At 65.4% G+C, this 54451-nt stretch carries 60 protein-coding genes (2 of these 60 only partly in view); 23 read left to right on the top strand and 37 right to left on the bottom strand.

What is annotated here, in order from left to right; all coding sequences use genetic code 11:
* The 4 genes from NMQ16_RS13430 to NMQ16_RS13415 all read left to right on the top strand — a co-directional run.
* Nucleotides 1–22 carry the final stretch of a DUF3422 family protein gene (locus NMQ16_RS13430; protein ID WP_257081276.1) on the top strand. The gene continues 1298 nt to the left of window position 1, outside the view, so 22 of the gene's 1320 nt are visible here — the last part of the coding sequence; its start codon lies off the left edge, out of view; it ends in the stop codon at nt 20–22.
* Nucleotides 23–25: 3 nt separating this feature from the next.
* The gene (locus tag NMQ16_RS13425) at nt 26–475 is read left to right on the top strand and encodes a GNAT family N-acetyltransferase (protein WP_257081275.1); all 450 of its coding nucleotides are present in this window, start codon (nt 26–28) and stop codon (nt 473–475) included.
* Nucleotides 476–559: 84 nt separating this feature from the next.
* Nucleotides 560–1243, top strand: coding sequence for a sigma-70 family RNA polymerase sigma factor (locus tag NMQ16_RS13420; RefSeq protein ID WP_257081273.1), 684 nt, complete (start codon nt 560–562; stop codon nt 1241–1243).
* Complete coding sequence (locus NMQ16_RS13415) at nt 1240–2079, top strand: cupin domain-containing protein (RefSeq protein ID WP_257081272.1); 840 nt, start codon at nt 1240–1242, stop codon at nt 2077–2079. The genes NMQ16_RS13420 and NMQ16_RS13415 overlap by 4 nt, the downstream gene beginning before the upstream one ends.
* An 84-nt stretch (nt 2080–2163) precedes the next feature.
* Here the strand turns inward: NMQ16_RS13415 and radA are convergent, their stop codons facing one another.
* The 3 genes from radA to NMQ16_RS13400 form a co-directional block, all read right to left on the bottom strand.
* Nucleotides 2164–3525, bottom strand: coding sequence for a DNA repair protein RadA (gene radA, locus NMQ16_RS13410; protein ID WP_257081271.1), 1362 nt, complete (start codon nt 3523–3525; stop codon nt 2164–2166).
* A gap of 6 nt (nt 3526–3531) precedes the next feature.
* Nucleotides 3532–4710 (bottom strand): alanine racemase, encoded by a 1179-nt coding sequence (gene alr, locus NMQ16_RS13405; RefSeq protein WP_257081270.1) that lies wholly within the window; start codon nt 4708–4710, stop codon nt 3532–3534.
* A gap of 102 nt (nt 4711–4812) precedes the next feature.
* Nucleotides 4813–5718: a LysR family transcriptional regulator gene (locus NMQ16_RS13400; RefSeq protein ID WP_257081269.1), complete on the bottom strand. Its 906-nt coding sequence runs from the start codon at nt 5716–5718 to the stop codon at nt 4813–4815.
* Between the two features lie 246 nt (nt 5719–5964).
* Here NMQ16_RS13400 and lplT point away from each other — a divergent pair, with 246 nt between their 5' ends.
* Entirely contained in the window at nt 5965–7230 is a 1266-nt protein-coding gene (gene lplT, locus NMQ16_RS13395) for a lysophospholipid transporter LplT (protein ID WP_257081267.1), read from the top strand.
* Between the two features lie 34 nt (nt 7231–7264).
* Here lplT and NMQ16_RS13390 read toward each other — a convergent pair whose 3' ends face one another.
* The 3 genes from NMQ16_RS13390 to tsaB are packed head-to-tail and all read right to left on the bottom strand — an operon-like array spanning nt 7265 to nt 9299.
* Nucleotides 7265–8035, bottom strand: a complete 771-nt coding sequence (locus tag NMQ16_RS13390) for a uracil-DNA glycosylase family protein (protein WP_373566789.1) — start codon at nt 8033–8035, stop codon at nt 7265–7267.
* 14 nt (nt 8036–8049) lie between these two features.
* Nucleotides 8050–8514, bottom strand: coding sequence for a ribosomal protein S18-alanine N-acetyltransferase (rimI, locus tag NMQ16_RS13385; protein WP_257081265.1), 465 nt, complete (start codon nt 8512–8514; stop codon nt 8050–8052).
* Between the two features lie 59 nt (nt 8515–8573).
* Nucleotides 8574–9299, bottom strand: a complete 726-nt coding sequence (tsaB, locus tag NMQ16_RS13380) for a tRNA (adenosine(37)-N6)-threonylcarbamoyltransferase complex dimerization subunit type 1 TsaB (RefSeq protein ID WP_257081264.1) — start codon at nt 9297–9299, stop codon at nt 8574–8576.
* 108 nt (nt 9300–9407) lie between these two features.
* Between tsaB and NMQ16_RS13375 the strand changes: the two genes are divergently transcribed.
* Nucleotides 9408–10982: a tetratricopeptide repeat protein gene (locus tag NMQ16_RS13375; RefSeq protein ID WP_257081263.1), complete on the top strand. Its 1575-nt coding sequence runs from the start codon at nt 9408–9410 to the stop codon at nt 10980–10982.
* A gap of 45 nt (nt 10983–11027) precedes the next feature.
* Here the strand turns inward: NMQ16_RS13375 and NMQ16_RS13370 are convergent, their stop codons facing one another.
* Genes NMQ16_RS13370 through NMQ16_RS13360 form a run of 3 tightly spaced genes read right to left on the bottom strand, consistent with a single transcriptional unit; the run spans nt 11028 to nt 12623 of the window.
* A complete protein-coding gene (locus tag NMQ16_RS13370; RefSeq protein WP_257081262.1) occupies nt 11028–11900 on the bottom strand; it encodes a DUF1501 domain-containing protein in 873 nt (290 codons plus the stop codon).
* A 32-nt stretch (nt 11901–11932) separates the two neighbouring features.
* On the bottom strand, nt 11933–12271 hold the full coding sequence (locus NMQ16_RS13365) for a hypothetical protein (RefSeq protein WP_257081261.1): 339 nt from the start codon (nt 12269–12271) through the stop codon (nt 11933–11935).
* A 22-nt stretch (nt 12272–12293) separates the two neighbouring features.
* Nucleotides 12294–12623 carry a hypothetical protein gene (locus tag NMQ16_RS13360; protein ID WP_257081260.1) on the bottom strand — a complete coding sequence of 110 codons (330 nt, stop codon included), beginning with the start codon at nt 12621–12623 and terminating at the stop codon, nt 12294–12296.
* Between the two features lie 181 nt (nt 12624–12804).
* On the opposite strand from NMQ16_RS13360, the gene ompR reads away from it, so the two are divergent.
* Together ompR and NMQ16_RS13350 are read left to right on the top strand one after the other, a co-directional pair.
* Nucleotides 12805–13533 carry a two-component system response regulator OmpR gene (ompR, locus tag NMQ16_RS13355; RefSeq protein ID WP_257081259.1) on the top strand — a complete coding sequence of 243 codons (729 nt, stop codon included), beginning with the start codon at nt 12805–12807 and terminating at the stop codon, nt 13531–13533.
* 57 nt (nt 13534–13590) lie between these two features.
* Complete coding sequence (locus NMQ16_RS13350; protein ID WP_257081253.1) at nt 13591–15021, top strand: ATP-binding protein; 1431 nt, start codon at nt 13591–13593, stop codon at nt 15019–15021.
* On the opposite strand, the gene NMQ16_RS13345 is transcribed toward NMQ16_RS13350, so the two are convergent.
* The gene (locus tag NMQ16_RS13345; RefSeq protein ID WP_257081251.1) at nt 15015–15803 is read right to left on the bottom strand and encodes a SapC family protein; all 789 of its coding nucleotides are present in this window, start codon (nt 15801–15803) and stop codon (nt 15015–15017) included. The two genes, NMQ16_RS13350 and NMQ16_RS13345, sit on opposite strands and share 7 nt — an antisense overlap.
* Before the next feature lie 168 nt (nt 15804–15971).
* Between NMQ16_RS13345 and NMQ16_RS13340 the strand changes: the two genes are divergently transcribed.
* Together NMQ16_RS13340 and NMQ16_RS13335 are read left to right on the top strand one after the other, a co-directional pair.
* Nucleotides 15972–16373 (top strand): group II truncated hemoglobin, encoded by a 402-nt coding sequence (locus tag NMQ16_RS13340; protein WP_257081250.1) that lies wholly within the window; start codon nt 15972–15974, stop codon nt 16371–16373.
* Nucleotides 16370–16654 (top strand): ATP-binding protein, encoded by a 285-nt coding sequence (locus NMQ16_RS13335; RefSeq protein ID WP_373566788.1) that lies wholly within the window; start codon nt 16370–16372, stop codon nt 16652–16654. The genes NMQ16_RS13340 and NMQ16_RS13335 overlap by 4 nt, the downstream gene beginning before the upstream one ends.
* Before the next feature lie 88 nt (nt 16655–16742).
* Here the strand turns inward: NMQ16_RS13335 and NMQ16_RS13330 are convergent, their stop codons facing one another.
* Nucleotides 16743–18080, bottom strand: coding sequence for an HlyD family type I secretion periplasmic adaptor subunit (locus tag NMQ16_RS13330; RefSeq protein WP_257081249.1), 1338 nt, complete (start codon nt 18078–18080; stop codon nt 16743–16745).
* The gene (locus NMQ16_RS13325; protein WP_257081247.1) at nt 18073–19725 is read right to left on the bottom strand and encodes a type I secretion system permease/ATPase; all 1653 of its coding nucleotides are present in this window, start codon (nt 19723–19725) and stop codon (nt 18073–18075) included. The genes NMQ16_RS13330 and NMQ16_RS13325 overlap by 8 nt, the downstream gene beginning before the upstream one ends.
* Before the next feature lie 266 nt (nt 19726–19991).
* Between NMQ16_RS13325 and NMQ16_RS19395 the strand changes: the two genes are divergently transcribed.
* Together NMQ16_RS19395 and NMQ16_RS13315 are read left to right on the top strand one after the other, a co-directional pair.
* Nucleotides 19992–20255, top strand: coding sequence for an IS3 family transposase (locus NMQ16_RS19395; protein WP_373566792.1), 264 nt, complete (start codon nt 19992–19994; stop codon nt 20253–20255).
* A 95-nt stretch (nt 20256–20350) separates the two neighbouring features.
* Entirely contained in the window at nt 20351–20497 is a 147-nt protein-coding gene (locus NMQ16_RS13315; RefSeq protein ID WP_373566791.1) for a hypothetical protein, read from the top strand.
* A gap of 133 nt (nt 20498–20630) precedes the next feature.
* Here the strand turns inward: NMQ16_RS13315 and NMQ16_RS13310 are convergent, their stop codons facing one another.
* Nucleotides 20631–21056 carry a BLUF domain-containing protein gene (locus tag NMQ16_RS13310; RefSeq protein ID WP_257081246.1) on the bottom strand — a complete coding sequence of 142 codons (426 nt, stop codon included), beginning with the start codon at nt 21054–21056 and terminating at the stop codon, nt 20631–20633.
* 340 nt (nt 21057–21396) lie between these two features.
* Here NMQ16_RS13310 and NMQ16_RS13305 point away from each other — a divergent pair, with 340 nt between their 5' ends.
* A complete protein-coding gene (locus NMQ16_RS13305) occupies nt 21397–23046 on the top strand; it encodes an acyl-CoA synthetase (protein ID WP_257081244.1) in 1650 nt (549 codons plus the stop codon).
* A 210-nt stretch (nt 23047–23256) separates the two neighbouring features.
* On the opposite strand, the gene NMQ16_RS13300 is transcribed toward NMQ16_RS13305, so the two are convergent.
* The 8 genes from NMQ16_RS13300 to NMQ16_RS13265 form a co-directional block, all read right to left on the bottom strand.
* Nucleotides 23257–24276 carry a hypothetical protein gene (locus tag NMQ16_RS13300; RefSeq protein WP_257081242.1) on the bottom strand — a complete coding sequence of 340 codons (1020 nt, stop codon included), beginning with the start codon at nt 24274–24276 and terminating at the stop codon, nt 23257–23259.
* A gap of 99 nt (nt 24277–24375) precedes the next feature.
* Complete coding sequence (locus NMQ16_RS13295) at nt 24376–24672, bottom strand: type II toxin-antitoxin system RelE/ParE family toxin (protein ID WP_257081241.1); 297 nt, start codon at nt 24670–24672, stop codon at nt 24376–24378.
* Between the two features lies 1 nt (nt 24673).
* Nucleotides 24674–24874, bottom strand: a complete 201-nt coding sequence (locus tag NMQ16_RS13290; RefSeq protein ID WP_257081240.1) for an addiction module protein — start codon at nt 24872–24874, stop codon at nt 24674–24676.
* A 157-nt stretch (nt 24875–25031) separates the two neighbouring features.
* Nucleotides 25032–26705 carry a formate--tetrahydrofolate ligase gene (locus tag NMQ16_RS13285; RefSeq protein WP_257081239.1) on the bottom strand — a complete coding sequence of 558 codons (1674 nt, stop codon included), beginning with the start codon at nt 26703–26705 and terminating at the stop codon, nt 25032–25034.
* Between the two features lie 96 nt (nt 26706–26801).
* Entirely contained in the window at nt 26802–27779 is a 978-nt protein-coding gene (locus NMQ16_RS13280) for a CoA ester lyase (RefSeq protein WP_069037546.1), read from the bottom strand.
* A gap of 70 nt (nt 27780–27849) precedes the next feature.
* Nucleotides 27850–30603 carry a phosphoenolpyruvate carboxylase gene (locus NMQ16_RS13275; RefSeq protein WP_257081238.1) on the bottom strand — a complete coding sequence of 918 codons (2754 nt, stop codon included), beginning with the start codon at nt 30601–30603 and terminating at the stop codon, nt 27850–27852.
* 105 nt (nt 30604–30708) lie between these two features.
* The gene (sucD, locus tag NMQ16_RS13270) at nt 30709–31596 is read right to left on the bottom strand and encodes a succinate--CoA ligase subunit alpha (protein ID WP_257081237.1); all 888 of its coding nucleotides are present in this window, start codon (nt 31594–31596) and stop codon (nt 30709–30711) included.
* Between the two features lie 116 nt (nt 31597–31712).
* On the bottom strand, nt 31713–32888 hold the full coding sequence (locus NMQ16_RS13265; RefSeq protein ID WP_069037549.1) for a malate--CoA ligase subunit beta: 1176 nt from the start codon (nt 32886–32888) through the stop codon (nt 31713–31715).
* Nucleotides 32889–33160: 272 nt separating this feature from the next.
* Here NMQ16_RS13265 and glyA point away from each other — a divergent pair, with 272 nt between their 5' ends.
* The 5 genes from glyA (at nt 33161) to fchA (ending at nt 38281) form a co-directional block, all read left to right on the top strand.
* Nucleotides 33161–34414, top strand: a complete 1254-nt coding sequence (gene glyA / locus NMQ16_RS13260) for a serine hydroxymethyltransferase (RefSeq protein WP_257081235.1) — start codon at nt 33161–33163, stop codon at nt 34412–34414.
* A gap of 91 nt (nt 34415–34505) precedes the next feature.
* Nucleotides 34506–35693: an aminotransferase class V-fold PLP-dependent enzyme gene (locus NMQ16_RS13255; RefSeq protein ID WP_257081234.1), complete on the top strand. Its 1188-nt coding sequence runs from the start codon at nt 34506–34508 to the stop codon at nt 35691–35693.
* Nucleotides 35694–35776: 83 nt separating this feature from the next.
* Nucleotides 35777–36727 carry a D-2-hydroxyacid dehydrogenase gene (locus NMQ16_RS13250; protein ID WP_257081233.1) on the top strand — a complete coding sequence of 317 codons (951 nt, stop codon included), beginning with the start codon at nt 35777–35779 and terminating at the stop codon, nt 36725–36727.
* 60 nt (nt 36728–36787) lie between these two features.
* Nucleotides 36788–37648: an NADP-dependent methylenetetrahydromethanopterin/methylenetetrahydrofolate dehydrogenase gene (locus NMQ16_RS13245; protein ID WP_069037553.1), complete on the top strand. Its 861-nt coding sequence runs from the start codon at nt 36788–36790 to the stop codon at nt 37646–37648.
* A gap of 3 nt (nt 37649–37651) precedes the next feature.
* Nucleotides 37652–38281: a methenyltetrahydrofolate cyclohydrolase gene (gene fchA, locus NMQ16_RS13240; protein ID WP_257081232.1), complete on the top strand. Its 630-nt coding sequence runs from the start codon at nt 37652–37654 to the stop codon at nt 38279–38281.
* A 422-nt stretch (nt 38282–38703) separates the two neighbouring features.
* Here the strand turns inward: fchA and NMQ16_RS13235 are convergent, their stop codons facing one another.
* The gene (locus NMQ16_RS13235) at nt 38704–38970 is read right to left on the bottom strand and encodes a hypothetical protein (protein ID WP_257081231.1); all 267 of its coding nucleotides are present in this window, start codon (nt 38968–38970) and stop codon (nt 38704–38706) included.
* A 186-nt stretch (nt 38971–39156) separates the two neighbouring features.
* Between NMQ16_RS13235 and NMQ16_RS13230 the strand changes: the two genes are divergently transcribed.
* The 4 genes from NMQ16_RS13230 (at nt 39157) to NMQ16_RS13215 (ending at nt 41298) form a co-directional block, all read left to right on the top strand.
* Complete coding sequence (locus NMQ16_RS13230; protein WP_257081230.1) at nt 39157–39708, top strand: gamma carbonic anhydrase family protein; 552 nt, start codon at nt 39157–39159, stop codon at nt 39706–39708.
* A 61-nt stretch (nt 39709–39769) separates the two neighbouring features.
* Entirely contained in the window at nt 39770–40003 is a 234-nt protein-coding gene (locus NMQ16_RS13225) for a hypothetical protein (protein ID WP_257081229.1), read from the top strand.
* Nucleotides 40004–40061: 58 nt separating this feature from the next.
* Nucleotides 40062–40763 carry an SIMPL domain-containing protein gene (locus NMQ16_RS13220; RefSeq protein WP_257081228.1) on the top strand — a complete coding sequence of 234 codons (702 nt, stop codon included), beginning with the start codon at nt 40062–40064 and terminating at the stop codon, nt 40761–40763.
* On the top strand, nt 40750–41298 hold the full coding sequence (locus NMQ16_RS13215; RefSeq protein WP_257081227.1) for a C40 family peptidase: 549 nt from the start codon (nt 40750–40752) through the stop codon (nt 41296–41298). The genes NMQ16_RS13220 and NMQ16_RS13215 overlap by 14 nt, the downstream gene beginning before the upstream one ends.
* 6 nt (nt 41299–41304) lie before the next feature.
* Here the strand turns inward: NMQ16_RS13215 and ftsB are convergent, their stop codons facing one another.
* The 15 genes from ftsB to NMQ16_RS13140 form a co-directional block, all read right to left on the bottom strand.
* A complete protein-coding gene (gene ftsB / locus NMQ16_RS13210) occupies nt 41305–41589 on the bottom strand; it encodes a cell division protein FtsB (protein ID WP_257081226.1) in 285 nt (94 codons plus the stop codon).
* Between the two features lie 2 nt (nt 41590–41591).
* A complete protein-coding gene (gene eno, locus NMQ16_RS13205) occupies nt 41592–42878 on the bottom strand; it encodes a phosphopyruvate hydratase (RefSeq protein WP_257081225.1) in 1287 nt (428 codons plus the stop codon).
* A 51-nt stretch (nt 42879–42929) separates the two neighbouring features.
* Nucleotides 42930–43772, bottom strand: coding sequence for a 3-deoxy-8-phosphooctulonate synthase (kdsA, locus tag NMQ16_RS13200; protein ID WP_257081224.1), 843 nt, complete (start codon nt 43770–43772; stop codon nt 42930–42932).
* Nucleotides 43769–45448, bottom strand: a complete 1680-nt coding sequence (locus NMQ16_RS13195; protein WP_257081223.1) for a CTP synthase — start codon at nt 45446–45448, stop codon at nt 43769–43771. The genes kdsA and NMQ16_RS13195 overlap by 4 nt, the downstream gene beginning before the upstream one ends.
* A gap of 103 nt (nt 45449–45551) precedes the next feature.
* Nucleotides 45552–45746, bottom strand: a complete 195-nt coding sequence (gene iscX / locus NMQ16_RS13190) for a Fe-S cluster assembly protein IscX (protein ID WP_257081220.1) — start codon at nt 45744–45746, stop codon at nt 45552–45554.
* 5 nt (nt 45747–45751) lie between these two features.
* Nucleotides 45752–46093: an ISC system 2Fe-2S type ferredoxin gene (fdx, locus tag NMQ16_RS13185; RefSeq protein ID WP_069037562.1), complete on the bottom strand. Its 342-nt coding sequence runs from the start codon at nt 46091–46093 to the stop codon at nt 45752–45754.
* 18 nt (nt 46094–46111) lie between these two features.
* Complete coding sequence (gene hscA, locus NMQ16_RS13180; RefSeq protein ID WP_257081219.1) at nt 46112–47974, bottom strand: Fe-S protein assembly chaperone HscA; 1863 nt, start codon at nt 47972–47974, stop codon at nt 46112–46114.
* Nucleotides 47974–48540 (bottom strand): Fe-S protein assembly co-chaperone HscB, encoded by a 567-nt coding sequence (gene hscB, locus NMQ16_RS13175; protein ID WP_257081218.1) that lies wholly within the window; start codon nt 48538–48540, stop codon nt 47974–47976. The genes hscA and hscB overlap by 1 nt, the downstream gene beginning before the upstream one ends.
* 29 nt (nt 48541–48569) lie before the next feature.
* Nucleotides 48570–48893, bottom strand: a complete 324-nt coding sequence (gene iscA, locus NMQ16_RS13170; RefSeq protein WP_257081217.1) for an iron-sulfur cluster assembly protein IscA — start codon at nt 48891–48893, stop codon at nt 48570–48572.
* A 10-nt stretch (nt 48894–48903) separates the two neighbouring features.
* Nucleotides 48904–49311 (bottom strand): Fe-S cluster assembly scaffold IscU, encoded by a 408-nt coding sequence (iscU, locus tag NMQ16_RS13165; protein WP_257081216.1) that lies wholly within the window; start codon nt 49309–49311, stop codon nt 48904–48906.
* A gap of 33 nt (nt 49312–49344) precedes the next feature.
* Entirely contained in the window at nt 49345–50556 is a 1212-nt protein-coding gene (locus NMQ16_RS13160) for an IscS subfamily cysteine desulfurase (RefSeq protein WP_306441825.1), read from the bottom strand.
* A 25-nt stretch (nt 50557–50581) separates the two neighbouring features.
* Complete coding sequence (locus NMQ16_RS13155) at nt 50582–51721, bottom strand: cysteine desulfurase family protein (protein ID WP_257081213.1); 1140 nt, start codon at nt 51719–51721, stop codon at nt 50582–50584.
* Between the two features lie 2 nt (nt 51722–51723).
* Nucleotides 51724–52206, bottom strand: coding sequence for a Fe-S cluster assembly transcriptional regulator IscR (gene iscR / locus NMQ16_RS13150; RefSeq protein WP_257081212.1), 483 nt, complete (start codon nt 52204–52206; stop codon nt 51724–51726).
* 113 nt (nt 52207–52319) lie between these two features.
* Nucleotides 52320–53093, bottom strand: a complete 774-nt coding sequence (gene cysE, locus NMQ16_RS13145) for a serine O-acetyltransferase (protein ID WP_257081211.1) — start codon at nt 53091–53093, stop codon at nt 52320–52322.
* A 171-nt stretch (nt 53094–53264) separates the two neighbouring features.
* On the bottom strand, nt 53265–54041 hold the full coding sequence (locus NMQ16_RS13140) for an RNA methyltransferase (RefSeq protein WP_257081208.1): 777 nt from the start codon (nt 54039–54041) through the stop codon (nt 53265–53267).
* Between the two features lie 119 nt (nt 54042–54160).
* Here NMQ16_RS13140 and NMQ16_RS13135 point away from each other — a divergent pair, with 119 nt between their 5' ends.
* Nucleotides 54161–54451, top strand: the start of a protein-coding gene (locus NMQ16_RS13135) for an inositol monophosphatase family protein (RefSeq protein ID WP_257081207.1). Its footprint extends 507 nt past the window's final position; the window shows 291 of its 798 coding nt (coding positions 1–291); it begins with the start codon at nt 54161–54163; the stop codon falls past the right edge of the window.

Here is a 54451-nt window from a genome sequence, read left to right as displayed (position 1 = left end):
GGCCGAAGAAGGCACGAACTGACCCATGCAGACGCTGCGTCACGCCACATTGGCCGACATTCCTTACCTGTGCGCCCTGCTCGCACAGCTGTTCGCGCAGGAAGCCGAATTCGTCGCCGACGCGGCAACGCAGGCGCGCGGTCTGCAGCGCATCCTCGAGGCGCCGGACAGCGGCGACATCCTGGTGCTTGCAGAAGATGATCGTCCGGTCGGCATGGTCAGCCTGCTCTACCTGACCAGCACCGCGCTCGGCAGCCGCGTCGCGTTGCTGGAAGACATGGTGGTGGCGCCCGGGCAGCGCGGCCGCGGCTGTGGCAGCCGGCTGCTCGAGGCCGCGATCGACTGCGCACAGCAGCGCGGGTGCCGCCGCATCACGCTGCTGACCGATGGTCACAACCTCGATGCGCAACGCTTCTACCGGCAGCATGGATTCGCAGGCTCGGACATGAAGGCGATGCGATTGATGCTCGACTGATGCGCAGGCCACAGTCCGCATGCTGCTGCATCCGTATTGCGATGCGCTGCGTAAGGTGTTCAACAGGGCAATCAGGAAAGGATCATGGGCCGCAGCGCACCGTTTGCGCAGACATTCCCGATCGTCGTCCTGTCGGCATTCGTCCCCATGAACCCGATGTCATCCGACACCGCAGCGCCCAGCCCTTCGTCTGACGACGAGGCGCTGCTGTACGCGCTCATCGGCCGCATGGCCGACGGCGACGAAGCGGCACTCGGCCGGCTGTACGACCACGCGGTGCGCCGCGTATACGGTCTCGCGCTGCGCATCACGCGCAACCCGCAGATCGCCGAGGAGGTCGCCGAGGAAGTGTTCTGGCAAGCGTGGCGACAGGCCCTGCGCTTTGACGCCGCGCGCGGCAACCCGATGGCGTGGCTGATGACAATGACGCGCAGCCGGGCACTCGACGCGCTGCGTCGCACCGACGACGCGGAGCTGCATCCGGAGCCGGAAACACTGATGGCCGTGGAAGCCGCCTGCGAAGGCGATCCGCAGAACCTGCTCGAAGCAGTGCAACGGCAGCACGCGCTGCACGCCGCGCTGGAGTCGCTGGACGCGCTTCCGCGACAATTGCTGTCACTCGCCTTTTTCCGCGGACTGACGCACGAAGAGATTGCCGAGCAGTCCTCCCTGCCGCTCGGCACTGTCAAATCACACATCCGGCGCGCGCTGACCGCGCTGGGAAAGGTACTTCCGCCGGACATGGCCGCACTGGATACCCACGCATGAGCACGCCGCCGCTTCCACCCGAGGACGAAACGGGCGACACGCTGCAGCAACTGCTGGCCGCGGCGCTCACGCCGGTCGCACTCGAGCCGGCGCGCAGCGACGCCTTGCGCAGCCGGCTGCTCGCGCGCGCCCGCGACAGCGTGCAGGCCCGGGCGCGCCACACCCGGATACGTGCGAGCGAAGACGGCTGGGCGCGCGTGGTCGATGGCGTACGCGCCAAGCTGTTGAACGAGGGCGCGAGCACGCGCTCGGTGCTGGTCGAATTCGACCCGGGCGCCGCCCTGCCGATGCATCGTCACCACGAGCACGAACAATGTCTGGTGCTGCGCGGCGACCTGCAGATGGACGACCTCGACATCCGCGCCGGCGACTATCACGAGGCGCCAGCCGGCAGCCGGCACGGGCGCGTGCGCTCGACCGGCGGCGCGCTGATCTATCTGCGCGGTGTGTCGCTCGGCCACACCGGCCGGGTGATCCGCGACATGGTCACCGCGTGGCTGCCCAGCCGCGGCAGCGCGCCGCACACGATCCGCGCCGGCGAAGGCCTGTGGTCGGACCTGTCACCCGGCGTGCAGGCCAAGCGCCTGTTCGACGGAGCGGACGAAGCATCGATGCTGCTGCGCGTCGCACCCGGTGCCCGGGTGCCGAAGGCGCTTGCCGCGGCCGAGGGCGAATACCTGGTGATCGAGGGCGAGGGATTTGTCGGCGACGCCCTGCTGCGCGCCGGCGAGTACGACTATGCACACCCGGACGCCGACGATTTCGAGTTGAGCAGCGACGTCGGCGCGCTGTTCTACCTGCACGGCAGGGTGGCGCAGGCGCTGCGGACGAGCTAGGAGCTTGCTGTGGGAGCTTGCTGTGGGAGCGACCGCTCCCACCAGAACTTCGCGGGTCGCCGCTGCCACCGAGCGAGCAGTGACTTACTCCAGTTCGCGCAATTTTGCGAACGCTTCTTCGATGCGCTCGACCGGAATGATGGTCAGGCCTTCGATCTTCTGCTTCGGCGCGTTGGCTTTCGGGATGAGGGCATGCGTGAAACCCAGTTTGGCGGCCTCGCGCAGGCGCTCCTGTCCGCGCGGCGCCGGGCGGATTTCGCCGGCCAGGCCGACTTCGCCGAAGGCAACCAGTTTCTGCGGCAGCGGGCGGTTCTTCAGCGATGACACGATGGCCAGCAGCACCGCGAGATCGCCCGCCGGCTCGCCGATCTTCACACCGCCGACCGCATTGACGAACACGTCCTGATCGGCACACACCACGCCGGCGTGCCGGTGCAGCACCGCCAGCAGCATGGCCAGCCGCGCGGCGTCCAGCCCGACGGTGAGACGGCGCGGATTGCCGTGTGCGCTGTCCACCAGCGCCTGGATTTCGACCAGCAGCGGCCGCGTACCTTCCTGCGTCACCATCACGCAAGAACCCGACACCGGCTGGCCGTGATGAGACAGGAACATCGCCGACGGATTGGACACGCCGCGCAGTCCGCGCTCGGTCATGGCGAACACACCCAGTTCGTTCACCGCGCCATACCGGTTCTTGAACGCCCGGATCAGGCGGAAGCTGGAACTGGTTTCACCTTCGAAATACAGCACCGTGTCGACGATATGCTCGAGCACGCGCGGCCCGGCCAGCGTGCCTTCCTTGGTCACGTGGCCGACCAGGATCAGGCTGTGCCCGGCCTGCTTGGCCGCCCGCGTGAGCTGTGCCGCGCACTCGCGCACCTGCGCCACCGAGCCCGGCGCCGAAGTGAGCTGTTCGGAATAGACGGTCTGGATCGAATCGACCACCACGACGCGCGGCCGGGTGTCGCTCAGTACGGCGCCGATCTTTTCCAGATTGATTTCAGCCAGCAGTTGCAGCCCGGACGGATCGAGCGCGAGGCGTTGCGCGCGCAGCGCCACCTGTTCGCCCGACTCTTCACCCGTGATGTAGAGCGTGCTGACCCGCGAAGCGAGCTGCGCCAGCGCCTGCAGCAGCAGCGTCGACTTGCCGATGCCCGGATCGCCGCCGATCAGCACCACGCCACCGGGTACCAGGCCGCCGCCCAGCACGCGGTCGAATTCTTCCAGTCCGGTCGCCAGACGCGGTTCGTCGCGCGGCCGGATGTCGGCCAGCGTCTGCACCTGCGCGGTACCGGCCAGCGAGGCGAAACGGTGTGCGCCGGTGCCCTGCTCGGCAACGGTTTCGACCAGGGTGTTCCAGCCGGAGCACCCGGGGCACTGGCCGGCCCACTTCGGGCTGGTGGCGCCGCATTCGGTGCAGGAATAGACGCTCTTTGTCTTGGCCATCGCGGCTCAGCGCACCGCGGACAGCGGCGGTGCCTTGCCGGGCTCGCTTCCGGCTTCGGACAGGTCGGCGACGCCGACCTCGACCGCCGGCACGCGCAGCGCGAGCGCGCACACCAGTTCGTAATTGACCGTACCGGCCGCGGCGGCCACTTCGTCCAGCGCCACGTGTTCGCCCCACAGTTCGACCACGCTGCCCAGCCCGGTGGCCGGCAGATCGGTCAGGTCGACCGCGATCATGTCCATCGACACCCGCCCGACCAGCCGGGAACGCACCCCGTCCACCGCCACCGGCGTGCCGCTGGGCGCATGGCGCGGGTAACCGTCTGCATAGCCGCAGGCGATCGTGCCGATGCGCATCGCGCGCTCGGCGGCAAAGATGCCGCCATAGCCGATGCGCTCGCCCGGCTGCAGGTGCTGCACCGAAATGACGCGCGCTTCGAAACGCATCACCGGCTTGAGTCCGATGTCCGCTGCGCTGGCATACGCCGTGGCAGGACTGGCGCCATAAAGCAGGATACCCGGGCGCACCCAGGTCGCATGCGTCTGCGGAAAGCGCAGCAGCGCCGCCGAATTGGCCAGCGACACCGGTCCGTCGAAACCACGCACAAGCGGTGCGAAGCGTGCCAGTTGTGCGTCGACGCCGCGTTCTCCGTCGGCGTCGGCGAAGTGGGTCATCAGTCCGATCGAGCCGGCGTGCGGCCAGGCGCGCAGCCGATCCAGCGCGGCGAGCGTGCGCTCGGGCGTGATGCCGAGCCGGTTCATGCCGGTATTCACCTTCAGGAACAGCGGAATGCGGGCATCGGCCGGCAGCGCAACCGACTCCAGCCAGTCCAGCTGTTCCATCGTGTGCACCACGACCGACAATCGGCGCGCCGCGATCTCCGGCAGGTCATGCGGGCTGAAGAAGCCCTCGAGCAGCAGGATGGGTTGCCGGATGCCGGCTTCGCGCAGCCGAACCGCGTCTTCCAGATCGAGCAGTGCGAAGCCGTCGGCCAGCGTGCTCAGCCCGCGCGCAATGCGCGTGATGCCGTGACCATAGGCGTTGGCCTTGATGACGGCCCACATTTTTGCGCCGCCGGCCAGCTCGCGGGTGCGCAGATAGTTGTGACGCAGGGCATCGAAATCGATGCGCGCATGGATCGGGCGGAACAGCGGGAAGGGAACGGTGTGGGACGGGCGCGACATGAAGAGCGAGGGATGGCGGGAAATCCGCTGAGCCTTGAATTCTACTATCCGGAGCCGGCCGGCACCCGTTTCGACTGTACCGAACAGATGCCGTGCCGGGTCTCAGCGTCCGCTCTGCCTCGCCAGACGCGCCGACGCAAACTCGCCGAACTGCTTGGCCATATAGGTGCGGAAGCGCTCCGACGGGTAGAGCAATGCCATGTGGCGTACCAACCGGGGACGCAACGGCACGGCCACCAGCAGGCCGAGGCTGATTTCGTGCCGGATGGCGGCGCGCGACAGAATGGCGTAGGCCAGCCCGCGCTCGAGCACACCCTTCACCGACGACAGCCGGTCAAGCTCGAACGCCAGCGGAAGCTTGGCGGGATCGACGCCGCCGCGTGACAGATAGTCCTCGAGCAAGGCACGGACGCTGCCCGCATCGCGGCCGGCACACGGGTGCTGCAGCAGGTGCTCCGGCGTGACCGCGTCCAGTCGGGCCAGCGGGAAATCGGGGGCACAGACGACCACCAGTTCATCTTCGGCGCACGGTTCGACCATCACCTGTGCGCCGCCGCGGCCGAGACCCTCGACGATGCCGATATCGAGCACACGCTCATCCACCATGTCCTCGATCACGCCCGGGTTGTCGACGGTGAGCCGCGGCACCACGTTCGGATGCGCGATGCGGAACTCCGCCAGCACCGGCGGCAGGTGGTACTCGGCCACCGTCGGCGTGGCACCGATCAGCAGATGGCCGCGCAGGTCACTCGCCATTTCCTGCAGTTCGTTTTCGAGCGTCGCGAACAGGTCGAGGATGCGGTCGGCGTAATCCTTCACCTTCAGACCTTCCGGCGTCAGCGTCACCCGGCCGTGCGCGCGCTCGAACAGTCGGGTGCCGAAATGTTCCTCAAGCTGCTTGATCTGGAAGGTGACTGCGGGCTGCGTCATCTGCAGCAGTTCGGCGGCGCGGGTAAAGGACATCTGGCTCGCCGCTGCGTGAAACACCTCCAGCCTTCTATCAGGCATTTTTCCCTCTTTATAAGTGACGCTCGCCCTCGTGGTTATAGACCAACTTGACGTTTGCAGGTCAACCAAAATGTAAGGTCAAGCGGCTTTTCAGGGCGGTCGATAAAGCCCTCCCGGGTGCTGCATTGCATCAGTGGAAAGCAGTGTAGCAGCGCCGTGTCACGTCATCTGGACAGTGCGGGCTTCGTGGTATAAAGGCGCACTTTTCGCGCAGGGCCGGCGTGCAGTTCCGGCACACAACGCCCGATGCCTCTCGGCTTCTACATGATCATGGCCGCGCAGTTCTTTTCTGCGCTTGCCGACAATGCCTTGCTTGTGGTCGCCATCTTCGTGCTGAAGGATGCGCTGGCACCCGACTGGCAGATCCCGCTCCTCAAGCTGTTTTTCACCATTTCGTACGTGCTTCTTGCCGCCTTCGTCGGTGCGCTCGCCGATTCGATGGCAAAGCGGCGCGTGATGCTTTTCAGCAACGGCATCAAGGTGGTGGGCTGTGCGCTGATGTTCTGGCACGTGCATCCACTGCTCGCCTATGCCGTGGTTGGTCTGGGCGCCGCATCCTACTCGCCGGCCAAGTACGGCATCCTGACCGAGTATCTGCCGCACCGTCTGCTGGTGGTCGCCAACGGCTGGATCGAAGGACTGACAGTCGGCGCGATCATTGTCGGCGTGCTGCTGGGCGGTCTGCTGATCGACCCGTCGCTGAGTGCCCGCCTGCTGGCGATCGATCTGCCCTTCGTCGATACCGGGCTCGACACCACCGTTGAAATCAGCCTGATGCTGGTCGGCCTGCTCTACGTGCTGGCCGGCATCTTCAACCTGTTCATTCCGGATACCGGCGTGCCGCTGAAGCCGCTGAACAGCAGCCCGGCCGCGTTGATCGCCGATTTCAGCCACAGTTTCAAGGGTTTGTGGCAGGACAAGCTGGGGCAGATTTCACTCGCGGTGACCACGCTTTTCTGGGGCGCCGGCGCGACGCTGCAGTTCATCGTGATCGACTGGGCTGACCGCGCACTCGGGATGGGCCTGTCTCAGGCGTCGAAACTGCAGGGCGTGGTGGCGGTGGGCATCGCCATCGGTGCGGTGATGGCGGCTCGGCGCATCACGCTGCGCGGCTCGGTACGGGTCATTCCGCTGGGCATTGCGATGGGGCTGCTGGTGCCGCTGATGATTTTCGTCACGCAGCTGTGGGTGGCGGTGCCCATCCTGATCCTGATCGGCGCCTGTGCCGGCTTCTTCGTCGTGCCGATGAATGCGTTGCTGCAGCACCGGGGCCACATGCTGATGGGCGCCGGTCACTCGATTGCGGTGCAGAACTTCAACGAAAACCTGTCCATCCTGATCATGACCGGGCTGTACGCCGCGCTGCTGGCCGCCGGCCTGTCGGTGTTCGTGGTGATGGTGATGTTCGGCCTGTTCGTCGCCGCCACCATGTTCATGGTCGGCAAATGGCACAAGGCCAACCAGCGCAAGCGCGACGACGTTTCGCTGCTCGACGACGGCTTCAGCCACTGACCGTCGCCCTGCCCCCACTTTTCGGTCCGAAGGCTCAGCGCGACGCCAGCGCGGCCCGCGCGAAACAGAGGTCTTCCCATGCCTTGGCCTTGTCCTGCGGACTGCGCAGCAGGTAGGCCGGGTGATAGGTGACGACCACCGGAATGCCAGCGCGGTCGAACAAGCGTCCGCGCGCCGCGTTGATCTTCACTTCGCCTCCAAGCAGGGTCTGCGCGGCCGGCCGGCCCAGCGCCACGATGATGCGTGGCTGGATCAGCGCGATCTGCCGTTCGAGATAGGGCTGGCAGGCGGCTATTTCGGCCGCTTCCGGTGTGCGGTTGCCCGGTGGGCGGCATTTCACCGCATTCGCGATGTACGCATTTCTCCCGCGCGCCAGACCGATGGCGGCGAGCATCGCATCGAGCAGCTTGCCGGCCTGACCTACGAAGGGCTCGCCACGCAGGTCCTCTTCGGCGCCCGGCCCCTCGCCGACGAACAGCCAGTCGGCTGCGCGGTCGCCGACGCCCGGCACCGCCATCGTGCGGCGCTCATGCAGCGGGCAGGCGCGGCAGGCGCCAATGGCGGCTTCCAGTGCATCCCAGTCCATGCCCTCGGTTACCACGCACGCAGGCGCCACGAGCGGCGAGGCGGTCGGCAACACGGCGGTCCGGGCGGGCAGGACTGCCGGCGCGGGCGCGGCCACCACGGGCGCCACGCCGGCTGCGACCGCGACAGATGCGGGCGCTTCCGCCGGCGGACTGTCCTCGGTCGCACCCGGCGCATCGCGCAGTCGCCAGACAGGCGCCAGACCCATCTCCCTCAGCATGGACGCACGCCGCTTCATCGACGCCACGCCTCATTCGATCCCGCTCGCCAGCCCTCGCCCAGTTCGGCACTCATCACGATGGCGTCCTCGCGCCCGTCGAGCGCAGGGTAATAGCGCGGGCGACGGCCGATCGGCTGAAAGGCGGCAGCGTCGTACATGGCGCGCGCCGCCACATTGGACGGACGGACTTCGAGGAACATGCGTTCGGCCCCATACAGCGCCGCCTCGCGCGCCAGATGGTCGAGCATCAGGCGGCCCAGGCCACGCCGCTGCATGGTGCCCGCGACACTCAGGTTGAGCAGATGCGCTTCGTCGAGCACGCACATCATCACCGCATAGGCCACCAGCACGCCATCCTGAAAAAGCACGCGGCAGCAGTAGCCGGCGATCAGCGAATCGGCGAAGTTCACCCGCGTCCACGGAAAGTCGTACAGCGTGCTTTCCAGTCGGGCAACCTCGTCCAGATCACTTTCACGCATCGGCGCGAAAGTGCGCTGGGCCCGATCGGCGGGCTGTACGGATGCGAAAGACATTTCCATCAGGCGCGACCGCCGGCTGCCAGACGTTCGGCGGTCGTCTGCGCCACCTTGTCGCGAACATATATCGGCGACGCCAGCGCGGCGTCGATGCCTTCGCCGGCCGCCAGACGGCGGCAGCCCAGACGGCCGATCTGCCGCGCATGCGCGGTCAGCCCGGTATCGATCGACCCCAGATCGGCGACCCATGGCAGTCCGGCAACCCCGGCAAGCGCAAATCCGCTGCCGCAGCCCTGCCATGACGCCAGCTCGCCTTCCGGTCTGCACAGGCCGGCCGGCGGGCTCACCCGTACGTTCGACACCGCTGTCACGCCATCGCCGCGCACTTCGTAACACGCGCTGTAGACCTCGCTCATGCGTGCGTCGACACAGACATACTTGAATCCGTCACCTGCCGACAGCGCCAATGCCTCGAGTGTCGGAACGGCCACCAGCCTGACGCCGCTGCCGACCGACAAACCCTGGGCCACCGACACGGCCAGCCGCAAGCCGGTGAAACTGCCCGGGCCGGCACTGAAGGCGATGCCGTCGAGCTGTGGCAGCGACAGGCCGCTTTCGCCCAGCAGTTCGGTCACCCATGGCAACACGAAGCGCGCGTGCGTACCGGGGGTACCGCCTTCGCGTACATGCACCGCGTCGTCAAGCAACAGGGCGACCGAGGCGGTTTCGGACGATGTTTCAATCGCAAGCAGCTTCATTCCGAACGGCAATTCGATGTCGAAGCGCATGATTGTAGGGTGTTCCGGCGCGTCCGGACCGCCCGACTGCTTCAAGAAAAGCGCTTTCCGAGCCGTTCATTGCGGCGTTATCGTTAACCCCGAAAGGGGCTTTTCGTCATGTTTCTGCCGACCGAAGCACTGGACAAGATGCGCGTCGTCATCGCCGACGCGAATCAGGTCGTCCGTACGTGGCTGCGCACCCAGCTGTCGCAGGCCGGCGTCAAGCACGTCGCCATGGCCGGCACGGCCGGCGACCTGCTGCGCCAGTGCGCCGCGACGACGCCGGACGTCGTGCTGTGCGACCACAACTTCGGCGAGAAGCACGACGGCCTGCGCACCCTTGAAGAGCTCCGGCTGAACAACATCCTGCCACTGTCATCGGTGTTCATCATCGTCACCGGCGAGCGCCTGCGCGCGCGCGTCGTGTCGGCAGCCGAGTTTGCCCCGGACGATTACCTGCTCAAGCCCTTCACCTCCGGTCAGCTGGCCGAACGGCTGGAGAGGGCCGTCGAAAAGAAGCTCGCACTGAAGGCGGTCTTCGTGGAAATGGCCCAGCGCAATCTGCCGGGCGTGATCCTCGAATGCGACCGCGTGGTAGAACGTGCGCCACGCTATGCACTGGACGCGCTGCGCATCCGCGCCGAGGCGCTGATCGCGCTCGGCCGACTGGATGAAGCCAGCGAAATCTACGAAGCCATCATCGCTCGCAATTCGGTGCCCTGGGCACGCATCGGCTACGCGATGGTGCTGCGCGAGCGCGGCGAGGCACGCGAGGCCGCCGAACTGGCGGCGCAGATCAGCGAGGAGTTCCCGGATTTCATGGGTGTCTATGATTTTCTCGGCGAACTGCACGAACGCAATGGCGAACTGGATGAGGCGCGTACCTATTACGAACGTGCCGATTCGATCGCGCCGGACAACCTTCGGCGACTGCGCAACCTGGGCGAAATCTGTCTGGAACTGGGCGACGTCGGACAGGCCGCAGCCGTCATGCGACGCGTTGTCGAGCGCACCGAAGGCACATCGCTGAGCTGTACCGAAGACCACCTGACGCTGATCAAGAGCCTGGTCGGGCTTGACGATGCGGATGCCGAAATCAACCAGCGCATGAAGGAAATGCGCACCATGCTGGGCGACAGCGAACGCGCGGCCGTGCTGTCCGACGTCATCGAGGCACGCCGTCTGAGTCGCAATGGCGACGAAGAAGGCGCGCGTCGTGCGATCGACCAGGCGCTCAAGACCCACGAACAACTGCGCACGCCGGACACGCTGACCACGACGGAACTGGCCGAAGCCTGTCTGCAGAACGACCGCCAGGACGCCGCCGAACAGCTGATCAGCACATTGCCCGATGCGCCCGGTGTACTGCCGAACCGGCTGAAGCGCCAGTCACAGTCGGCGCGCGATCGTGCCAGGGCCGCGGCGGCACAGCTCGAAGCCGAGCTCGCCCAAGGCCCCGACCTCGAACACATCGAAGCCGAACTGACGCGTCTGGGCACGCTGATCAAGCGGCTGGATGTGACCTGGGACGACACGCTCGCGACGGACGCGCGCAACATCCTGATCGACGCCTTCACGCTGGCACCGCGCGAGCGCAGCGTCATCGATGCGCACATCCATTACAACAGGGTGGCGCAGAAACACGGCTTCGACCGGCACAAGCCGACGGCGCGGGTCAGCAATCCGGAGTGAGCTGCAACGCCCCGGTCGATCGAGGCCGCGGGGCGGTTCGCGCGCTCATGCAGACACAGGTGCCGCGTCGGGGATGAAGCGAGCATGCGCGCCCGACCACCATGCACCCACTCCACGATTCAGCGCACCGATGTCGACCTGCGGCGTCGGGCTGCCGCGGTGGTCGAGCCGATCGAGATCAGGCTGTGCGCCGAACACGCCGCCGGTCAGCCGCCCGCCTGCGATGAAGTGCACGCCGGCGCTGCCGTGATCGGTTCCGGCGCTGAGGTTCTCCGCCGCGCGACGCCCGAATTCCGAGCGCGTCATCAGCAGCGTGTCAGGCCAGCGGCCCGACGCCTGCAACGACGCGCGCAACGCCGTCATCGTGGCGGCAAGTCGCGCCAGCAGGCGCGCATGCACCTCGGGCTGGCGTTCATGCGTATCGAAACCGTCCAGTGCAAGGTGCAGCGAATGCAGCGGCGCGCCGGACGCGATCTGTTCAAGCGCCTGCGCAAGTGAGGACGAGGCGGATGAAAACAGCTGAAAAGTTTCAATGGAATCTGCCGACGGAAAGCCAGGCAAGGCAGCCTGCATGAGTTCGGACGCGCGATGGTGCGACAGGCTGGCGTCGGTGCTGCCCACGCCATGCAGGATCGCCAGTTCGCCGGCTGACCACATCGGCATCAGCGGCCGCAGCGCCGGATGCAGCGCGTTGCGGTCATCGAGCGGCAGCCCGCTCTGCCGGTCGATGGCGATGGTCGGCCTGAGTGCGGTGTAGTGTGGATCGGAAAGAGGGATGACGGTATTGAGACCATCGTTGCCGCCGACCAGATCGATGATGATCAGAAGTCGGCCGGGCGGGGCCGCTTCGGCAGCCCCGATGCGCCCCCCTGCCAGCGGCGCTGCCGCGACGCACTGCAGGAAATGGCGTCTGTCCATGGATTGTCGGGCAGGCCTGCGGGTGTGGGTGACTAACGATCCGGCGTGTCGCGGTAGAGCTCGCGCGATGCGTCGCGGATGTCGCGCCGCAGCTGACGGCGCTCCTCAGGCGTCAGCCCGGGGCCGCGCTGGTCACCGTAGTTGGCACGGCGTGCCGCCGTCGGATCTTCGGAATCGAAGCGGCGCATCGGCGGCAACTCGCCGCTGGCGGGCATGATGCGTTCCATGTACTGGCCGCCGACGAAATCGCGTCGACCGACCGGGTCGCCGCCCGCGGCCTCGACTGTCGTCGAAACGATGACCGCCGCGCCCATACAGGAGCACAGCACGGCGCGTCGCCGTCGTACGCTGGTCAGGTCTGCACCCATCATTCGTGTTCGCTCCTTGCCGTCGCTACTGTTCAACTGCGGCACCGCCGGACGCTCGCGCCATCGGCCCGATGCGCCCCGGATTGTAGAGGTAGAGACTGGCGCGGTGAAGTGCATACTGCCGCGCCAGATGTGCCGCCTGATCCTTGCCCTGCGCCACGTCCGGCGATGCAGCACCTGCCCCATCACGCTTCAGGGTATCCGACGGCCGGGCCGGAATTGAATCAAACGGTGTCTGCGCTTCGACTTTCGCCGCACTGTCCGCCTGCACCATGGGTAACACCGCATTGGCTGCCGACGCGGCAAACGATGCGCTGCAGATACACACCCCAACCATCATTCCGAACCCTTTCATCACTGCCTCCCTGTGGCGTTTCCCGCCTTGACTGGTTGATGGTCGAAGCCTGAACACCCGCTGTTAGCCGGATGTGAGCAGACCGCCACGGTTTGTAAGCGCACGTTAACGCCGGCGGTGCCGCTTACATGCGCTCACCGGCAGATTGAATACTGCAGACCCGCTCGGGTAGCATCGCGCAATGGAAGAAAAAAAACGCAAGATCCTGATCGTCGATGACGACGCCCGCCTGCGCGCCCTGCTCGAGCGCTACCTCGGAGAACAGGGGTTCGCGGTCAAGGCCGTGGCCGACAGCGCGCAGATGGACCGTGCCCTGGCGCGCGAACTGTACGACCTCATGGTGCTCGACCTGATGCTGCCCGGTGAAGACGGACTCGCCATCTGCCGCCGGCTGCGTGCGCAGGACAACACGATTCCGGTGGTCATGCTGACCGCCAAGGGCGACGAGGTCGACCGCATCGTCGGTCTCGAAATGGGCGCCGACGACTATCTGCCCAAGCCCTTCAATCCGCGCGAGCTGGTCGCCCGCATCAACGCCGTGCTGCGCCGTCAGGCACCGAAACCGCCCCCTGGCGCGCCGGCGCTCGACGAACGCGTGGTGCATTTCGGCCAGGTCGAGGTCAATCTCGCCGCACGTACGCTGACCCGCGACGAGCAGGAGCAGGTGCTCACCACCGGCGAATTTTCACTGCTCAAGGTGCTGCTCGAATCGCCGCGCGTGCCGCTGTCGCGCGACAAGCTGATGGAACTGGCGCGCGGCCGCGAATACGATGCCTTCGATCGTTCGATCGACGTGCAGATGTCGCGCCTGCGCAAGCTGGTCGAAGACGACCCCGCCAAGCCGCGCTACCTGCAGACGGTGTGGGGCTTCGGCTATGTATTCGTACCTGACGGCACACGGCATGCCTGATCACGCCCCTGCGGCGGCCGGTCACACTTCGACCGGCTGCGCGCCGGCGCTTCACCCGTGGTAAAGCGCGCACGTCGCCGCGGCAGGTTCGCCCGTCTGACCGGTCAGGCCCTGCGCGCGCCGCTGCGCAGCTTTCCGCTGCTGCCGCGCACACTGCTTGCCCGCACCTTCCTGCTGCTGGCCGGGCTGCTGACCGCCTCGGTTCTCGCCTGGTCGGGCATCTACGCCTGGCTGGAACGCGCGCCGCGGGCACAGCAGGCAGCGCAGATCATCATCAGCGTCATCAACCTCACCCGTGCGTCGCTGGTCAGCGCCGACCCGCAGCGACGCGTCGAACTGCTGACCGAGCTGTCGATGCGTGAAGGTCTGCGCATCTACCTCGACGGCGACATTCCGGGCTTCGAGCCCATCCCCGGCGACCGTTCGCTGGCTGCCATCGAGGATGAATTACGCAAGCGGCTCGATCCGCGCACCCGCATCGTCGTGTCGCGCGGCATCCAGACCGGGCTGTTCGTCAGCTTCAGCATTTCCGACGGCGAAGGCATCGACGATTACTGGCTCATGCTGCCGCGCAACCGCATCGAGCGCCCGCTGGCGCTCGAGGTGGTCGGCTGGGGCACCGCAGCGCTGCTGCTCGCGCTCGGCGGCGCCTTCCTGATCGTGCGCCGGGTGACCCGGCCGTTGTCGGCGATGAAGCGCGCAGCCCGTGCGATCGGCCGCGGCGAGCGTCCCGCCCCGCTGCCCGAGCAGGGCGCCGAAGAACTCGCCGAGGTGGCGCACGCCTTCAACCAGATGGCCGACGATCTGGCGCGCATGGAGGACGAGCGCGCGCTCATTCTGGCCGGTATTTCGCACGACCTGCGCACACCGCTGACCCGGCTGCGGCTCGACATGGAAATGGCCGGACTCGACCCGGACACGGTGCGCGACATGAGCGCCGACATCGATGACATGGACAAGATCATCGGCCAGTTTCTCGACTTCGCCCGCATGACCACCGGCGAGGAGCCGGTCGAAGGCGATCTCGCCAGCCTTGTGCTGGAAGCCGCGCAGGCCTATACGCGGCATGGCTTTGCCGTCAGCGCCGCCCGGCTCGATCCGGTGCCGGCCATGCGCTTCCGGCCGCTCGCCATCCGCCGCTGCCTGAACAATCTGGTCGACAATGCGCTGCGTCATGCCGGTGAAGACAAGCCGGTCGAACTGTCATGCGTGATCGACGGGCCGGAGGCCTGCATCGATGTGAGCGACCGCGGCCCGGGCATACCGCCCGAGCAGATCGACCGCCTGAAGCGGCCCTTCACGCGGCTGGACAACTCGCGCACCGGCCAGAGCGGCGCCGGGCTGGGTCTTGCGATCGTCGAGCGCACCTTGCGCGCACACGGCGGACGTTTCGAACTGCTGCAGCGCGAGGGTGGCGGGCTGGTCGCCCGCCTGCGGCTGCCGCTCGCCCCACCGGCAGCGGCCAGCCGCGACAGACAGGGTCAGTGAACGCTGCCTGATTCGGCCGCTGCGGCGGCCGCACCATCGGCCGGCACTGCCGGCGCATCACCAGTGCGCTGCGCCGTACGGTCGAGCAGCACGCGCAGATGGCCGAGTGACAGCAGCTGCGCGTATACCAGACCCATCCAGCCGCGGCGGAACAGATCGACCGCCGCCGCCGCCGACAGTGATTGCAGCTTCGCTTCGTCGATCACCCACAGCCCGTCGAGGCGGAACTTGCGGCCGTCCTTCAGTTCGGCCATCGCGCTCATTTCGTTCAGCAGACCGAGCTGTTCGACCTCGCGGCAGAATTCCGCCGTGCGCTGCGCCTCGTTCTGGTAGCCCTGCACGAACGCCAGCGCGTTCTTCAGGAACGGGGTTTCCGCGCCATTCTCGTCGAACAGTCGCTCGCCCTCTTCCTTGTTGAAGCCCGGAAACTGTTCGTCCATGCACACCAGCAGCTTGTCGGGTGCCGTGTTGTCCTGCACCGCGACGAAGGGGTAGCGACGCACGAAGGCGGGCACGTAGCGTGCGTCCCACTTTCCTTCGTCGTTCAGATAGAGGTTTTCCGCGTCGCGCAGACCGAGCAGCGCCACCGGTACCAGCCCCCCCGGCAGCCGTGCGAACACGATCGGATACTCGCGCGCCACGTCGCCGAATTCGACCAGCGCCAGCGGCACGCAGTTGGTGCTCGCGGCGAAACGCAGGTTGTCCTGCGGCTTCAGGTGCAGATCGCGGTGGGTGTCGCGGTTCAGAACGACCACACTGTCGTAGAAAAGCAGCGTTTTCATTGAAATCCTTCCGGTGGATGGGGGGGCGCCGGGCCAGATTCTATGCCGCCCGCTCTGCTCGCCGCGCGAAAAACGACCGCGCGATGCCCAAAGACCGACGGGCCGGGGCGATATAAAATCACGCTCTCCGGCAGACACCGCTAGCAACGCGAACACGCTCACCACCCCATGACACAGAACCACTCCGCCAGCACCACCTTCTACGACCACATCGGCGGCGCCCCCGCCGTGCGCACGCTGGTCGATCGCTTCTACGAGCTGATGGACACGCTGCCCGAGGCCTACGGCATCCGCAAGCTGCACCCGGCCGACCTGTCCGGCTCGGCCGAAAAGCTCTACATGTACCTGTCCGGCTGGCTCGGCGGCCCGCAACTGTACGTCGAAGCCTATGGCCACCCGCGCCTGCGCGCGCGTCACCTACCGTTCACCATCGGCGAAGCGGAACGCGACCAGTGGCTCATGTGCATGCGCATGGCGATGGAAGAAGTGCTGCCGCCGGACGACTCCAACGCCCAGTTGTACGGCGCGCTGGCTGACCTCGCGGACCACATGCGGAACATGGCGGGGTGAGCGGCCGTGGCGGCGCGCAGCTTTTCCACCTGCGCTCGAAGCACTACGCGCACACTGGCGTGATGATCACGACCAATCAGCAGTTCGCCGTGTGGGACAGCGTGTCCGGCCACGCCAAGATGGCCACCACAATGCTTGACCGGCCCACGCATCACTGCCACATCGTTGAGACCGGTGACGAGTCCAGGCGCTTCAAGACGAGCACGGCCCGAGTCTCAAGGAGACAAACCACACGGTGCCGAATCCACCCAACACCGCGTGTAGCTATACTATATGAATAAACTGGCGGGTCAGCGCTGGATGCCCCCCGGTCAGATTCAAGTGGAAATCAACAGTCCAGCGTCGAGCCATCGCGACGGACGTCCATAATCAGCGTTCGCGCCAGGCCTTGTTGAAACTCGATACGATAGGGTCGAGCAGATAGGCGAGAAAGGTTCTGTCCCCGGTGCGCACGAACACGTCGGCCAGCATTCCTGGATGGATCTTCTGTCCGCCGAGCCGGGAAAGCTCCTCTTCGGGCACCTCGATACGCACAAGAAAGTAACTCTGACCGGTGCGTTCCTCTTCGAGGATGTCCGCCGAAAGGTAGCTCACCGAACCGTCCAGTTCAGGCAGTGTTCGTTGATCGAATGACGACAGTTTCACGCCCGCTGCAAGTCCGGTACGCACGCGGTCGACGTCCTGCGGACGCACTTTCGCTTCGATCATCAGACGTTCATCGGTCGGGACGATCTCCAGCAGTACCTGTCCGGGCGCAACCACACCGCCCTCGGTATGGGTTTTCAGGTCCGTGACCGTGCCTGCCACCGGCGCGCGCAGTTCTGTCTGGGCGAGGACGTAGTCGGCTGCCTGCATGCGCTCGGTGTAGTCGAAAAGTTCGGTCTGAACCGTGCGCAACTGTTCGGTGACTTCTTCGTTGAAGGTCTTGCGCGCCTGAAACTTCTGCAACTCCCGCTCGCTGATCGTCGCCCTCGCGGAGGCAATGTCCGACATGTGCTCTGCGCGCTCGCCCTCGACTCGCGCGATTTCGCGCTCCAGGTTGCGGTACTTGGTCTTCTCCACCATTCCCTTGCTGAGCAGATCAGTCAATCCGGCCAGTTCGGTCTGCAGACTCTCAAGCTGGGTCTGCTTTGCCTTGCGCTGGCTGTCCAGCCCTTCAATTCCCGCCTGCGTGGCGGCGATCTGGCGATCAAGAATGCTTAGATGGCCCTGCAAAGACGCCCGCCGCGCAGCGAACTGTGACTGCTGCGTCTGCAACAGTTCGGAGACGCGCGGCTCATTGCGTCGTGCAAGCAATTCGGCCGGCCAGGAAATCGATACCTGGCCGTCGCGCTCCGCGATCAGGCGCGCCTGCAAGGCCAGCGCGGCGTCGTACTGTGTCTGCAACACGCCCTGTGAAGCGCCGGCACGCGTCTCGTCAAGGCGGATCAGTACGTCACCGGCCGCCACTCGATCACCGTCGCGCACGAGGATGGCCTTGATGACCCCGCCTTCCTGATGCTGGACCATCTTGCGGTTGCCGACCACCTTGACCGTGCCGCTCGCGATCACCGCGCTCGATAGCGGAGCCAGCGTGGACCACAGTGCGGTCACCCCGAAGGTTGCGGCCAGAATGAGTAAACCGGTCAGACGCCAGCGCCGGAGTTGAGCACTCGCCGCGGCATCCCCGATCACCAGGCCGGGTGGCCGGGCAGCGGATTCAGACATGACCGGCTCCCGTTCCGCCGCTCCCCGCCGCGCGGCGGGCCACGACGCGACGCGTGATCTGCGGCATGATCTCGGCAGTCGGGCCGAAGCTGGTGATCTGCCCCCGTTGCACAACCATCAGTCGATCGGTGCCGCCCAGCACGGCTGGCCGATGAGCGATCACGATCACCGTGTGGCCCGCTGCGCGCAGCGTATCCATGGCCTGACGAACGGCATTTTCGCCTTCGGTATCCAGATTTGACGTCGGTTCGTCGAGTACGATCAGCGCCGGCTGTCCGTAGAAGGCGCGCGCCAGACCGATGCGCTGACGTTGGCCGCCCGAGAGGTTGACACCTCCGGGGCCGATGCGTGTGTCGTAGCCTTGTGGCAGTTCAAGGATGACCTGGTGCGCGCCAGCGAGTTGCGCTGCCTCGACGACCCGCATCGGGTCAGCGTCGCCGAAGCGTGCAATGTTCTCGGCAATGCTGCCGGGGAACAATTCGATGTCCTGCGGCAGGTAGCCGATATGGGGTCCGACCTGTTCACGCGACCAGTCGGCAATATTTGCTCCATCCAGACGCACGACGCCCACCAGAGGACGCCATACGCCCACAGCCAGCCTCGCCAGGCTCGTTTTCCCCGCTGCGCTGGGGCCCGTGATACCCAGGCAGGTGCCGGCCTCAAGCGTAAAGGTCAGATCGCGTACGGTGGGCTTGCGGAAATCCGGCGGTGCCCCGGCAACGCCCTCGAATGACAGTCGACCGGTCGGGGCAGGCAGAGCCATGGTCGCGGCGGGCTCGACGCTCGCGCCAAACTCCCGGAGCAGACGGCCATGCGCCTGACGGGCCTGCACAAAGCCGCGCCATCCACCGATGGCGGCCTCGACCGGTGCCAGTCCGCGGCCCATCACGATGGAGGCCGCGATCATCACACCGGCCGTAGTCTGCTCATCGATCACCAGCCAGGCACCGACACCGAGGATGGCAATCTGCAAAGAAAAACGCACGGCCTTGGCAAGCGCTGAAATATCACCCCCGCGATCGCTGGCCAATCCCTGGAGGCCAAGTCCCAGTTCATGTCGCTTGCGCCAGATCGCGCTCAGCCCCGGCAGCATACCCATTGCCCTGACCGCTTCGACGTTGCGTGCGCTGATTTCGGCGAAGCGGGTGCAGGCAGCCAGCTCATCCGCCGCTTCAGCAAGCGGCAAGCGTGTTGCGCGCTCGTTCCACAGCCCCAGTGCAAACAGCACGATGGCGCCGAGCAGTGCGACATGTCCCAGCATGGGGTGAAGCAGATACACCAACCCGATGTAGATGGGAATCCACGGCGCATCGAGCAAGTTGAGTATCTGCGCGCTCGACAGAAAGCCGCGCAGGACGTCGACGTCGCGCAGTGCCTGTCCGTTGCGCCCTGCAGAAAGCGTGTGCGCGAACACCTGACCGGACAACTGCGCGTCAAAGCGGGCTGCCATGCGCACCAACATGCGCGTGCGCACGACCTCAAGCGCCGCGAGCGTGGCGAGGCAGGCGCCGGCGAACAGTGTGAGGTAGACCAGTGTCGGCACACTGCGCGCTGCGAGCACGCGGTCGTATACCTGCAACATATAGATGGACGAGGTCAGCATCAGCAGATTCACGAACAGACTGAAGAACGCGATCTGCTTCAATACCTCCGTCACGCCGTCCATGGCGCGGCGAAAGGGCGTGTTCAGCCTCGGGCGGCCATCCTGCTTTGCGGACATGCTGCGATTCGGTCGGGCGATAGGCTTGTCTGAAGATCCTTTGAGGCGACGAACTCAGATCGCCACAACGCTACGGCATACACACACCAGTTTAACCTGAGCTCGCCTACGAAAACCGTGTCACTTGCTGAGTGATTCGCAATGCAGGCTAGGAGAGCGGAAATGACTAAGCCGAAAGGGGCGGCGAGGACATCGGGCGTGATCGGTCAGGCCTTGTTCAGCTGGGTCAAGGTCAATCTTCAAGGCAGGCTCGCGGGTTCGGACACCAAGCCGGTCCGGGCAACGATACGCTGCTGGCTCACATCAAAGCGATTCATGCCCAGACGCATGGCGGCTATGGCTGGCCGCGCATCACGAAGGAGTTGCTGGCCCGCGGCGTGCGGGCGGGCAAGGATCGCGTGCGCAGCTGCACGGCATCCGCGCCAAGGGCAGGCGCCGCTTCAAGCCCGCAGTGACGGCAATCACAACCTGCCCGATTGCGCCAAACCGGCTCGATCGCGAGTGTGTCGTGGCCGGGCCTGACCGGGTCCAGGTGGGCGAGATCACCTGAATCGCCATCGGCGAAGCGGAGCGCGACCAGTGGCTCATGTGCATGCGCACGGCGATGGAAGAAGTGCTGCCGCCGGATGACTCCAACGCCCAGTTGTACGGCGCGCTGGCTGACCTCGCGGACCACATGCGGAATATGGCGGGGTGAGCGGCCGACGGCATGCCTGCCTTCATGGAGATCGGCTGACAGACCCGCGGCATTGAGGTGCGGCGGTGCCGGAGACGCTTCAGCGACGCCCGGAGTCAACGCGTCGAAGGCGGCTCCGCGCCCGTGCGCTACTTCATCCCGCGAGATGGCGCAGGATGCTGGCCAGTATCTGCGGCACGCGCTGCGGGTCACGGCCGATGTCCTGCAGCAGCGCGTCGACCGTCGCGGTACCCGGCAACCCGGCCCAGGCCGACATGTCCTGCGGCGTCGCACTGACGTAAGCCATGCGCCAGGTGCCGAAGGTCGGCGCCTCGACCTCCGCTTCGTGGAAGACGGTGACCGTATCGTGCCGCGTATCGCTTGCGATGCTCGCCATCAACGCCCGCACGACCCCTTCCTCGCCTTCGAGTATCTGCAGAAACACGCCATCGACGAACACCAGTGCACCGGTGACGTTGCGCGCTTCATTGCCGGCGCGCGCATCGACCAGGATCTGCTCCAGATCCGCCGCCGTCATCGGTCGGGTGGCCTGGGAGGAATACACGATCTGATAGGTCATGGCGACGCTCGCGGGTGAATGAGGGCGAGCAATGGTACGACGGTCTGCCCACAGCCCGCCACGGGCCGCTCGGAAAGCGGCCGACGTCACAATGGCATGACGATCCGCCAACGCGAGCAGCGCAAACAGGGGATAGATCCTGAAGCATTGCCGAACGTAGAGGTGGCTTCATTGATAGAACAGAACGGCTGCCGGTCTGCCCCCCTGTCATTCAGCGCCGCTTCCGGAACTCGCCGGCAAACGCTTCAGAGGCCAGACGCATCCTGTGCGACGATGCGTTCCCGAGCGGTCGAGCGGTGATCCGCGCACGCATCCCGCTCACCCGCCCCGGAGCCCCCGCATGGACAACATCTACGAGCAGCATCTGGCGCGCAACGCGGCCAACTTCGTCGCCCTGTCGCCGGTCAGTTTCGTCGAACGCAGTGCTGAAATCTTCGGCGACCTGCCGTCGGTGGTGCACGGTGAGCGCCGCTACACGTGGGCGCAGACACGCGAGCGTGCCGCCCGGCTGGCGGCGGCACTGCGCGCCCTCGGCGTCGGGCGCGGCAGCACGGTCAGCGTCATGCTGCCCAACACCCCGGAAATGGTCGAGGCGCACTACGCGGTGCCGGCGCTCAATGCCGTGCTCAACGCGCTCAACACACGCCTTGATGCCACACTGCTGGCCTGGCAGATGAACCACTGCGAAACGCAGGTGCTCATAACCGACCGCGAATTCGCCGCCGTCATGGCGCCGGCGCTCGACATCCTGCGCGAGCGCTTCGGCCGCAGCCCGCTGGTGATCGACGTCGACGACAGCGAATACACCGGTGCCGGCAGCCGCCTCGGCGCGCACGAATACGAAACGCTGCTCGCCGCGCACCCGCCGCTCGCCCGGCTCGACGGCCCCGCCGACGAATGGGACGCCATCGCCGTCAGCTACACCTCGGGCACCACCGGCGACCCGAAGGGCGTGGTCACCCACCACCGCGGCGCCTATCTCAACGCGCTGTGCAACGCGGCCGCCTGGACCATGCCGCACTTCCCGAAGTACCTGTGGACACTGCCGATGTTCCACTGCAACGGCTGGTGCTTCACTTGGACGATCGCCATGCTCGGCGGCACCCACATCTGCCTGCGCAAGGTCGAGGCCGGTGCCATCCTCGACGCCATCCGCGCGCACGGCGCCGATCACTACTGCGCCGCGCCCATCGTGCACAGCCTCATCTACAACGCGCCGGACGCACTGCGCACCGGCATCAACCACGCGGTGCGCGGCATGGTGGCGGGCGCTGCGCCCCCGGCGGCGATGATCGAAGGCATGGCACGCATCGGCTTCGACATCACCCACGTCTATGGCCTGACCGAAACCTACGGCCCGGCCGCGGTGGCCGTCAAACGCCCGGGCTGGGCGCAGGAAAACCTGTTCGAACAGACCCGCCTCAACGGCCGTCAGGGCGCGCGCTACCCGATGCAGGAAGGCATGACCGTGCTCGACGCGGGCACGATGGCCGAAGTGCCGGCCAACGGCCACACCATGGGCGAAGTCATGTTCCGCGGCAACATCGTCATGAAGGGCTATCTGAAGAACCCGGAATCGACCGCGAAGGCCTTCGAGGGCGGCTGGTTCCACACCGGCGACCTCGGCGTCATCGAACCCGACCGCTACGTCAAGCTGAAGGACCGCAGCAAGGACATCATCATTTCCGGCGGCGAGAACATCAGTTCGCTCGAAGTCGAGGACGCGCTCTACCGCCACCCCGCCATCGCCGCCTGCGCCGTCGTCGCCCGCCCCGACGACAAATGGGGCGAAACCCCGGTCGCCTTCGTCGAACTGAGGTCCGGCGCCACGGCGAGCGCCGAAGAACTGATCACCCACTGCCGCGGGCTGCTCGCCGGCTACAAGGTGCCGCGCGAAATCCGCTTCGAGGAAATTCCCAAGACCTCGACCGGCAAGATCCAGAAGTTCCAGCTGCGCAACCGCCTGAAGTCATCGAGCGCGATCGGGTGATCACACGGGTTCGGCAGCCCGATCGAATACGACGACCGCTTTACGAACAATCTGACGTTCTTGCAGGCGCGTTCCACTGATCGCGAACCGGCGCGCTGATCACGCACCTGCCTCGGCTCAACGTTCGTAGTCGCCATCAATGGGCGACGCGGGGTTTCGGCGAGCACGGTGCGCTGCCCGCAGCATGAAAACAGGGGACAGACACCCTTTTCATTCGGCACTTCGATATTCGTGGTCTGTCGGCTGTTTCTCCTGTTTCTCACCGGCCGCCACTCCGGCTGCCTCACGTCGCTCGGCGCGCGCCATCAGGTGCGTGTGGGCGCTTTCAGCCAGGAGGCAGGCCGCCACACCCAGTACCGCCTGCCTGAGCCAGGGTGCCGGGGCCCGGGTTCGGCGCACCAGGGTGTCGAGCAGGCCGGTGGTCGCGCGGCCGAGCGTCCACAGCACCAGGCTTATCCCCACGCCCATGGCGACCACGAAAATCAGGAACTCCAGCATGTCCGTCGGTCCGGCGGTGTGCGTGGCGTGGCCCGAGGCGGACCAACCGTAGAACGCGACGGCGGGTGCACTCAGGGCTGCAAACAGTGGCCAACTCGTCGCCAGATGCCGCAGGATGCCCAGCCCGATCAAGGTCACGATGGCCTGCGCAAGGGGCGGCCAGCCGTACAGGTCAGCCAGCGCGGCCAGGGCCAGCCAGGGTGCGATGTATCGGGCCAGCCCGGGGCCTTTGGGCATGATCGGCGCCTCGCCGGCAACGATCAGCGGCTCGGGCTGCGAGCGCCCCAGGCCACCTTGAAGCAGATCGAAACCCAGCGCAGTCAGAACAGCGCCCAACAGGATCGCGTGCAAGCCGGGGGGCGCCAGCCAGCTGAACAGCATCCACCACTGCAGGTTGCCTGCGGCGGTCAGGAAGAACGGCAAAAAGGCCGCCAGGCCGGCGAGGAACATGACACACCCCACCACCAGACAGGCCCGCACCACGGGGTCACGGGTGTCGCGGGGCTGAGCGGCAGGCACTTTGCGCCGCTTGTAGCCGAACTGGGTGATGCGCCCCGGCAACTTGAAATGAACGCCGATCACGAGCGTTGCCGGGACGAGCAACAGGAGATCGAAACGAAACAGTGCCCACAGCGCCAGCAGGGCGAAGCAGGCATACAGCACGCGCCGAGTGAGCGGCATGCGGTCGTCGTGCGGCGATTCGCGGGTGTTGGGCTCGGGGTGTCGGTGCATGGTGAATCTATAGCGGCAGCCGCATGCAGCATATTGACTGCGAATGGCCACCCTTTCCGTGAACGGGACGCAGCGCCGGCGACCCGTGCTCCGTGAGCCTCAGCGCCGCGCCTGCCACTCGTCCGGGTCCCGGGCAGCGTGCAGAACAGCCAGCACGGAAATCCTGCCGTCGATCACCAGATAGAACACGCCACAGGGAAACCGGCGCAGCAGAGCGCGGCGAATGCCCCGATGGACGTCGGGGTAGAGAAATGGATTTTTCGAGATGCGTTCGAAGGATTCTTCGACGCTGCTCAGGAAGTCATCGCCCAGACCACGACGACACTCCTGATAGAAGGCGTAGCTGCTCGCAAGATCGCGTTCCGCTTCGGGGCGGACGAACACCTTGCAGCTCATGTCAGGCGCTCGTGATGCGCCGCTTTACGTCCTTCCAGTCATCGCCGGGGTGCGCGTCCAGCGCCAGTGCGGCCAGCCGCTGATCGAGCACCGCCTGCTGTGCGGGCGTCACCGGGATGTCGTTTGCCGAATCATGGACGCTGTCCCACAGCTTCTGCGCAAGCAGGATGCGTTCGCTGGCGCTCAAGTTCTGAATGTCCATAAGCTGAATTCCTCTGCCAAACGTCGGCTGAAGGATACCCCGAATGCGTCAGGCAACGGATCGGCGCGGCGATCGAGCGTACCTGCGATGCGCGCGATGCGTCGTAGACAAGGAAGGCCGCCCGAGGGCGGCCTTCTTCATGGCAGCGCCACGTCGATCAGAACAACCCCGACACCTTGCCGTTGTCGTCGATGTCGATCTTCTCTGCGCTAGGCACCTTGGGCAGGCCGGGCATGGTCATCATGTCACCGCAGACGGCGACGACGAAGCCGGCGCCGTTGGCCAGGCGCACTTCGCGCACGTTCAGGGTGTGGCCGCTGGGGGCACCCTTGGCGTTGGCGTCGGCCGAGAACGACATCTGGGTCTTGGCCATGCACACCGGGAAGTGGCCGTAGTCGGCGTTCCAGCTTTCGAGCTGCTTGCGCGCGGCGTCGGCGAAGGTCACTGCACCGGCGCCGTAGATCTTGGTGGCGATGGTGGTGATCTTGTCCTGCAGCGTGGCGTTGGCGTCGTACACGAAGGTGTGCTGGCCGGGCGCGTTGTCGCAGATGTCGGCGACCATGCGGGCCAGTTCTTCGGCACCGGCGCCACCGCTCGCCCAGTGGCGGGCGATGACGAACCTGCCGCCGAGCGCTTCGATGCGGCTCTTCAGCAGCGCGATTTCTGCGTCGGTGTCGAAGGTGAAGTGATTGACCGACACGACGCACGGCAGGCCGTAGTGCTCCTTGATGTTCTTCAGGTGGCGCTCGATGTTGCAGATGCCCTTTTCGAGCGCGGCCAGGTTTTCCTGGTTGAGCTCTTCCTTCTTCACGCCGCCGTGGAACTTGAGCGCGCGGATGGTGGCGACCAGCACGACGGCGGCGGGGTTGAGCCCGGCCATGCGGCACTTGATGTCGATGAACTTCTCGGCACCCAGGTCGGCGCCGAAGCCGGCTTCGGTCACGACGTAGTCGGCCATCTTCAGGCCGGCCTTGGTCGCAGTGACCGAGTTGCAGCCGTGCGCGATGTTGGCGAACGGGCCGCCGTGGATGATGGCCGGGTTGTTTTCCAGCGTCTGCACGATGTTCGGCTTGATCGCGTCCTTCAGCAGCGTGGCCATGGCGCCCTGCGCCTTCAGGTCGCTCGCATACACCGGCTTCTTGTCGCCCATCGTGTAGCCGATGATGATGCGGCCGAGGCGTTCCTTCAGGTCGGACAGCGAACCAGCCAGACACAGGATGGCCATCACTTCGGAGGCGACCACGATGTCGTAGCCGTCTTCGCGCACGAAGCCGTTGGCGGTGCCGCCCAGGCCGATGGTGATCTTGCGCAGTGCGCGGTCGTTCATGTCGACCACACGCTTCCACTGGATGAGGCGCGGATCGATGCGCAGCTCGTTGCCGTGGTTGATGTGGTTGTCGATCAGCGCCGACAGCAGGTTGTGCGCGGCACCAATGGCGTGGAAGTCACCGGTGAAGTGCAGGTTGATGTCTTCCATCGGCACGATCTGGGCGTAGCCGCCGCCGGCCGCCCCGCCCTTCACGCCGAACACCGGCCCGAGAGACGGTTCGCGCAGGCAGATCATGGTTTTCTTGCCGATGCGGTTCAGCGCGTCGCCCAGACCGACCGTGGTCGTCGTCTTTCCTTCGCCGGCCGGCGTCGGGCTGATCGCGGTGACCAGGATGAGCTTGCCGTCCGGGCGGTCCTTCAGCGTGTTCAGATATTCGAGCGACACCTTGGCCTTGTAGTGGCCGTACGGCTCGATCGCATCTTCCGGGATGCCCAGCTTGGACACGACCTCGCTGATGCGCAACATCTTGGCCTGCTGTGCAATTTCAATATCGGATGCCATATCGGTTTTTTCCGTGTAGTCGAGATGTGGTCATGAATCGGATGCGGACGCGACCGGCGAGTGCCGATGCGCGCCCCCTCTATATATATGCAGCGATCAGGTCGCCGCGGCGATGCTGTCGGCCTTGGCGATCAGCGCCTCGGCCATGCGGATGCTGGCGATGTCGATCAGGCGCCCGTCGAGCGACACCGCACCGCGACCTTCCTTCGCCGCCTGCGCCATCGCTTCGAGGATGCGGCGGGCCTTGGTCACTTCGGCGGCCGACGGCGTGTACACCGTGTTCGCCAGTTCGATCTGCGACGGGTGGATGGCCCACTTGCCTTCGTAGCCCAGCACCGCGGCGCGATTCGCCGCGGAAATATAGCCGTCCGGATCGTTGAAGTCACCAAACGGGCCGTCGATCGGGCGCAGGCCGTAGGCGCGGCAGGCCACCATCATGCGCGTCTGCGCGGCGTGCCACGGGTCGGTCCAGAAGGCCTGGCGGTTGCCGGCTTCGTCCTTGTCGCTCAGCACGACGCTGTCCTTGTTCACGCCGCCGATCACGGTCGTGCGGGCGCGCGTCGAGGCAGCGTAGTCGGCGACGCCGAAGCTCATCGCTTCGAGGCGCTTCGACGACTGGGCGATCGCTTCCACATTGGCCATGCCGAGCGCGGTTTCGATCAGCACTTCGAAGCCGATGCGCTTGGTGCGCTTCTTGGCCGCTTCGATCTGCGTGACCATCATGTCGACCGCGTACACGTCGGCCGCCACACCGGCCTTCGGGATCAGGATCATGTCCAGGCGCGGGCAGGCTTCGACGATGTCGACCACGTCGCGGTACATGTAGTGGGTGTCGAGACCGTTGATGCGCACCATCATCGTCTTGGTGCCCCAGTCGATCTCGTTCAGGCCCTGGATGATGTTCTTGCGTGCCTGTTCCTTGTCATCCGGTGCGACCGCGTCTTCGCAGTCCAGAAAGATGATGTCGGCGGCCGACTTGGCGGCCTTTTCGAACATGCCCGGGTTGGAACCCGGGACGGCGAGTTCGGAACGGTGCAGGCGCGGTGTGGCTTGTTCGATGATCGTGAAGCTCATGGATGTCTCCTCCGGTGATGGTGCGAATGTTGAATGAATGCTTCGAAAACGATGGAGGGCGGTCCGTCGGTCAGCCGGTGGCGCCGAAACCGGCAGCCACGCAGTTGATCGACAGCAGCAACGCCTTGCGGAATTCCTCCTTGCGCGCCGCGTCGTCGGTCTGGCGGTAGGCGCGCAGCAGACCGATCTGCTGCCGGCTGACCTGATTGACCACCGGCAGCCGGTGCGCCAGCTTCTGGCGGTAGTCCGGGAAGCGCTCGGCCAGCGTGCGCGAACCGGACAGCCGAAGGATCTGGCTGCAGGTGATTTCGTGCTCGCGCACGATCATGCCGAACACCTCTTCGCGCACGCCGGCGTCGGCCACCAGCAGGCTGTATTCGCGCGCCAGTTCGAGATCGACCACGGCGAGCGTCTTTTCGACCTCGTCGACGATCAGCCGGAACAGCGGCGATTCGTTGAACATGCGCGCCAGCAGCGCCTCGCCGCTGGCCCCGCGCACGCGGGTGAAATTGGCCAGACTGGAGCCGACTCCGTACCAGCCGGTGATCAGGTGGCGGTTCTGCGCCCACGCGAACACCCACGGAATCGCCCGCAGCTCGGCCAGCGAACGCGCGCCGAAACGACGCGCCGGCCGCGAACCGATGTTGAGCAGCGAAATTTCGTCGAGCGGGCTGGCTTCCTGAAAGTAGCTCACGAGACCGGGATGGCCGATCAGGTTGGCGTAGGCGGCGTGCGCCGCGCCCGACAGGGCTTCGAGTGCGTCGTCGAACTCGGCCACCAGCGTGATGCCGTCGCTGCGACCGGACTTCAGCGCGTGGTCGAACACGCTGGCGGCCAGCAGTTCGAGATTGAACGCGGCCGTGCCCTTGTTCGCATATTTGGAAGAGATGACCTCGCCCTGTTCGGTCAGGCGGAAGATGCCCTGGATCGAGCCGGCCGGCTGCGCCGCAATCGCGCGCCCCGCCGGCACGCCGCCGCGGCTGACCGAACCGCCGCGGCCGTGGAAGAAGGCGATCTTCACGCCGGCTTCCGCGCCGACCGAGGTCAGCTTCATCTGCGCCTTGTACAGTTCCCAGTTCGAAGACAGGAAGCCGCCGTCCTTGTTCGAATCCGAGTAGCCGATCATCACTTCCTGCACGCCGCCGAGCGCGCGCACCGAGCGCTTGATCAGCGGCATGGCCAGCAGCTCGCGCATGATGGCCGGCGCGCGGCGCAGGTCTTCGATGGTTTCGAACAGCGGCATGATGGGCAGCGCACAGCGCTCGACGCCGCCCGGGTCGGCATACAGCCCGGCCTCCTTCGCCAGCAGATAGACACCGAGCACGTCCGACACATTGCGCGTCATGCTCAATATGAAGCTGCCGAAGGCGTCGCGGCCCAGGCGCGGCCGCAGTTCGGCGATCAGCCGGAACAGGCCCAGGGTCTCACTGGCCACCGCCGGCAGTTCGTCGAAGTCACGCGGGCCGCTGCGCGGCTGCGCCAGTTCGGCCAGCAGCCAGTCGCGCCACTCGGCGCCGGTCTGCTCCGGGGCCGGAGTGTCCGCCGGCTCGCCGCGGCTGGCGCGCCACAGCGCTTCCAGCGTCTGCGTGACGCGGGTGGAGTTCTCACGCAGGTCGAGCCGCACGGTGCTGAAGCGGAACACCTCGACCTGGCGGCGCACCGGACGCACTTCGCTGCCGGCCAGTTCGGCCAGACCGCAGTCCGCCAGGCCGGTTTCCAGTGTGCGCAGATCGGCGATCAGGCGCTCGGCCGATTCGTAGCCGTGGCGCGCGCCGGCGTCGTTCGGCTCGCCCAGCGCGTCGGCGATGCTGTCGTCGAGCCGGGCCAGCATGCACACCAGGAACTGGCGGAACGGCTCGCCCGGATTGCGCGCGGCGATCGCATTGCCGTCGCTGCGCTCTTCCAGCGCCAGCGTCAGCGCGTCGCGGAAGTCGTCCGGCAGCGCAAGCGCCGCCTCGGTCACCGACAGGCTGCGCACCAGATCGAACACGCTCTGCCGGTGACGGCGCAGCGCGGCCAGCCGGCATTCGGTCAGCGCGCCGCGCGTGATGGCGTTGGTGACGAAGGGGTTGCCGTCACGGTCACCGCCGATCCACGAACCGAATTCGAGAAAGCCGGGCAGTCCGGCTTCGTCGGCACCGAAGTGTTCGGCCATCGCCTCGTCGGCGCGCGCCAGCACATCGGGGGCAACGTCGAACAGGGTTTCGTTGAAGAAGTGCAGGCCCCAGGCGATTTCCTGCGACACGTTGGGCTTTTCCAGCCGCAGTTCGCCGGTCAGCCAGAGCAGCTCGATTTCATTGCGCAGCGTGCTTTCGAGCGCCGTGCGCTCGCGCGGCGTCCAGCGCGGCGATTCGAGATCGATCAGCAGGCGGTAGATGCGGCGGTGCCGTTCCAGCACGGTCACCCGCTTGGCTTCGGTCGGGTGGGCGGTCAGCACCGGCCGCACCTTCAGGCCGGCGAACGCGGCACGGACCGCGTCGGCACTCAGGCCGGCGTTGCGGGCGGCGGCGAACACATGGGCAAAGGTGCCGGGCAAACATTCCCGCCCCTGCAGACGCTCGACTTCGCGTCGCTTGCGCATGCCGCCATTCTGTTCGGCGATCGACAGCAGCTGGAACAGGATGCCCTGCGCCTGGATGGCGCGGCCGAGCATCTGCGGCGACAGCCCGGCGCCTGAGGTGCCGCCGGACAGCACGTTCAGCAATTCGGGATGATGGCGCTGGACCACCTCGCGCAGCAGCGCGAACAGCAGGTCGACCGCCTTCTCGGAAAAATCGTGCCCCGGTGCATCGGACGACGCCGGGACGGAAACGGGATCACTCACCACGATGGACTTTCGCTGGTCGAGGTTGGGCGCTGTCCGCCGGACCGGAGCGGCCCGACGGACAGTGCAGCGCAGCGGATGGCGCCGGGATCAGACGTCGTTCGATCAGAGCTTCGCCATCATGGCGGCGACGGTGGTGCCCAGTTCGCCCGCACTCGGGGCGACCGACAGACCGTAGGAGCGCATGATTTCCGACTTTTCCGCGGCCGAATCACCGGCGGCCGAAATGATGGCGCCGGCGTGGCCCATGCGACGGCCCTTCGGCGCCGTCAGGCCGGCCACGTAGCCGACCACCGGCTTGGTCATGTTTTCCTTCACCCAGGCCGACGCTTCCGCTTCCTGCGGGCCGCCGATCTCGCCGATCATGACGACCGCCGTCGTTTCCGGATCTTCCTGGAACTTCATCAGGTGATCGAGGAAGGACGAGCCGTTGATCGGGTCGCCGCCGATGCCGACGGAAGTCGACACGCCGATGCCCAGCGCCTTCATCTGCGCCGCCGCTTCGTAGCCCAGCGTGCCCGAGCGCGACACGATGCCGACCGTGCCCTGCTTGTAGATGTGGCCGGGCATGATGCCCAGCATGGCCTTGCCCGGGCTGATGATGCCGGCGCAGTTCGGGCCGACCATCAGGGTGCGGCGCTCTTTCGGGTAGCGCATCAGGTAGCGCTTGACGCGCATCATGTCCTGCGCCGGGATGCCGTCGGTGATCGAGCACACCAGCTGGATGCCGGCATCGGCCGCTTCCATGATGGCGTCGGCGCAGAAGGCCGGCGCCACGAAGGTGATGCTCGCTTCGGCACCGGTCGCCTCGACCGCTTCGGCCACCGTGTTGAACACCGGCTTGCCCAGATGGGTCGAGCCGCCCTTGCCCGGCGTGACGCCGCCGACCACATTGGTGCCGTACTCGATCATTTCCTTGGCGTGGAAGCTGCCTTTGTCGCCGGTGAAACCCTGGACGATGATCTTGGTTTTCTCGTTGATCAGAATGCTCATGTCTAAATCCTCTAGTGCATCGGTTATCCGCTGCGCGCCGCGCGCCGGGCCGCCCCGGGGGCGGGTGCAGCCCCCGCGGGGGGAAGCGGGCGGAGTGAGCGTGGGTATCCTTTTACTCAGCTCGCCGCGTGGGCGCGTGCCGCTTCGACCGCCTTCTTCGCCGCTTCGGTGAGCGAGCTGGCGCTGATGATGGGCAGGCCGCTTTCGCGGATGATGCGCTGCCCTTCCTCTTCGTTCGTTCCGGCCAGGCGCACGATCAGAGGCACCGTGATGTCGATGTCGTTGCACGCCTGCACCACGCCCTGGGCGACCCAGTCGCAGCGGTTGATACCGGCGAAGATGTTCACCAGGATGGCCTTGACGTTCTTGTCCGACAGCACGAGGCGGAAGGAATTGGCCACGCGCTCGGGCGAGGCGCCGCCGCCGACGTCGAGGAAGTTGGCCGGTGCGCCGCCGGCGTACTTGATGGTGTCCATCGTGGCCATGGCCAGACCGGCGCCATTGATGATGCAGCCGATGTCGCCGTCCAGACCCACGTAGTTCAGGTTGTGTTCGGCGGCCTGCACTTCGCGCGGATCTTCCTGCGACGGGTCGCGCATGTCGGCCACGGCACGCTGGCGGAACATCGCGTTGTCGTCGAACGACATCTTGGCGTCGAGTGCCAGCACACGGTCGTCCTTGGTGACGACCAGCGGATTGATTTCGACCATGGTCGCGTCGAGATCGCGGAAGGCGCGGTAGGCGCCCATGATGGCGGTGACGGCACGCGAAACCTGCTTGATGTTGAGCTTCAGGCCGAAGGCGATCTGCCGGGCCTGGAAGGCCTGAAGGCCGACCGCCGGCTCGACCACGACCTGCATGATCTTTTCCGGCGCGGTGTTGGCCAGTTCTTCGATGTCCATGCCGCCTTCTGCCGAGGCGATCACGCGCACCCGCTCGGCCTTGCGGTCGAGCACGATGCCCAGATACAACTCGCGTTCGAACGGCTCGGCGACTTCAACGTAAACACGCTGCACCGGCTTGCCTTCAGGGCCGGTCTGCACCGTCACCAGGCGCTTGCCGAGCAGTTCGCGCGCCGCCGCATCGACTTCATGATAGGTCTTGCACAGCTTGATGCCGCCAGCCTTGCCGCGAGCTCCGGAGTGCACCTGCGCCTTCACCGCCCAGTGCCAGCCCCCCAGTTCGGTCGCCGTGTAGACAGCCTGATCCGGGCTGTAGGCCACGCTGCCGCGCGGCACCGGAACTCCGAAACCGGCCAGCAACTCTTTCGCTTGGTATTCGTGAATGTCCATGCTCCACCTTCTGTCAGATTGAATTCAGAGGACTGTTTGTCGCCGCATCACCGGCTCCCCGACGTCGGGCGGCACGGAGGTCCGGAAGGCAAACCTATGGATTTGATTATGGGTGAGGCTGTTTGAATTAAGCTTCACTTATACTTATCCCGGCGATAAGAAAGTCCGATACGAGGGCTTGCGTTCGTACGATATAGTTGATTTGTCTTGTTTTAGTTCACGCGCCGACGCCCTAAACCGGGCCAGACGCTCACTTCCCCGAAAGGCATCCCATGTTTGACCCGAAACAGACCATCGCCCATTCCGATCCCGAACTGTGGGCCGCCATGGAAGCGGAGTACGCACGTCAGGAACACCACATCGAGCTGATCGCGTCGGAAAACTACGCCAGCCCTGCGGTGATGGAAGCGCAGGGTTCGGTACTGACGAACAAGTACGCAGAGGGTTATCCGGGCAAGCGCTACTACGGTGGCTGTGAGTTTGTCGACGTTGCGGAACAGCTGGCGATCGACCGCCTGAAGGCGCTGTTCGGCGCCGAGTTCGCCAATGTGCAGCCGCATTCGGGCTCGCAGGCCAACGCCGCTGTGTATATGTCGATGCTGCAGCCGGGCGACACCATCCTGGGCATGTCGCTGGCCCATGGCGGTCACCTGACGCACGGTTCGTCGGTGAACTTCTCCGGCAAGATCTACAAGGGCGTCGCCTACGGTCTGGATCCGGAAACCGAAGCGATCGACTACAAGCAGGTCGAAATGCTGGCGCATGAATACAAGCCGAAGATGATCGTCGCCGGCGCGTCGGCCTACTCGCTGCACATCGATTTCCAGCGCTTCCGCGAGATCGCCGATTCGGTCGGCGCCTACCTGCTGGTCGACATGGCCCACTACTCCGGCCTGATCGCGGCCGGCCTGTACCCGAGCCCGATCGGCATCGCCGACTTCGTCACTTCGACCACGCACAAGACGCTGCGCGGCCCGCGCGGTGGCGTGATCATGGGCAAGGCCGAGTTCGAGAAGCCGATCAACTCGATGATCTTCCCGGGCATCCAGGGCGGTCCGCTGATGCACGTGATCGCCGCCAAGGCCGTCGCCTTCAAGGAAGCCTCGACGCCGGAATTCAAGGCCTACCAGCAGCAGGTGCTGAACAACGCGCAGGTGATGGCGGAAACGCTGGTCGAGCGCGGCGTGCGCATCGTGTCCGGCCGCACCCAGTCGCACCTGTTCCTGGTCGATCTGCGCGCCAAGAACATCACCGGCAAGGAAGCGGAAGCCGCGCTGGGCCGCGCCCACATCACGGTTAACAAGAACGCCATCCCGAACGATCCGCAGAAGCCTTTCGTCACCAGCGGCATCCGCATCGGCAGCCCGGCGATGACGACCCGCGGTTTCAAGGAAGCCGAGGCGAAGCAGGTTGCCAACCTGATCGTCGACGTACTCGAAGCACCCACCGACGACGCCGTGATCGCGCGTGTCGTCGCTGACGTCACCCGGTTGTGCACCGCACTGCCGGTATACGGACGCAAATAAGGACTGACCGTGAGCGCCATGAACGCCACCAGGGAATTCCCGATTTCAGAACCTTCAAGACTTAGAAACATTCATTTCAGGAGATTGACGTATGCGTATCGCAGGCCGTAACCATCTGTACGTGCCGGGCCCCACCAACACGCCGGACCGTATCCTGCGTGCCATGGTCGTGGCACAGGAAGACCACCGTTCGCCCAAGTTCCCGGAACTGACGTTGTCGGTTCTGGCGGACCTGAAGAAGGTGTTCAAGACCACCGAAGGCACGATCGTCACGTTCCCGGCATCGGGCACCGGCATGTGGGAAGCCGCGCTGACCAACACGCTGTCGCCGGGCGACAAGGTGCTGTGCTCGCGCTTCGGCCAGTTCAGCCACCTGTGGGCCGACATGGCGCAGCGCCTCGGCTTCGAGGTGCAGGTCATCGACACCGACTGGGGCACGGGTGTGCCGTACGACAAGTACGAGGAAATCCTGCGCGCCGACAAGGAGCACAAGATCAAGGCCGTGCTGGCCTGCCAGAACGAAACCGCCACCGGCGTCTCGAGCGACATCGGCAAGGTGCGCAAGGCCATGGACAACGCCGGCCACCCTGCGCTGCTGATGGTCGATACGGTGAGTTCGCTGGTCAGCATTGACTTCCGCATGGAAGAGTGGGGCGTCGACTGCGCCGTGTCGGGTTCGCAGAAGGGCTTCATGCTGCCGGCCGGCATGGGCATCCTGGGCATGAGCTCGAAGGCGATCAAGGCGATGGAAGGTGCGACCTCGCGCCGCTGCTACTTCGACATCGGTGACATGCTGAAGAACAACGCCACCGGCTACTTCCCCTACACGCCGTCGATCCCGATGCTGTACGGCATGCGTGAAGCGCTGGACACGATTTTCGAGGAAGGCCTGGAGAACATCTTCGCCCGCCACGAATATCTGGCGAACGGCGTGCGCGCCGCGATCCACGAAGGCTGGAAGCTGAATCTGTGCGCCAAGGCGCCGGAGTGGTATTCGAACACCGTCAGCGCCATCCTGGTGCCGGAAGGTTTCGACGCCGCCAAGGTGATCAGCAACGCCTACGCACGCTACAACCTGTCGCTGGGCGCCGGCCTGTCGAAGGTCGCGGGCAAGGTGTTCCGCATCGGCCACGTCGGCGACCTGAACTGCCTGTCGTTGATGAGCGCGATCGCCGGTGCCGAAATGTCGATGCTCGACAACGGCATCAACGTGACCCCGGGTTCCGGTGTCGCGGCCGCCTCGACCTACTGGCGTACCCACACGCAGCAGGTAAAGTAAGGGCCCGGCGTCCGTTTCAACCCTCTTGAACGGCCGGGTTCGCCCGGCCTTTTTTGCATTTACAAACACTGCGAGGAAAAAGCATGTCGCAACACGTCGTGTTTCTGGATCGTTCGACGCTGAAAGCCACCGTGCGTCGGCCGTCGTTCGAGCACACCTGGGAAGAATACGAGACCACCTCCCCCGCCCAGGTGGTCGAGCGCCTCAAGAATGCGACCGTGGCCATCACCAACAAGGTTGCGTTGCGCGGCGACGTGCTGGCCCAGTTGCCGAACCTGAAGATGATCGGCGTCGCCGCCACCGGCTACGATGTGATCGACGTACCGGCCTGCCGCGAACGCGGCATCACGGTGTCGAACATCCGCAACTACGCAGTGCATACCGTGCCGGAGCACGCGTTCGCGCTGATCCTCGCACTGCGCCGCAGCATCCTGGCCTATCGGCAGGACGTGGAGCGCGGCCGCTGGCAGGAAGTGGATCAGTTCTGCTTCTTCGATCACCCGATCCATGACCTGTTCGACAGCACCATTGGCATTTTCGGCGAAGGCGCGCTCGGCCAGGGTACGGCGAAGATCGCGCGCGGCTTCGGCATGAAGGTGCTGTTCGCCGACCATGAAGGTCCGAAGGCGCCGGGTGTGGAATTCACGCCGGTCGAACAGGTGCTGGCCGAGTCCGACATCATTTCGCTGCACTGCCCGCTGACCGCGGACAGCCGCAACATGTTCAGCATGGCTCAGTTCAGGAAGATGAAGCGCAGCGCCATCCTGATCAACACGGCGCGCGGCGGTCTGGTGCATGAAGAAGATCTGGTGACCGCGCTGAAGGAAGGCGTCATCGGTGGCGCCGGCTTCGACGTGCTGACCAAGGAGCCGCCGAAGGAAGGCAATCCGCTGCTCGACCTGCGCCTGCCCAACTTCATCCTGACGCCGCACGTCGCGTGGGCTTCGGATGGTGCCATGCAGTTCCTGGCCGACCAGTTGATCGACAATGTGGACGCCTACGTCAAGGGCAGCCCGGTCAACACCGTGACCTGAAAACCGTTCGCCGCGCCCCCGCCGGCGGTGCGGCGTTCATCGAGACAGCGAGAGACGACAATGAAAAAACTGCTTTATCAATTCGACACCGATGAACATCCGTCGGTGTTCGACAACGTCGTGTGCAACGACGGCGGCGCCGATCACGTGATCGGCTACGGCGGCGTGCATCCGCACAACGTCGGGGCCATGGTCGATGGCGCCATCTTCACGCGCGCGCCGAAGGACAAGAAGAACACCGCGATCTTCATCGGCGGCAGCAACATGGCCGAAGGCGAAGCCCTGTTCAAGGCGGTGAAGAAGAAGTTCTTCAGCAACTTCCGCGTATCGGTCATGCTCGACAGCAACGGATCGAACACCACCGCGGCCGCCTGCGTCGCCTGGCTGGGTCACCGCGGTCCGCTGAAGGGCAAGAAGGTCGTCATCCTCGGCGGTACCGGCCCGGTCGGCACGCGCGCTGCCGTGATGCTGGCCAGCGAAGGTGCGACGGTCACGCTGGTGTCGCGCAAGCTGGCCACCGCGGAAGATGCGGCGAAACAGCTGAAGGCCACGTTCAACCTCGACGTCGGCGTTGCCGAAGCGGCCGACAACGATGCGCGCGGCCGTGCGATCGAAGGCGCCAACATCGTCATAGCGACCGGTGCCGGCGGCATCCAGCTGCTGGAAGAGCGTCACTGGAAGGACAACCCGACGCTGGAAATGATGGCTGACGCCAACGCCACGCCACCGCTCGGCATCGAAGGCATCGACATGATGGACAAGGGCGCGGTCAAGCACGGCAAGATCGTGTTTGGCGCCATCGGTTTCGGTGCGCTGAAGATCGCGCTGCAGCGCGCCTGCGTGGCCAAGCTGTTCGAAAGCAACGACATCACGCTGGATGCGCCGGAAATCTACGCGATGGCCAAGACGATGGTGGGCTGAGCGATGACCATGATCAAGGACAAGCCGGTCACCACCTTTCTCGACGAACTGGCCAGCAACGCGCCCACGCCCGGCGGCGGCAGTGCCGCGGCCATCATGGGCGGCATGGGTGCAGCACTGGTCAGCATGGTGTGCAACCTGACCATCGGCAAGAAGGCGTACGCCGAAGTCGAAGGCGACATGAAGGACCTGCTGGCGCAAGCCGAAGGCCTGCGCGCCACGCTGACCGATTTCATCCGCGCCGACGTCGAGGCCTTCGACGGCCTGATGGCCGCCTACGGTCTGCCCAAGGACACGGACGAGCAGAAGGCTGCGCGCTCGGCCGCGATCCAGGACGGCCTGAAGATGGCCACCGACGCACCGCTGGCCTGCGCCCGCGCCTGCGCCGACGTGATCGCCCTCAGTCTGGTGGCGGCCGAAAAGGGCAACAAGAACGTCGTGTCCGACGCCGGTGTCGCCGCGCTGGCCGCCCAGGCCGCGCTGCGTTCGGCAGCGCTGAACGTCGACATCAACGTACCGAGCATCAAGGATGCCGATTTCGCCGCCTCGCGCCGCGCCGAAACCGACGCCCTGCTCGCCAGGTGGGTGGCGGAAGCCGATCGCGTGGTCGAGGTGGTGAAGAGCAAGCTCTGAACCGTCAGTTCGGTCATCAAGGGGCGCCTGCGGGCGCCCTTTTTTTCGGGCGAGCGCGGAGGTNCGATCGCGTGGTCGAGGTGGTGAAGAGCAAGCTCTGAACCGTCAGTTCGGTCATCAAGGGGCGCCTGCGGGCGCCCTTTTTTTCGGGCGAGCGCGGAGGTCGTCGGCGTTCGATCAGGCGCCGATGTTGGGCATCGCTGCGCTCACCCCAACCTACGCCGGTGATCCGGCTGCCAAACCGCAAGCTCCATTTTTGCCGAGCGGCCGTAGGTTGGGGTGAGCGCAGCGATGCCCAACAACAACACCCCACACCTCGCCTCACCGATACCCCGCACAAACCGCCCACCGACTCGCGCCGCATCAACCCGTAGGTTGGGGTGAGCGCAGCGATGCCCAACATCAGCACGCCACACCTCGCCTCACTGCTGCGCCTGCACCTGGGCCTGGGCCCGCGCCAGCCATTCGCGCATCGTTGCGAGCAGTTCGCTGCGGCTGAACGAGCAGCTGTCCTGCGAAAACAACCGGGCGGATTCGAGCCGCATCAACAGGCCGTCGAGCACTTCGCGCCACTTCGCCGGCACATTCGCGTCCTCGACGCCGTGCAGGCGCCAGGTGGCGATCAGGGCATCCATGTCGATGCGCCCGGCTTCGAAATCGGCCAGCGACCTGCCCAGTTTCTCGTTCATCTGCATTCTCCGGAACGGCGGTAAAACTACCCCTGCTTGCAAGACCCTGTGCGCTTGCGCTTACAATCGCGCCCTGTTTGCATTGCAACAAGAGTGTAATGCGCAAACAGCGTTCGGACGGCGATGGCGTATCCGCTCGTCCAGAGTGTCCTGATTCACCGCCTTTTCAGGCAAACGGAAGCAAGCATGAGCATCTACAGCATCGACGACCAGCAGCCCGACATCCATCCTTCCGCGTGGATCGCATCAAGCGCGACCGTGATCGGCGAGGTGATGCTGAAGGCAGACAGCAGCGTCTGGTACGGCGCGGTCATCCGGGCCGACAACGACCGCATCGTCGTCGGCGAACGCAGCAATGTGCAGGACGGTGCGGTGCTCCACATCGACGAGGGCGTGCCGCTGACCATCGGCGACGATGTCACGGTCGGTCATCAGGCCATGCTGCACGGTTGCACCATCGGTGACGGCTCGCTGATCGGCATCAAGGCGGTGGTGATGAATCGCGCCGTCGTCGGACGCAACTGCCTGATCGGCGCCAATGCACTGATTCCCGAGGGCCGCGTCATTCCCGACCGCTCACTGGTGGTCGGCTCGCCCGGTCGCATCGTGCGCGAACTGAGCGACGAAGAAGTCGCAGCGCTCATGTCCGGCTCGGCGCAGTACGTCGAGAAGGCGCGCCACTACCGGACCGGGCTGAAGGTCGTGCCGCGCGACCAGGGCCTCGCCGACACCGAATGACACTTCAGTTCTGCCGCCCGGCGTCGATATTCCCCTGAGAACGTCACTCGCGGAGATCGACATGGCCGAACGCACCACTTTCTATTTCACCGGCGCGCACGCCCTGCCCGCCATCATGGTCGCCTTCAACAGCGAAGCGGCCGGGCTGGCCGTGCTGGCCTACCTCGCACTGATTGGCGCCGCACTGCTGTCAGCCATGGGCGACGAGCGCCACCAGGCGGGTGACTGCGAAAATCTCGGCGAGCCGATCCGCATCGACACCGAAGACGACCGGTCGGCACGGCGCAAGCGCTGACAGACGTCCGCAGCGCGCTGGTTATACTCCCGCATTGATCACATTGCGGGAGTTCCCCATGAAACATCCGTTCTGGCTGCTGCTTGCCGCCACGCTTTCGGTCGCCCAGGCCGCCGACCACGCCACCGTCGAACGCGCCGGCATCGTGGTTGACCTGAATGCCGAAGCGTCCCGCCTCGCCCCGAATGACCTCGCCCGCGCCCAGGCCTACATCGAAATGGGTGACGCCACGCCGAGCGCGCTCGCGAAGAAGGTCAATGCGGTCATGCAGTCGGCCATCGCCACGACCAAACCCTACCCGAGCGTGAAGGTGCGCAGCGGCAACACCTCGACCTATCCGGTCTACGGCAAGAACGGCCGCAGCATCGAAAGCTGGCGCATGCGGTCGGAGCTGCTGCTCGAATCGAAGGACCAGGCCGCCATTTCAGAGCTGCTGGGCAAGCTGCAGACCCAGCTGGCGGTCGGCCAGCTGACGCTGGAACCGAGCGAAGAGGCGTCGCGGCAGGCCGAGAACGACGCGATCGCCGACGGCATCGCCGCCTTCAATGCACGCGCAAAGATCGTCGCCGAATCGCTCGGCAAGTCCTGGCGCATCCTGCACATGAACGTGAATCACACCGGCGGGATGCCGACGCCGCGCCCGATGATGATGCGCAGCAAGGCAGTCATGGCCGAAGCGATGGCCGATATGCCGGTCGAAGCGGGCGAATCGCGCGTCGCGGTATCGATCAGCGGACAGATCGAGATTGAACGCCGGTAGTCGCAGGCTCACTGCCCTCGTTCCGGCCCTCTCGCTGGCGCTGTTACTCGGCGCCTGCGGCAGCCTGCCGGAACAGGCCGCGCTGCCGCCGGCCGCACAACCCGTCGCAAAACCGCCGCCTTCCGGCCGGGTTCAGCTCGCCGATGACACGCACGCCCAGGATGCGGTGATCTACGCGCTCGGCCTGATCGGCAACCATTACCAGTTCGGCGGTCGCAATCCGGACAGCGGGCTGGACTGCAGCGGCATGGTGAGCTGGATCTACGAACAGGTGGCCGGCGTGCGGTTGCCGCACAATGCCGCGCAGATCGCGAAGATCGCGCGGCCGATCGAGCGCAGCGCGCTGGCGCCCGGCGATCTGGTGTTCTTCAACACGAACGGCACGCCGCATTCGCACATGGGCATCTACGCCGGCGAGGGGCGCTTCATCCATGCGCCCAGCACGCGTGGCAAATACGTACGGACGGACAGGCTGGACAGCGGCTGGTTTGCCGCGCGCATCAGCGGCCTGCGCACACTCCGGCGCGAAGGGTGAAGACGGTCAGGGCTTGTCGTTCGGAATCTGCACGAACACCTCGCCCGGCTTGATCAGCCCGAGTTCGGCGCGCGCCCGCTCTTCGACTGCGTCGAAGCCGGTTTTCAGATCCTTCACATCGGCGTCCAGCGCGGCATTGCGCGCTTCCAGCCGGGTATTGAGATCGCGCTGGGCGTCCAGCGCGCGGCCGGCTTCCCAGGCCTGCAGCCATCCGCCCTTGCCGAGCCAGAGCGGATACTGCAGTCCCGCAATCAGCGCCACCAGCAGCAAGGCAGGCCAATGGCGCGTCATGGTTACTTGCGCAGGTTGTAGAACGCGGAAGCGCCGGGGTACCACGCCGTGTCACCGAGATCTTCCTCGATGCGCAGCAGCTGGTTGTACTTGGCGATGCGGTCCGAGCGGCTCAGCGAACCTGTCTTGATCTGCATCGCGTTCAGTCCGACCGCGATGTCGGCGATCGTGCTGTCTTCGGTTTCGCCCGAACGGTGCGAAATCACCGCGGTGTAGCTGGCGCGCTTGGCCATTTCGACCGCTGCGAAGGTTTCGGTCAGCGTGCCGATCTGGTTGATCTTGATCAGGATTGAATTGGCGATGCCGCGCGAAATGCCTTCCTTCAGGATCTTGGTGTTGGTGACGAACAGGTCGTCGCCGACGATCTGCACGCGGCTGCCCAGACGTTCGGTCAGCAGCTTCCAGCCGTCCCAGTCGTTTTCCGCCATGCCGTCTTCGATGCTGACGATTGGGTACTTGTCGGCCAGCGTCGCCAGGTAATCGACCAGCTGGGCCGATTCCATCGTCAGACCAGCGCCTTCGAGGTGGTACTTGCCGTTCTTGTAGAACTCGGACGCGGCGCAGTCGAGCGCCAGCACGATGTCGGTGCCCGGCTCGTAGCCGGCCGCGCTGACCGCGTCGAGAATCATGTTCAGCGCCTCTTCGGCACTGCCGACGTTGGGCGCGAAACCGCCCTCGTCACCGACCGTGGTCGGAAAACCCTTCTTGTCGGTCAGCTTCTTCAGCGCATGGAAGATTTCAGCGCCGGCGCGCAGCGCCTCGCGGAAGCTCGACGCGCCGACCGGCATGATCATGCATTCCTGGAAATCGAGGCTGTTGTTGGCGTGCGCGCCGCCGTTGATGACATTCATCATCGGCACCGGCATTGCCATGCCGCCCGAGCCGCCGAAGTAGCGGTACAGCGGCAGTCCGGCCTCTTCGGCAGCCGCCTTGGCCACCGCCATCGACACCGCCAGCATGGCGTTCGCGCCGAGGCGGCCCTTGTTTTCGGTGCCGTCTAGTTCGATCAGCGTGCGGTCGATGAAGGCCTGCTCTTCCGCGTCGAGGCCGATGATGGCTTCGGAAATTTCGGTATTTACGTTTTCGACCGCGGCCAGCACGCCCTTGCCGAGGTAGCGGTCCTTGTCGCCGTCGCGCAGCTCGATCGCCTCGCGCGAACCGGTCGAGGCACCGGACGGTACGGCGGCGCGACCCATGATGCCGGACTCCAGCAGCACGTCCGCTTCAACGGTGGGATTGCCGCGCGAATCGAGAATTTCGCGCGCGACGACATCGACAATTGCACTCATGGTCGCTGGGTTCCTGGGTAAGAAGACAAATTATGAATAATCGGCGCGCACTCAGGCGAATGCGGACTCGAGAAAGCCGTGGCGTTTCGTGACCGCGTCGAGGTCGCGCAGCTGCTCGAGCAGCGCAGCCATCATCGGCAGCGGCCAGGCGTTCGGGCCGTCGGACATGGCCTTGGCCGGATCAGGATGACTTTCCATGAACAGCCCGGCGATGCCCACCGCCACGGCGGCGCGCGCCAGCACCGGCACGAATTCGCGCTGACCGCCGGATGACGCACCCTGCCCGCCCGGAAGCTGCACCGAATGGGTGGCGTCGAACACGACCGGGCATGCAGTTTCGCGCATGATGGCCAGCGAACGCATGTCGGACACCAGATTGTTGTAGCCGAAGGACGCACCGCGCTCGCACACCATGATGGTGTCGGCGCCGCCGTTGGCTTCCTTCGCCTTGGCCACGACGTGCTTCATGTCGCCCGGCGCGAGGAACTGGCCCTTCTTGATGTTCACCGGCTTGCCGGTGGCGGCGCAGGCATGGATGAAGTCGGTCTGGCGGCACAGGAAGGCCGGCGTCTGCAGCACGTCCACGTACTGCGCGACGATGGGCGCCTCTTCCGCGGTGTGCACGTCGGTCAGCACCGGCACCCCCAGCTCGCGCTTCACGTCGGCCAGGATTTCCAGCCCCTTCTGCATGCCCGGGCCGCGGAAGCTGGTGCCCGAACTGCGGTTGGCCTTGTCGAACGACGACTTGTAGATGAAGGGGATGCCCAGACGCGCGGTGATCTCCTTCAGCTGCCCGGCGGTGTCGAACGCCATGTCGCGCGATTCGATCACGCACGGCCCGGCGATCAGGAAGAACGGCTTGTCGAGGCCGACGTCGAATCCGCACAGTTTCATGAGGTCACCTTGTGCGACGAGCGTTTGACCATGCCGCGCGCGTCCTGACGGGCCAGCGCGGCACGGGCGAAAGCGGTGAACAGCGGATGTCCGGCGCGCGGCGTGGACGTGAATTCGGGGTGGAACTGACAGGCGACGAACCACGGGTGGTCCGGCAGTTCGATCATTTCGCACAGCGGATCGACCGTATCGAGGGAACGGCCGGACACGCGCAGGCCAACCTTCTCCAGCTGCGCCAGATACTGGTTGTTCACTTCGTAGCGATGGCGGTGGCGCTCGACGATCTGCGCCTTGCCGTAGATTTCGCGCGCCAGGCTGTCTTCGCCCAGCTGGCAGTTCTGACCACCCAGTCGCATCGTGCCGCCGATGTCGGACGACTCGTCGCGCCGCTCCAGCTTGCCTTCGGCACTCATCCACTCGGTGATCAGGCCGATCACCGGATGCGGCGTGTCGCGCTCGAATTCGGTGCTGTGCGCGCCGGTCAGACCGGCCACGTTGCGGGCGTATTCGACCACCGCGAGCTGCATGCCCAGACAGATGCCGAGATAGGGCACACCGTCTTCGCGCGCGTAGCGGATGGCGCCGATCTTGCCTTCGACGCCGCGCCGGCCGAAGCCGCCGGGCACCAGGATGGCGTCCATCGGGTCGAGCAGTGCGCGTCCGCCGTCGGTCGAACGCTCGACGGCTTCCGAATCGATGTAGTGGATGTTGATGCGCGAACGCGTCTGGATGCCGGCGTGAATCAGCGCCTCGGACAGCGACTTGTAGGACTCGGTCAGGTCGACGTACTTGCCGACGAACGCGATGTCGACATCGCGCTCGGGGTTTTCCAGCGCGTCGATCATGCGCTTCCAGGTGCTCAGGTCGGCTGCGCGGGCCAGGATGTTCAGCTTGTGGCAGACGATTTCGTCCAGCATCTGGTCATGCAGCATGGCCGGAATCTTGTAGATGCTGTCGGCGTCGACCACCGAAATGACCGCCTCGGGCAGCACATTGGTGAACAGCGCGATCTTGCGGCGCTCGTCGTCCGGCACGACACGGTCGGAGCGGCACAGCAGCACGTCGGGCTGGATGCCGATCTCGCGCAGTTCCTTGACCGAATGCTGGGTCGGCTTGGTTTTCAGTTCGCCCGCAGTGGCGATGTAGGGCACCAGCGTCAGGTGGATGAAGCAGGTGTTGGCGCGTCCTTCTTCGATGCCCATCTGGCGGATGGCTTCGAGGAAGGGCAGCGATTCGATGTCGCCGACCGTGCCGCCGACCTCGACGATGGCGACCTCGGCACCTTCGGCGCCGCGCTTGATATAAAGCTTGATTTCGTCGGTGATGTGCGGGATGACCTGCACGGTCTTGCCCAGATACTCGCCGCGGCGCTCCTTCTTGATCACCGCCTCGTAGATCTGGCCGGTGGTGAAGTTGTTGCGCTTGCCCATGCGGGCGTGCGTGAAGCGTTCGTAGTGCCCCAGATCGAGGTCGGTTTCGGCCCCGTCTTCGGTGACGAACACCTCGCCGTGCTGAAACGGGCTCATCGTGCCCGGATCTACGTTGATGTAGGGGTCAAGCTTCAGATGGGTGACACGGATGGAACGCGATTCGAGAATCGCGCCCAGTGACGCGGCTGCGATGCCCTTGCCTAGCGAGGACACCACACCGCCGGTGACGAACACGTACTTTGTCATTTATTGCACTGCAGCGGGAAATTCCTAGTTTACCGGAAAAGTCCCGCAGCTTGAAGCCGACCGGCAGGCAAATGCGACCCTGACCGGGCTGCCTCGGGTGGCGTCAGTCCGCCTCGTCGATCCAGGCCAGCTGGATGGCTTCGAGGATCTTTTCGCCGCAGCGCTTCGGGTCGTCATCGAAGCCGGGCAGATCGAGCACCCACTGCATCAGGTCGGTGAAGCGCACAATGCCCGGGTCGACATCGGGGTGTGCCTCGGTCAGCGCAATCGCGATCTCGAGCGAATCAGTCCATTTCATGGTGCTCACCTCTTTCCTTCACTGACCATATTGATCGTGTAGCGGGGAATGTCGATCACCAGCGGCTCGCCGGCCACTGCCGCCTGACAGGACAGGCGCGAATTCGGCTCCAGCCCCCAGGCCTTGTCCAGCAGATCTTCCTCGAGCTCCTCGGCCGGCTCGAGACTGCGGGAGCCTTCGCGCACGACGACGTGACAGGTCGTGCAGGCGCACGACTTCTCGCACGCATGTTCGATTTCGATGCCGTTGGCCAGCAGCGCGTCGCAGATGGTGGTGCCGGGCTCGGCATCGAACACCGCACCGTCCGGGCACAGCTCGACATGGGGCAATACGACGATCTGGGTCATTGCGCGGTGTTCCGTCAATCAGAGTGATTCGATGCTGCGTCCGGCCAGCGCACGCTGGATGCCACGATTCATGCGGCGCGCGGCGAACTCGTCGGTGGCGCGGCCGAGCACGTCGACGGCGGCGCGCAGCGCTGCCGTATCGTCGCCTTCGACGACTTCGGCCAGTGCGCGGACGGCCGCGTCGACCGCAGCCCGTTCCGGGCCGTCAAGCAGATCGCCGTCGGCAGCCAGCGCAGTCTGCGTGGCGTCGATCAGGCGCGTGGCGTCCACCTTCTGTTCGGCCAGCGCGCGTGCCGCGATGTCATCCTGTACATGATCGAAGCCGTCGCGCAGCATGCGCGCGACTTCGTCATCGCCCAGCCCGTAACTCGGTTTGACCTCGATGCGTGCTTCGATGCCGGTGCCCAGTTCGCGTGCGGACACGGCCAGCAGGCCGTCGGCATCCACCTGGAACGACACGCGGATGCGGGCCGCGCCCGCCACCATCGGCGGAATGCCCCGCAGTTCGAAGCGGGCCAGCGAGCGGCAGTCGGTGACGCGCTCGCGCTCGCCCTGCAGCACATGGATGGCCATTGCTGTCTGGCCATCGCGATAGGTGGTGAATTCCTGCGCGCGCGCGGTCGGTATCGTCGAATTGCGCGGAATGATCTTCTCGACCAGACCGCCCATCGTTTCCAGACCGAGCGACAGCGGAATGACGTCGAGCAAAAGCCAGTCTTCGTCGGCCGCGCGATTGCCGGCCAGAACATTGGCCTGGATCGCGGCGCCGATGGCCACCACCTTGTCCGGATCGAGATTGGTCAGCGGCACCTGACCGAAGAATTCGCCCACCGCGCGCTGCACCTGCGGCATGCGCGTTGCGCCGCCCACCATGACCACGCCCTTGACGTCTTCGACCGACAAGCCGGCGTCGCGCAGCGCCTTGCGCGTCGGCACCAGGGTCTTGTCGACCAGCGTCTTCGTCATGGCGGCAAACGCATCGCGTGTGAGATGCACGTCGATTTCGTCGCCCGACGACAGCTTGAGCCCGACATGCACGTCGTCGGCGCTGCTGAGTGCCTCCTTCGCGCGCCGGGCTTCCATGTACAGCGTACGCATGTCCTCGAGGCTGGGCGGGCCGATGCGCGATGCCTCGATGAGCCAGCAATAGACGCGATGGTCGAAATCATCGCCGCCCAGTGCGGCGTCGCCGCTGGTGGCCAGCACCTCGAACACGCCGCGCGAAAGCTTCAGGATCGAAATGTCGAAGGTGCCGCCGCCCAGGTCGTACACCGCGTAGATGCCTTCGGAAGCGTTGTCCAGACCATACGCGATCGCGGCGGCAGTCGGCTCGTTCAACAGGCGCAGCACGTCAAGGCCGGCCAGCCGGGCAGCGTCCTTCGTGGCCTGGCGCTGCGCATCGTCGAAATACGCCGGTACGGTGATGACCGCGCCGGTCAGCGGCCCGCCGAGGCTGGCTTCAGCGCGCTCGCGCAGTACACGAAGGATGTCTGCCGACACCTCGACCGGGCTTTTCGCGCCTTGTGTGGTGCGCAACCGCACCATGCCGGGCGCGTCCTCGAATACGTAGGGCATCGATTCGACATGCGCGACATCGGCAACGCCTCGTCCCATGAAGCGCTTGACCGACGCGATGGTGTTGCGCGGATCAAGCGCCTGCGCGGCGCGGGCCGCGTGGCCGATGACGGTCGAGCCGTCCGCGAGATAACGCACCACGGAGGGCAGCAGCGCACGGCCGTGCTCGTCGTTCAGCACCAAGGGTACGCCATTGCGCACGCTGGCCACCAGTGAATTGGTCGTTCCGAGATCGATGCCTGCAGCCAGCCTGTGCTGGTGCGGCGCGGTGGATTCGCCGGGTTCGGCGATCTGCAGCAGGGCCATCAGTTGTCCAGTGTTTCGTGTGCTTCGGCAATGTCTTCCGCCAATCGGGCGATGAACATCATGCGGCGCACCGTCGCGGCTGCGCCGGCGGTGTCGTGTTCTGCATCCAGCTGCCGGACCAGCAGCGCTTCGGCGTCGCGCCGGGCGTGCCGCAGCATGCGCGCGAGCTCGTCGAGCGCCCCGGCATCACGCGCATCACGCGCCTCGTCGAGTGCTTCGCGCCATTCCATCTGCTGCATCAGGAAATCGCCCGGCATCGCGGTGTTGTTTTCCGCAGCCACATCCACGCCATCCAGTTCCAGCAGATAGCGCGCTCGGGTCAGCGGCGCACGCAGCAGCCGATAGGCTTCGTTGATGCGCGTCGACCACTGCATCGACAGCCGCCGCTCGGCTTCCGGGCGGCTGGCATGGCGGTCAGGGTGCACCGACGACTGCAGCTCGTGGTAGCGCGATTCGAGCGAGCGCTCGTCGATGACGAAACGGCGCGGCAACGCGAACAGTTCGAAGTGGTCGCGACTGAACAGCTCGACGTCCGGCAGCCCGGGAACGGTGGGGTCAGAAGTCATCGTTCAATACTGTCGGCGGCGATCGCCACTCAGACATTGAAGCTTTCGCCGCAACCGCACTCGTCCTTGACATTCGGGTTGTTGAACTTGAAGCCTTCGTTCAGACCTTCGCGCACGAAGTCGAGCTCGGTACCTTCGAGATAGGCCAGGCTTTTCGGGTCGATCAGCACCTTCACGCCGTGGCTTTCGAAAATCAGGTCTTCCGGCGTCGTGTCGTCGGCGAATTCGAGCTTGTACGCCATGCCGGAACAGCCGCTGGTGCGCACGCCCAGGCGCAGGCCGACACCGCGGCCGCGCTTGGCGATGTAGTTGCTCACGTGTGTGGCTGCTTTTTCGGTCAGTGTCACGCCCATGTCGCTCTCCTTACGCCGCTTCGGCCGGCGCGGCCGCATCGCCGTGCTTCTTGCGGTAGTCGTCGATCGCCGCCTTGATGGCGTCCTCCGCGAGAATGGAGCAGTGGATCTTGACCGGCGGCAATGCCAGTTCTTCCGCGATCGCGGTGTTCTTGATGGTCATCGCCTCGTCGAGCGTCTTGCCCTTGACCCATTCGGTCACCAGGGAGCTCGACGCGATGGCCGAGCCGCAGCCGTAGGTCTTGAATTTCGCATCCTCGATGATGCCGTCCGCTCCGACCTTGATCTGCAGCTTCATCACGTCGCCGCAGGCCGGCGCGCCGACCATGCCGGTGCCGACATCTTCGTCGTCCTTGCCGAACGCGCCGACATTGCGCGGGTTTTCGTAGTGATCCAGCAGTTTTTCGCTATAGGCCATAACAGTTCTCCTTCAGTCGCCGTGCACGCGCAATCAGTGGTGGGCCCACTGGACGCTATTCAAATCAACACCTTCCTGCACCATTTCCCACAGCGGCGACAACTCTCGCAGCTTGCCGATCTTGCGGTGCAGCAGGTCTATCGTGAAATCGATTTCCTCTTCCGTCGTGAAGCGGCCGATCGAGAAGCGGATCGAGCTGTGCGCCAGTTCGTCTTCGCGGCCGAGCGCGCGCAGCACGTAGGACGGTTCAAGGCTGGCCGAGGTACAGGCCGAGCCGGAAGACACCGCGACGTCCTTGATCGCCATGATCAATGATTCGCCTTCGACGTAGGCGAAGCTGATGTTCAGGTTGTGCGGCACGCGCGCTTCGAGGTCGCCGTTGACGAAGGTGGCCTCGATGTCCGACAGGCCCTTCAGCAAACGGTCGCGCAGCATGCGCACGCGCTCGTTCTCGGCCCCCATTTCTTCGCGCGCAATGCGGAAGGCTTCGCCCATGCCGACGATCTGGTGCGTCGCCAGCGTGCCGGAGCGCATGCCGCGCTCGTGACCGCCGCCATGGATCTGCGCTTCGAGGCGGATGCGCGGCTTGCGACGAACGTACAGCGCGCCGATGCCCTTCGGCCCGTAGGTCTTGTGCGCACAGAACGACATCAGATCGACCTTCAGCTTGTCGAGATCGATGACCACCTTGCCGGTCGCCTGCGCCGCATCGACGTGGAAGATGATGCCCTTTTCGCGGCAGATTTCGCCCAGTTCGGCGATCGGCTGGATGACGCCGATTTCATTGTTCACGAACATGATCGACACCAGCACGGTGTCCGGACGCAGCGCCGCCTTGAACACATCCATGTCGATCAGGCCATTGGGCAGAGGATCGAGATAGGTCGCCTCGAAGCCTTCGCGCTCCAGTTCGCGGAAGGTATCCAGCACGGCCTTGTGTTCCGTGCGCAGCGTGATGATGTGCTTACCCTTGCCGGAATAGAAATGCGCCGCACCCTTGATCGCAAGGTTGTTCGATTCCGTGGCACCCGAGGTCCAGACGATTTCCTTCGGATCCGCATTCACCAGACGGGCAACCTGATCGCGCGCCTCTTCCACGGCCGCTTCGGTTTCCCAGCCATAGGCGTGGCTGCGCGAAGCCGGATTGCCGAAGTGCTCGGTCAGGTAGGGAATCATCTTGGCCGCGACGCGCGGGTCCACCGGGGTGGTCGCCGAGTAGTCGAGATAGATCGGGAATTTCAGCATACGGGTTGCTCCTTCGAGTTCTTCATTACGCTTCAGCCATCGCCCGCAGACCGCGGAGTTGATCCGCCACCTGCGCCAGCGCGCCGCAAAAATCATCGACATCCTGCATCTTCGTCATCGCGCCGGTGCTCACGCGCACCGCCCCGCGCGCCTGTTCGGCTGGTACGCCCATCGCGGTCAGCGTGCGCGACGGTTCCGGTGAGGCACTCGAGCAGGCCGAACCACTGGCCACCGCGAAGCCTGCGCGGTCGAGTTTGCCGACCAGCGTTTCACCATCGATGTGATCGAGCGCGAAGTAACAGGTATTCGGCAGGCGCAGCGCCTGCGCACCGAATACGGTGCCGCCGAGCGCCAGCACGCAGCGTTCGATGCGTTCACGCTGCGCTTCGAGCTGTTCGCGCCGCGCCGCCGACTGCGACATCGCCAGCACGCAGGCAGCGCCGAAACCGACGATCGCCGCGATGTTTTCGGTGCCGGAACGCAGGCCGTGTTCGTGCCCACCGCCGGCAATCAGCGGCTCGACATCGACCCGCTTGTCCAGAATCAGCGCACCCGCACCCTGCGGACCGCCGATCTTGTGCGCCGAAAGCGTCATCGCCGACACACCCAGCGCACGGAAATCGACGGCGATCTTGCCCAGCGCCTGCACCGCATCGGTGTGCAGCCAGCCGCCAGCGTGGCGTACCTGCGCCGCCAGCGATGCGACGTCCTGCAGCACGCCGGTTTCGTTATTGGCGAGCATGACCGACGCGAGGGAGGCCTCGCCATCGAAGCCGTCGACCTGCACCCTGCCCTGCGCGTCGACCGGCAGTTCCTTCAGCGTCCAGCCGCGGCGCACCAGCTGGCGCGCCGGCTCGCGCACGCAGGGGTGCTCGATCGCCGAAATCGCGATCACGCCAGGCTTGAGTCGCGCGGCCGCACCCTTGACGAACAGATTGTTCGCTTCCGAGCCGCCGCTGGTGAACACCACTTCGGTCGGATGCGCATTCACTGCGGCAGCCACCTGTGCCCGTGCCTCGTCGATCGCCCGGCGCGCCGCGCGACCGTATTCGTGCCGGCTCGACGCATTGCCGAAGCGTGCGCCCAGCCAGGGCAGCATCGCTTCGCGCACCGCATCGGCGAGCGGCGTACTGGCGTTGTGATCGAGATAGACCGGCGCGAACATGATCAGAGCTGTACCCGCACCATTTCGGACACGCCCGGTCGCGCCGAGTGATCGTGCACGACGACGCGATGGGTCGTCTTGTCACGCTGCTGCACCATCAGTTCGTGCAGATTCACCGAATCGAGATAGTCGTACATGCGACGACTCAGGCTCGACCACAGGTCGTGCGTCATGCAGCGGTGCTCATCCAGACAGTTTTCCTTGCCGCCGCACTGGGTGGCGTCCAGCGGTTCGTCGACCGCGGTGATGATCTGGGCGACCGAAATATTGCGCGCATCGCGCGCCAGGCAGTAACCGCCACCCGGCCCGCGCACGCTGGCCACCAGTTCCTGGCGACGCAGTTTGCCGAACAGCTGTTCGAGATAGGACAGGCTGATGCGCTGGCGCTCGGCCACGCCGGCCAGCGTCACCGGACCGTTGTCTTGGCGCAGTGCAAGATCCAGCATCGCGGTGACGGCGAAGCGGCCTTTGGTGGTCAGTCTCATGAAGCGATCTCCTCGATGGAGTGGCTCGGGGAATCCACGATTGGGTTCACGATTGAGCACACAGTCCAATTCCCGATCAATTCAGTCGACTTTATAATTCCCGACAAGTTCAGTCAACAATTAGGCCGTATCTTGTCCAGATCGACGTGCGAGTGATCCGCCATCTCCTCGCGCGCCTCGTCATCGAGCCTGACGCCTGCCCGTTCCAGCTTTTCCATCAGGCAGGCGATGCGCCGGTCGTTCTCCAGCGCATGATCCACCAGCGCGGTGAGCGCCTTGGCCATGGGATCTTCCATGTCGCGGGTGACGCCATAGGCGGTGAAACCGGCCTGTTCGGCGCGCCGCTTCTTCTCGTCGTCGGCGCCCGGCTCGCTGGCGTCGATGATGCGCGCCGGATTGCCGACCGCAGTGGCACCGGCCGGAACGGGCTTCACGACGACTGCGCAGGAACCGATCTTGGCGCCGTCACCCACGTCGAACCCCCCCAGCACCTGGGCACCGGCGCCGATCACGACGCCGCGACCCAGCGTGGGATGGCGCTTGGCGCCGCGGTACAGCGAGGTACCGCCCAGCGTCACCCCCTGATAGATCGTGCAGTCGTCGCCGATGACCGCGGTTTCGCCGACCACCACGCCCATGCCGTGATCGATGAACACGCGCCGTCCGATCGACGCACCCGGATGGATTTCGATGCCGGTCAGCACGCGGCCGATGTGCGAGATGAAACGCCCCAGCCAGTGCATGCCTGCGCCCCAGCAGGCGTGCGCCATGCGGTGCAGGATCAGCGCGTGGATGCCCGGATAGCAGGTCAGAACTTCAAACGACGAACGTGCCGCCGGGTCGCGTGCAAGCACGCTGGCAATGTCTTCGCGCAGGTGTTGGAACATCCTTTTTCCCCATGAAACGCCGGTGGCGTTCGCGGCCAGTTGAAACCCGACGATTTTAGTCGGTTTTTGTGCACCTGCGTCAGGCTCTGTCGATCGTCCGTCGTGGCCGTACACGGAACCACCCGCGTGGCTGCAACAGCGCGAGCTGCGTACAGCGGACTGCGGCACACCTTATCCGTTCGACCCCGGGCGCTTCTTCGGAATGCCGCCGATCGCCTTCAGTGCGCCCATCAGCAGATGCAGTTCTTCGGCCTCGACCCGGGTACGTCCGAACAGGCGACGCAGGCGCGGCAGGGCGCGGCCCGGATTGACCCGGTCGAGAAAGCCCGCGTCGAGCATCAGCTGTTCGAGCAGCGCGTACAGGCTTTCCAGCCCTTCGTGGCTGGCCAGCGCAGGCGCTTCACTGACGAAGGTCGGTGTGGCGGCGACGGCCACGCGCAGTTCGTGGCACATGATCTGGGCGGCTGCCGCCACATTCAGCGACCGGTAGGTTTCGCTGGTCGAAATGGTGACCGGCAGCGAGCACATTGCCACTTCTTCATTGGTGAGCCCCGAACTTTCGGTGCCGAACACCAGCGCCACTTCGGCGTCGCCGGCGCCGAGCAGCGTCGCCAGCTCGGTCGCCGCCGACCTGACGTCGCGCACCGGCAGCGCCATTTCACGCCGGCGCGCAGTGAGCGCCGCCTGCGCAACGGTGCCTGCCAGGGCGGCTTCGATCGTGTCGACCACCACCGCGTTGTCCAGCACATCGGTCGCGCCGGAACTCATCGCAACCGCTTCGTCGTGCGGAAAGTGTCTGGGATTGACCAGATAGAGGCGTGACAGCCCCATCACCTTCATCGCCCGCGCGCAGGCGCCGATATTGCCGGGATGGGTGGTGTGCGACATGACCACGCGCACCCTGTCCAGGGCGGCGTGACGATCGGAAGGGGGAGAAAGGGCGTCCATCGAATGTGCTGTGAGAGGTCAATTCAGGTGCGGGCCTCGAATTAAATCGCAACAGCCCCTAAAATGCTCGGCTTTCCCGCCGACTTGCGGACCGCACGGTCCGCGCACAGACACCTCCCATGCATCCGACGCTCACCACCGCCGTCAAGGCCGCCCGCCGCGCAGGCCAGATCATCACCCGCGCCAGCCAGGATGTAGACCTGCTGAAAGTCAGCAGCAAGCGCCAGAACGACTTCGTCACCGAAGTCGACCGCGCAGCCGAGGACGCCATCATCGGCATCCTCCGCGAAGCCTATCCGGACCATGCCATCCTGGCGGAGGAGAGCGGCGCATCGGGTGAATCCGAATACCGCTGGATCATTGATCCGCTCGACGGCACAACCAACTTCATCCACGGCATGCCGCAGTAC

It is taken from the genome of Methyloversatilis sp. XJ19-49, from assembly GCF_024580145.1.
GTDB lineage: Bacteria > Pseudomonadota > Gammaproteobacteria > Burkholderiales > Rhodocyclaceae > Methyloversatilis.
The sequence above is the reverse complement of the archived record's forward strand: the minus strand, read 5'-3'. Positions and strand labels throughout refer to the sequence as shown.

What these genes read in the sequence shown, in the direction of transcription:
- NMQ16_RS13425 (WP_257081275.1), top strand. Translation starts at nt 26, where the DNA reads ATGCAGACGCTGCGTCACGCCACATTGGCCGACATTCCTTACCTGTGC.
- NMQ16_RS13420 (WP_257081273.1), top strand. Translation starts at nt 560, where the DNA reads ATGGGCCGCAGCGCACCGTTTGCGCAGACATTCCCGATCGTCGTCCTG.
- NMQ16_RS13415 (WP_257081272.1), top strand. Translation starts at nt 1,240, where the DNA reads ATGAGCACGCCGCCGCTTCCACCCGAGGACGAAACGGGCGACACGCTG.
- radA (WP_257081271.1), bottom strand. Translation starts at nt 3,525, where the DNA reads ATGGCCAAGACAAAGAGCGTCTATTCCTGCACCGAATGCGGCGCCACC.
- alr (WP_257081270.1), bottom strand. Translation starts at nt 4,710, where the DNA reads ATGTCGCGCCCGTCCCACACCGTTCCCTTCCCGCTGTTCCGCCCGATC.
- NMQ16_RS13400 (WP_257081269.1), bottom strand. Translation starts at nt 5,718, where the DNA reads ATGCCTGATAGAAGGCTGGAGGTGTTTCACGCAGCGGCGAGCCAGATG.
- lplT (WP_257081267.1), top strand. Translation starts at nt 5,965, where the DNA reads ATGCCTCTCGGCTTCTACATGATCATGGCCGCGCAGTTCTTTTCTGCG.
- NMQ16_RS13390 (WP_373566789.1), bottom strand. Translation starts at nt 8,035, where the DNA reads ATGCTGAGGGAGATGGGTCTGGCGCCTGTCTGGCGACTGCGCGATGCG.
- rimI (WP_257081265.1), bottom strand. Translation starts at nt 8,514, where the DNA reads ATGCGTGAAAGTGATCTGGACGAGGTTGCCCGACTGGAAAGCACGCTG.
- tsaB (WP_257081264.1), bottom strand. Translation starts at nt 9,299, where the DNA reads ATGCGCTTCGACATCGAATTGCCGTTCGGAATGAAGCTGCTTGCGATT.
- NMQ16_RS13375 (WP_257081263.1), top strand. Translation starts at nt 9,408, where the DNA reads ATGTTTCTGCCGACCGAAGCACTGGACAAGATGCGCGTCGTCATCGCC.
- NMQ16_RS13370 (WP_257081262.1), bottom strand. Translation starts at nt 11,900, where the DNA reads ATGGACAGACGCCATTTCCTGCAGTGCGTCGCGGCAGCGCCGCTGGCA.
- NMQ16_RS13365 (WP_257081261.1), bottom strand. Translation starts at nt 12,271, where the DNA reads ATGATGGGTGCAGACCTGACCAGCGTACGACGGCGACGCGCCGTGCTG.
- NMQ16_RS13360 (WP_257081260.1), bottom strand. Translation starts at nt 12,623, where the DNA reads ATGAAAGGGTTCGGAATGATGGTTGGGGTGTGTATCTGCAGCGCATCG.
- ompR (WP_257081259.1), top strand. Translation starts at nt 12,805, where the DNA reads ATGGAAGAAAAAAAACGCAAGATCCTGATCGTCGATGACGACGCCCGC.
- NMQ16_RS13345 (WP_257081251.1), bottom strand. Translation starts at nt 15,803, where the DNA reads ATGAAAACGCTGCTTTTCTACGACAGTGTGGTCGTTCTGAACCGCGAC.
- NMQ16_RS13340 (WP_257081250.1), top strand. Translation starts at nt 15,972, where the DNA reads ATGACACAGAACCACTCCGCCAGCACCACCTTCTACGACCACATCGGC.
- NMQ16_RS13330 (WP_257081249.1), bottom strand. Translation starts at nt 18,080, where the DNA reads ATGTCTGAATCCGCTGCCCGGCCACCCGGCCTGGTGATCGGGGATGCC.
- NMQ16_RS13310 (WP_257081246.1), bottom strand. Translation starts at nt 21,056, where the DNA reads ATGACCTATCAGATCGTGTATTCCTCCCAGGCCACCCGACCGATGACG.
- NMQ16_RS13305 (WP_257081244.1), top strand. Translation starts at nt 21,397, where the DNA reads ATGGACAACATCTACGAGCAGCATCTGGCGCGCAACGCGGCCAACTTC.
- NMQ16_RS13300 (WP_257081242.1), bottom strand. Translation starts at nt 24,276, where the DNA reads ATGCACCGACACCCCGAGCCCAACACCCGCGAATCGCCGCACGACGAC.
- NMQ16_RS13295 (WP_257081241.1), bottom strand. Translation starts at nt 24,672, where the DNA reads ATGAGCTGCAAGGTGTTCGTCCGCCCCGAAGCGGAACGCGATCTTGCG.
- NMQ16_RS13290 (WP_257081240.1), bottom strand. Translation starts at nt 24,874, where the DNA reads ATGGACATTCAGAACTTGAGCGCCAGCGAACGCATCCTGCTTGCGCAG.
- NMQ16_RS13285 (WP_257081239.1), bottom strand. Translation starts at nt 26,705, where the DNA reads ATGGCATCCGATATTGAAATTGCACAGCAGGCCAAGATGTTGCGCATC.
- NMQ16_RS13280 (WP_069037546.1), bottom strand. Translation starts at nt 27,779, where the DNA reads ATGAGCTTCACGATCATCGAACAAGCCACACCGCGCCTGCACCGTTCC.
- sucD (WP_257081237.1), bottom strand. Translation starts at nt 31,596, where the DNA reads ATGAGCATTCTGATCAACGAGAAAACCAAGATCATCGTCCAGGGTTTC.
- NMQ16_RS13265 (WP_069037549.1), bottom strand. Translation starts at nt 32,888, where the DNA reads ATGGACATTCACGAATACCAAGCGAAAGAGTTGCTGGCCGGTTTCGGA.
- glyA (WP_257081235.1), top strand. Translation starts at nt 33,161, where the DNA reads ATGTTTGACCCGAAACAGACCATCGCCCATTCCGATCCCGAACTGTGG.
- NMQ16_RS13255 (WP_257081234.1), top strand. Translation starts at nt 34,506, where the DNA reads ATGCGTATCGCAGGCCGTAACCATCTGTACGTGCCGGGCCCCACCAAC.
- NMQ16_RS13250 (WP_257081233.1), top strand. Translation starts at nt 35,777, where the DNA reads ATGTCGCAACACGTCGTGTTTCTGGATCGTTCGACGCTGAAAGCCACC.
- NMQ16_RS13245 (WP_069037553.1), top strand. Translation starts at nt 36,788, where the DNA reads ATGAAAAAACTGCTTTATCAATTCGACACCGATGAACATCCGTCGGTG.
- fchA (WP_257081232.1), top strand. Translation starts at nt 37,652, where the DNA reads ATGACCATGATCAAGGACAAGCCGGTCACCACCTTTCTCGACGAACTG.
- NMQ16_RS13235 (WP_257081231.1), bottom strand. Translation starts at nt 38,970, where the DNA reads ATGAACGAGAAACTGGGCAGGTCGCTGGCCGATTTCGAAGCCGGGCGC.
- NMQ16_RS13230 (WP_257081230.1), top strand. Translation starts at nt 39,157, where the DNA reads ATGAGCATCTACAGCATCGACGACCAGCAGCCCGACATCCATCCTTCC.
- NMQ16_RS13225 (WP_257081229.1), top strand. Translation starts at nt 39,770, where the DNA reads ATGGCCGAACGCACCACTTTCTATTTCACCGGCGCGCACGCCCTGCCC.
- NMQ16_RS13220 (WP_257081228.1), top strand. Translation starts at nt 40,062, where the DNA reads ATGAAACATCCGTTCTGGCTGCTGCTTGCCGCCACGCTTTCGGTCGCC.
- ftsB (WP_257081226.1), bottom strand. Translation starts at nt 41,589, where the DNA reads ATGACGCGCCATTGGCCTGCCTTGCTGCTGGTGGCGCTGATTGCGGGA.
- eno (WP_257081225.1), bottom strand. Translation starts at nt 42,878, where the DNA reads ATGAGTGCAATTGTCGATGTCGTCGCGCGCGAAATTCTCGATTCGCGC.
- kdsA (WP_257081224.1), bottom strand. Translation starts at nt 43,772, where the DNA reads ATGAAACTGTGCGGATTCGACGTCGGCCTCGACAAGCCGTTCTTCCTG.
- NMQ16_RS13195 (WP_257081223.1), bottom strand. Translation starts at nt 45,448, where the DNA reads ATGACAAAGTACGTGTTCGTCACCGGCGGTGTGGTGTCCTCGCTAGGC.
- iscX (WP_257081220.1), bottom strand. Translation starts at nt 45,746, where the DNA reads ATGAAATGGACTGATTCGCTCGAGATCGCGATTGCGCTGACCGAGGCA.
- fdx (WP_069037562.1), bottom strand. Translation starts at nt 46,093, where the DNA reads ATGACCCAGATCGTCGTATTGCCCCATGTCGAGCTGTGCCCGGACGGT.
- hscA (WP_257081219.1), bottom strand. Translation starts at nt 47,974, where the DNA reads ATGGCCCTGCTGCAGATCGCCGAACCCGGCGAATCCACCGCGCCGCAC.
- hscB (WP_257081218.1), bottom strand. Translation starts at nt 48,540, where the DNA reads ATGACTTCTGACCCCACCGTTCCCGGGCTGCCGGACGTCGAGCTGTTC.
- iscA (WP_257081217.1), bottom strand. Translation starts at nt 48,893, where the DNA reads ATGGGCGTGACACTGACCGAAAAAGCAGCCACACACGTGAGCAACTAC.
- iscU (WP_257081216.1), bottom strand. Translation starts at nt 49,311, where the DNA reads ATGGCCTATAGCGAAAAACTGCTGGATCACTACGAAAACCCGCGCAAT.
- NMQ16_RS13160 (WP_306441825.1), bottom strand. Translation starts at nt 50,556, where the DNA reads ATGCTGAAATTCCCGATCTATCTCGACTACTCGGCGACCACCCCGGTG.
- NMQ16_RS13155 (WP_257081213.1), bottom strand. Translation starts at nt 51,721, where the DNA reads ATGTTCGCGCCGGTCTATCTCGATCACAACGCCAGTACGCCGCTCGCC.
- iscR (WP_257081212.1), bottom strand. Translation starts at nt 52,206, where the DNA reads ATGAGACTGACCACCAAAGGCCGCTTCGCCGTCACCGCGATGCTGGAT.
- cysE (WP_257081211.1), bottom strand. Translation starts at nt 53,093, where the DNA reads ATGTTCCAACACCTGCGCGAAGACATTGCCAGCGTGCTTGCACGCGAC.
- NMQ16_RS13140 (WP_257081208.1), bottom strand. Translation starts at nt 54,041, where the DNA reads ATGGACGCCCTTTCTCCCCCTTCCGATCGTCACGCCGCCCTGGACAGG.